Annotated in this window: 52 protein-coding genes and 1 pseudogene (1 of these 53 running past the window's edge); 21 read left to right on the top strand and 32 right to left on the bottom strand. The window is 61.5% G+C overall.

Annotated elements, in window-relative coordinates; all coding sequences use genetic code 11:
• Positions 1–200, top strand: the 3' end of a protein-coding gene (locus NKJ75_RS25230; protein ID WP_352500328.1) for a GlxA family transcriptional regulator. The gene continues 748 nt to the left of window position 1, outside the view; the window shows 200 of its 948 coding nt (coding positions 749–948); its start codon lies beyond the left edge, outside the window; it ends in the stop codon at positions 198–200.
• 62 nt (positions 201–262) lie between these two features.
• Here the strand turns inward: NKJ75_RS25230 and NKJ75_RS25225 are convergent, their stop codons facing one another.
• The 4 genes from NKJ75_RS25225 to NKJ75_RS25210 form a co-directional block, all read right to left on the bottom strand.
• Positions 263–1,042 (bottom strand): SDR family oxidoreductase, encoded by a 780-nt coding sequence (locus NKJ75_RS25225; protein WP_023691358.1) that lies wholly within the window; start codon positions 1,040–1,042, stop codon positions 263–265.
• 24 nt (positions 1,043–1,066) lie between these two features.
• The gene (gene araH / locus NKJ75_RS25220; protein ID WP_023668120.1) at positions 1,067–2,017 is read right to left on the bottom strand and encodes an L-arabinose ABC transporter permease AraH; all 951 of its coding nucleotides are present in this window, start codon (positions 2,015–2,017) and stop codon (positions 1,067–1,069) included.
• Positions 2,018–2,028: 11 nt separating this feature from the next.
• Positions 2,029–3,540: an L-arabinose ABC transporter ATP-binding protein AraG gene (araG, locus tag NKJ75_RS25215; protein WP_023833960.1), complete on the bottom strand. Its 1,512-nt coding sequence runs from the start codon at positions 3,538–3,540 to the stop codon at positions 2,029–2,031.
• Between the two features lie 70 nt (positions 3,541–3,610).
• Positions 3,611–4,600 (bottom strand): arabinose ABC transporter substrate-binding protein, encoded by a 990-nt coding sequence (locus NKJ75_RS25210; RefSeq protein ID WP_023833961.1) that lies wholly within the window; start codon positions 4,598–4,600, stop codon positions 3,611–3,613.
• Positions 4,601–4,794: 194 nt separating this feature from the next.
• Between NKJ75_RS25210 and NKJ75_RS25205 the strand changes: the two genes are divergently transcribed.
• Together NKJ75_RS25205 and dgoD are read left to right on the top strand one after the other, a co-directional pair.
• A complete protein-coding gene (locus tag NKJ75_RS25205) occupies positions 4,795–5,535 on the top strand; it encodes a FadR/GntR family transcriptional regulator (protein ID WP_023687899.1) in 741 nt (246 codons plus the stop codon).
• A gap of 7 nt (positions 5,536–5,542) precedes the next feature.
• On the top strand, positions 5,543–6,691 hold the full coding sequence (gene dgoD, locus NKJ75_RS25200; protein WP_023702126.1) for a galactonate dehydratase: 1,149 nt from the start codon (positions 5,543–5,545) through the stop codon (positions 6,689–6,691).
• 239 nt (positions 6,692–6,930) lie between these two features.
• Here dgoD and NKJ75_RS25195 read toward each other — a convergent pair.
• The 5 genes and pseudogenes from NKJ75_RS25195 to uxuA all read right to left on the bottom strand — a co-directional run bounded on the left by NKJ75_RS25195 (position 6,931) and on the right by uxuA (position 14,269).
• Positions 6,931–8,582: pseudogene (locus NKJ75_RS25195) on the bottom strand (FAD-binding dehydrogenase).
• Positions 8,583–8,632: 50 nt separating this feature from the next.
• Positions 8,633–10,345: an aldehyde dehydrogenase family protein gene (locus NKJ75_RS25190; protein ID WP_023826421.1), complete on the bottom strand. Its 1,713-nt coding sequence runs from the start codon at positions 10,343–10,345 to the stop codon at positions 8,633–8,635.
• A gap of 77 nt (positions 10,346–10,422) precedes the next feature.
• On the bottom strand, positions 10,423–11,595 hold the full coding sequence (locus NKJ75_RS25185) for an alanine racemase (protein WP_352500327.1): 1,173 nt from the start codon (positions 11,593–11,595) through the stop codon (positions 10,423–10,425).
• The gene (locus NKJ75_RS25180; RefSeq protein ID WP_023815861.1) at positions 11,592–12,881 is read right to left on the bottom strand and encodes a D-arabinono-1,4-lactone oxidase; all 1,290 of its coding nucleotides are present in this window, start codon (positions 12,879–12,881) and stop codon (positions 11,592–11,594) included. Before NKJ75_RS25180 ends, NKJ75_RS25185 begins: the two co-directional genes overlap by 4 nt.
• 203 nt (positions 12,882–13,084) lie before the next feature.
• A complete protein-coding gene (gene uxuA, locus NKJ75_RS25175; protein WP_352500326.1) occupies positions 13,085–14,269 on the bottom strand; it encodes a mannonate dehydratase in 1,185 nt (394 codons plus the stop codon).
• A gap of 79 nt (positions 14,270–14,348) precedes the next feature.
• Between uxuA and NKJ75_RS25170 the strand changes: the two genes are divergently transcribed.
• Positions 14,349–15,134, top strand: a complete 786-nt coding sequence (locus NKJ75_RS25170) for an SDR family NAD(P)-dependent oxidoreductase (protein WP_023744516.1) — start codon at positions 14,349–14,351, stop codon at positions 15,132–15,134.
• Between the two features lie 55 nt (positions 15,135–15,189).
• Here NKJ75_RS25170 and NKJ75_RS25165 read toward each other — a convergent pair whose 3' ends face one another.
• Positions 15,190–16,026: an amidohydrolase family protein gene (locus tag NKJ75_RS25165; protein ID WP_023744515.1), complete on the bottom strand. Its 837-nt coding sequence runs from the start codon at positions 16,024–16,026 to the stop codon at positions 15,190–15,192.
• 69 nt (positions 16,027–16,095) lie between these two features.
• Positions 16,096–17,625, bottom strand: a complete 1,530-nt coding sequence (locus tag NKJ75_RS25160; protein ID WP_031204068.1) for an MDR family MFS transporter — start codon at positions 17,623–17,625, stop codon at positions 16,096–16,098.
• 116 nt (positions 17,626–17,741) lie between these two features.
• Between NKJ75_RS25160 and NKJ75_RS25155 the strand changes: the two genes are divergently transcribed.
• Positions 17,742–18,380, top strand: a complete 639-nt coding sequence (locus NKJ75_RS25155; RefSeq protein WP_023744514.1) for a MarR family winged helix-turn-helix transcriptional regulator — start codon at positions 17,742–17,744, stop codon at positions 18,378–18,380.
• A gap of 74 nt (positions 18,381–18,454) precedes the next feature.
• Here NKJ75_RS25155 and NKJ75_RS25150 read toward each other — a convergent pair whose 3' ends face one another.
• From NKJ75_RS25150 to NKJ75_RS25130, 5 genes are read right to left on the bottom strand one after another with little or no spacing between them, the layout of a single operon-like run.
• Positions 18,455–19,657: a mandelate racemase/muconate lactonizing enzyme family protein gene (locus NKJ75_RS25150; protein WP_023833965.1), complete on the bottom strand. Its 1,203-nt coding sequence runs from the start codon at positions 19,655–19,657 to the stop codon at positions 18,455–18,457.
• An 8-nt stretch (positions 19,658–19,665) separates the two neighbouring features.
• Positions 19,666–19,992 carry an NIPSNAP family protein gene (locus NKJ75_RS25145; RefSeq protein WP_023702115.1) on the bottom strand — a complete coding sequence of 109 codons (327 nt, stop codon included), beginning with the start codon at positions 19,990–19,992 and terminating at the stop codon, positions 19,666–19,668.
• Between the two features lie 47 nt (positions 19,993–20,039).
• Positions 20,040–21,398 (bottom strand): mandelate racemase/muconate lactonizing enzyme family protein, encoded by a 1,359-nt coding sequence (locus tag NKJ75_RS25140; protein WP_023833966.1) that lies wholly within the window; start codon positions 21,396–21,398, stop codon positions 20,040–20,042.
• A 55-nt stretch (positions 21,399–21,453) separates the two neighbouring features.
• Positions 21,454–22,620 (bottom strand): mandelate racemase/muconate lactonizing enzyme family protein, encoded by a 1,167-nt coding sequence (locus NKJ75_RS25135; protein WP_023681194.1) that lies wholly within the window; start codon positions 22,618–22,620, stop codon positions 21,454–21,456.
• A 54-nt stretch (positions 22,621–22,674) separates the two neighbouring features.
• Positions 22,675–23,385 (bottom strand): GntR family transcriptional regulator, encoded by a 711-nt coding sequence (locus NKJ75_RS25130; RefSeq protein WP_023833967.1) that lies wholly within the window; start codon positions 23,383–23,385, stop codon positions 22,675–22,677.
• Positions 23,386–23,589: 204 nt separating this feature from the next.
• Between NKJ75_RS25130 and NKJ75_RS25125 the strand changes: the two genes are divergently transcribed.
• The 6 genes from NKJ75_RS25125 (at position 23,590) to NKJ75_RS25100 (ending at position 30,180) form a co-directional block, all read left to right on the top strand.
• Entirely contained in the window at positions 23,590–25,068 is a 1,479-nt protein-coding gene (locus tag NKJ75_RS25125) for an ABC transporter substrate-binding protein (RefSeq protein WP_031204070.1), read from the top strand.
• A gap of 81 nt (positions 25,069–25,149) precedes the next feature.
• Positions 25,150–26,109, top strand: a complete 960-nt coding sequence (locus tag NKJ75_RS25120; RefSeq protein WP_023729477.1) for a carbohydrate ABC transporter permease — start codon at positions 25,150–25,152, stop codon at positions 26,107–26,109.
• The gene (locus tag NKJ75_RS25115; protein WP_023729478.1) at positions 26,106–26,996 is read left to right on the top strand and encodes a carbohydrate ABC transporter permease; all 891 of its coding nucleotides are present in this window, start codon (positions 26,106–26,108) and stop codon (positions 26,994–26,996) included. Before NKJ75_RS25120 ends, NKJ75_RS25115 begins: the two co-directional genes overlap by 4 nt.
• Before the next feature lie 124 nt (positions 26,997–27,120).
• Positions 27,121–28,218: an ABC transporter ATP-binding protein gene (locus tag NKJ75_RS25110; RefSeq protein ID WP_352500325.1), complete on the top strand. Its 1,098-nt coding sequence runs from the start codon at positions 27,121–27,123 to the stop codon at positions 28,216–28,218.
• Between the two features lie 31 nt (positions 28,219–28,249).
• Entirely contained in the window at positions 28,250–29,413 is a 1,164-nt protein-coding gene (locus tag NKJ75_RS25105) for a mandelate racemase/muconate lactonizing enzyme family protein (RefSeq protein ID WP_023729481.1), read from the top strand.
• Positions 29,414–29,436: 23 nt separating this feature from the next.
• Complete coding sequence (locus NKJ75_RS25100) at positions 29,437–30,180, top strand: ribonuclease activity regulator RraA (RefSeq protein WP_023702107.1); 744 nt, start codon at positions 29,437–29,439, stop codon at positions 30,178–30,180.
• Between the two features lie 73 nt (positions 30,181–30,253).
• Here NKJ75_RS25100 and NKJ75_RS25095 read toward each other — a convergent pair whose 3' ends face one another.
• Both NKJ75_RS25095 and NKJ75_RS25090 read right to left on the bottom strand, forming a co-directional pair.
• Positions 30,254–31,351: a DUF930 domain-containing protein gene (locus NKJ75_RS25095; protein ID WP_352500324.1), complete on the bottom strand. Its 1,098-nt coding sequence runs from the start codon at positions 31,349–31,351 to the stop codon at positions 30,254–30,256.
• A 141-nt stretch (positions 31,352–31,492) separates the two neighbouring features.
• A complete protein-coding gene (locus tag NKJ75_RS25090) occupies positions 31,493–31,648 on the bottom strand; it encodes a YjiS-like domain-containing protein (protein WP_023744508.1) in 156 nt (51 codons plus the stop codon).
• A 236-nt stretch (positions 31,649–31,884) separates the two neighbouring features.
• Between NKJ75_RS25090 and NKJ75_RS25085 the strand changes: the two genes are divergently transcribed.
• The 7 genes from NKJ75_RS25085 (at position 31,885) to NKJ75_RS25055 (ending at position 37,480) form a co-directional block, all read left to right on the top strand.
• Positions 31,885–32,754 carry a LysR family transcriptional regulator gene (locus tag NKJ75_RS25085; protein WP_023744507.1) on the top strand — a complete coding sequence of 290 codons (870 nt, stop codon included), beginning with the start codon at positions 31,885–31,887 and terminating at the stop codon, positions 32,752–32,754.
• 286 nt (positions 32,755–33,040) lie between these two features.
• Positions 33,041–34,021 carry a cell division protein FtsZ gene (gene ftsZ, locus NKJ75_RS25080; RefSeq protein ID WP_023702103.1) on the top strand — a complete coding sequence of 327 codons (981 nt, stop codon included), beginning with the start codon at positions 33,041–33,043 and terminating at the stop codon, positions 34,019–34,021.
• Positions 34,022–34,472: 451 nt separating this feature from the next.
• Complete coding sequence (locus NKJ75_RS25075) at positions 34,473–35,114, top strand: hypothetical protein (protein WP_023702102.1); 642 nt, start codon at positions 34,473–34,475, stop codon at positions 35,112–35,114.
• A 183-nt stretch (positions 35,115–35,297) separates the two neighbouring features.
• Positions 35,298–36,269 (top strand): SDR family oxidoreductase, encoded by a 972-nt coding sequence (locus NKJ75_RS25070; RefSeq protein ID WP_023744506.1) that lies wholly within the window; start codon positions 35,298–35,300, stop codon positions 36,267–36,269.
• Positions 36,270–36,538: 269 nt separating this feature from the next.
• Positions 36,539–36,856: a hypothetical protein gene (locus NKJ75_RS25065; protein ID WP_023687854.1), complete on the top strand. Its 318-nt coding sequence runs from the start codon at positions 36,539–36,541 to the stop codon at positions 36,854–36,856.
• Between the two features lie 26 nt (positions 36,857–36,882).
• Positions 36,883–37,059, top strand: coding sequence for a PCC domain-containing protein (locus NKJ75_RS25060; RefSeq protein WP_023744504.1), 177 nt, complete (start codon positions 36,883–36,885; stop codon positions 37,057–37,059).
• Entirely contained in the window at positions 37,052–37,480 is a 429-nt protein-coding gene (locus NKJ75_RS25055; protein ID WP_156936373.1) for a GFA family protein, read from the top strand. The genes NKJ75_RS25060 and NKJ75_RS25055 overlap by 8 nt, the downstream gene beginning before the upstream one ends.
• Positions 37,481–37,605: 125 nt before the next feature.
• Here the strand turns inward: NKJ75_RS25055 and NKJ75_RS25050 are convergent, their stop codons facing one another.
• The 5 genes from NKJ75_RS25050 to NKJ75_RS32890 form a co-directional block, all read right to left on the bottom strand.
• The gene (locus NKJ75_RS25050) at positions 37,606–39,642 is read right to left on the bottom strand and encodes a PAS domain-containing hybrid sensor histidine kinase/response regulator (protein WP_352500323.1); all 2,037 of its coding nucleotides are present in this window, start codon (positions 39,640–39,642) and stop codon (positions 37,606–37,608) included.
• A 49-nt stretch (positions 39,643–39,691) separates the two neighbouring features.
• Positions 39,692–45,403: a HAMP domain-containing protein gene (locus tag NKJ75_RS25045; protein ID WP_031195793.1), complete on the bottom strand. Its 5,712-nt coding sequence runs from the start codon at positions 45,401–45,403 to the stop codon at positions 39,692–39,694.
• 183 nt (positions 45,404–45,586) lie between these two features.
• Positions 45,587–45,721 (bottom strand): hypothetical protein, encoded by a 135-nt coding sequence (locus NKJ75_RS25040; protein WP_280790991.1) that lies wholly within the window; start codon positions 45,719–45,721, stop codon positions 45,587–45,589.
• Positions 45,722–46,170: 449 nt separating this feature from the next.
• Positions 46,171–46,791 carry a cysteine hydrolase family protein gene (locus NKJ75_RS25035; protein WP_023687850.1) on the bottom strand — a complete coding sequence of 207 codons (621 nt, stop codon included), beginning with the start codon at positions 46,789–46,791 and terminating at the stop codon, positions 46,171–46,173.
• 23 nt (positions 46,792–46,814) lie between these two features.
• On the bottom strand, positions 46,815–46,997 hold the full coding sequence (locus tag NKJ75_RS32890) for a DUF6894 family protein (RefSeq protein WP_502882005.1): 183 nt from the start codon (positions 46,995–46,997) through the stop codon (positions 46,815–46,817).
• Positions 46,998–47,510: 513 nt separating this feature from the next.
• On the opposite strand from NKJ75_RS32890, the gene ku reads away from it, so the two are divergent.
• Positions 47,511–48,338: a non-homologous end joining protein Ku gene (gene ku / locus NKJ75_RS32885; RefSeq protein WP_023681176.1), complete on the top strand. Its 828-nt coding sequence runs from the start codon at positions 47,511–47,513 to the stop codon at positions 48,336–48,338.
• Positions 48,339–48,992: 654 nt separating this feature from the next.
• On the opposite strand, the gene NKJ75_RS25025 is transcribed toward ku, so the two are convergent.
• From NKJ75_RS25025 to NKJ75_RS25005, 5 genes are all read right to left on the bottom strand, one after another.
• Complete coding sequence (locus NKJ75_RS25025) at positions 48,993–50,039, bottom strand: ATP-dependent DNA ligase (protein ID WP_023815880.1); 1,047 nt, start codon at positions 50,037–50,039, stop codon at positions 48,993–48,995.
• 128 nt (positions 50,040–50,167) lie between these two features.
• Complete coding sequence (locus NKJ75_RS25020) at positions 50,168–50,674, bottom strand: YciE/YciF ferroxidase family protein (protein ID WP_023668075.1); 507 nt, start codon at positions 50,672–50,674, stop codon at positions 50,168–50,170.
• A 331-nt stretch (positions 50,675–51,005) separates the two neighbouring features.
• Positions 51,006–51,425, bottom strand: a complete 420-nt coding sequence (locus NKJ75_RS25015; protein WP_023744501.1) for an HD domain-containing protein — start codon at positions 51,423–51,425, stop codon at positions 51,006–51,008.
• 40 nt (positions 51,426–51,465) lie between these two features.
• Positions 51,466–51,876 (bottom strand): DUF427 domain-containing protein, encoded by a 411-nt coding sequence (locus NKJ75_RS25010; RefSeq protein WP_023704637.1) that lies wholly within the window; start codon positions 51,874–51,876, stop codon positions 51,466–51,468.
• 626 nt (positions 51,877–52,502) lie between these two features.
• Positions 52,503–52,823, bottom strand: coding sequence for a hypothetical protein (locus NKJ75_RS25005; RefSeq protein ID WP_031195797.1), 321 nt, complete (start codon positions 52,821–52,823; stop codon positions 52,503–52,505).
• A 164-nt stretch (positions 52,824–52,987) separates the two neighbouring features.
• On the opposite strand from NKJ75_RS25005, the gene NKJ75_RS25000 reads away from it, so the two are divergent.
• Positions 52,988–53,599: a GNAT family N-acetyltransferase gene (locus tag NKJ75_RS25000; protein ID WP_023833971.1), complete on the top strand. Its 612-nt coding sequence runs from the start codon at positions 52,988–52,990 to the stop codon at positions 53,597–53,599.
• A 79-nt stretch (positions 53,600–53,678) separates the two neighbouring features.
• On the opposite strand, the gene NKJ75_RS24995 is transcribed toward NKJ75_RS25000, so the two are convergent.
• From NKJ75_RS24995 to NKJ75_RS24980, 4 genes are read right to left on the bottom strand one after another with little or no spacing between them, the layout of a single operon-like run.
• Entirely contained in the window at positions 53,679–54,011 is a 333-nt protein-coding gene (locus NKJ75_RS24995) for a hypothetical protein (RefSeq protein ID WP_023681169.1), read from the bottom strand.
• 2 nt (positions 54,012–54,013) lie between these two features.
• On the bottom strand, positions 54,014–54,376 hold the full coding sequence (locus tag NKJ75_RS24990; protein ID WP_245260609.1) for a hypothetical protein: 363 nt from the start codon (positions 54,374–54,376) through the stop codon (positions 54,014–54,016).
• On the bottom strand, positions 54,373–55,593 hold the full coding sequence (locus NKJ75_RS24985; RefSeq protein WP_023681168.1) for an NRAMP family divalent metal transporter: 1,221 nt from the start codon (positions 55,591–55,593) through the stop codon (positions 54,373–54,375). Before NKJ75_RS24985 ends, NKJ75_RS24990 begins: the two co-directional genes overlap by 4 nt.
• Entirely contained in the window at positions 55,590–56,051 is a 462-nt protein-coding gene (locus tag NKJ75_RS24980; protein ID WP_050586847.1) for a hypothetical protein, read from the bottom strand. Before NKJ75_RS24980 ends, NKJ75_RS24985 begins: the two co-directional genes overlap by 4 nt.
• Positions 56,052–56,580: 529 nt before the next feature.
• Between NKJ75_RS24980 and NKJ75_RS24975 the strand changes: the two genes are divergently transcribed.
• Positions 56,581–57,366 carry an SDR family NAD(P)-dependent oxidoreductase gene (locus NKJ75_RS24975; protein WP_023736051.1) on the top strand — a complete coding sequence of 262 codons (786 nt, stop codon included), beginning with the start codon at positions 56,581–56,583 and terminating at the stop codon, positions 57,364–57,366.
• Positions 57,367–57,671 lie beyond the last annotated feature (305 nt).

Here is a 57,671-nt window from a genome sequence, read left to right as displayed (position 1 = left end):
GCTATCGCGAGGCCACCGGCCGGACACCTGCCCGCGCGATCGAGGAGATCCGGATCGAGGCGGCGCGGCGGATGCTGGAGCGTGGCCAGCCCGTCAACCAGACGGCCCGCCGCTGCGGTTTCGGCTCGGAAGAAACCATGCGGCGCGGCTTTCTGCGCGTGCTGGGCACCAATCCGCGCGCCTATCGCGAGCGTTTCTGATCGCGACTGCTTGCTCCATTAGGCCGGCGGTCGATGCCGTAGAAATAGAGCCTCTCTAGCATTCAGGCGGGATGCTGTAGCTGGCTGAGCCCGCCATCGACGACGAGGGTCGCGGCGTTCATGAACGGGCACTCCTCGGAAATCATGAACACAGCGGCCAGCGCGATCTCGCGCGCCGAGGCGATGCGGCCGCCGGGATGCAGCGCCAGCGTCCTGGCGCGCGCCGCAACCGGATCGGCAAAACTGTTCCAATAGTCGGCTGCCTTCTGCGTCTCGACATAACCGGGCGCCAGCGCGTTCACGCGCACGCCCTGCCCGGCATATTCCAGCGCCAGCGACTTGGTCAGCCCAAGCAGCGCGTGCTTGGCCACGGGATAGGGGAAGGTATGAGGGATGATGGTGAAGCTGTGCGTCGAGGCGATGTTGAGGATCGCGCCACCGCCATTTGCGATCATTGCCGGCAGCACCGCCTTGGCGCAGTTCCAGGCGCCTTTGACGTTGACATCGAAATTGCGGTTCCACTCCTCCTCAGTCGCCTCGAGCGGCGTCGAGAACACATTCATCCCCGCATTGTTGATCAGCGCGTTGATCGGCCCGATCGCGTCGGTCGCCCGGCTGACGGCAGCGGCAATCGCGGCCCCGTCGCTGATGTCGGCTGAGACATGCCCGACATGGCCCTGCGGCGCTGCTAGGCCGGCGACCGCTTTGTCCAGCAGCGCGCCGTCGCGATCGACCAGGAACAGCCTTGCCCCTTCGGCGAGGCAAGCTTCAGCGATGGCAAGCCCAATGCCTTGCGCGGCGCCGGTGAGGAAGATGCGTTTGCCGGACAGGCGCTCAGCCATGGCTGTCACTCCACTGGAAGATGGTCAGCGCCGGCCCAGTGCCGACGAACGCAGATTGTCGAGCAAAACGGCAAGCAGCAGGATCACACCGCGCACAATGTATTGGTAGAACGCCGGGATGTTGAGCAGGTTCATGGCGTTTTCGGCGATGCCCATGATCAGCACGCCGACGATGACGCCCGACATGGTGGCGCGGCCGCCGGCAAGCGAGACGCCGCCGAGCACGCAGGCCGAGATGACCGAGAGTTCAAGCCCGACCGCGGCATTGGGCTGGCCCGACGTGATGCGCGAGGCCAGAAGGATGCCGGCGATGCCGCAGACCACGCCCTGCAGAGCAAAGATCCAGATCCGCGTCCAGTCGACATTGACGCCGGCCAGGCGCGAAGCCTCCGGGTTGCCGCCGATGGCCAGCGTGTTCTTGCCGAACACGGTACGATTGAGGACAAAACCGAAGATGCAGAACAGCACGGCCAGGACCCAGACCGGCGTCGGAATGCCGAACAGCTTCGACAGCGCCAGTTGGTAGAAATCCGGGCTGTTGATGCCGACGGCGCGGCCGTCCGATGCGATCAGCGCAAGGCCGCGCACGATCTGCATGGTGGCAAGCGTCGTGATCAGTGCGTTGATGCGGAATTTGGCGATGACGACGCCATTGATGAAGCCGACGAAGGCGCCGCAGGCGATTGCCGCGAGAAGCCCGAGCAGGATCGAACCGGTATAGTTCGACGCCATCACCGCGACCATGCCGGCAAAGGCGACGATGGAGCCGACCGAGAGGTCGAAGTCGCGCGCGGCAAGGCAGAACATCATGGTGCAGGCGACAATGCCGACGGTGACCACCGACTGCAGCAGGCCGAGCATGTTGCGGTCAGTCAGAAAATTCGGCACCAGCAGCGACACCAGCGCGAAGGCGACGATGAAGATCACGACGAGGCCCTGTTCGCCGAGCAGGATCTTCTTCAACTGATCGGTCATGGCAAAGATCCTCAGGATGCGATCGCGTCGGGGGTTTTCTGATCGGGAAGAGCGGCGGCCAGGATCGCTTTTTCGGCGAACTGGTCGCGCGCGAGTTCGGCGCTGACCCGCCCGCCGCACATCACCAGGATGCGGTCGCAAATGCCCATCACTTCCGGCAATTCGGACGAGACGACGACGATCGCCATGCCGTCTTCGGCAAGCTGGTAGAGCAGTTCGTAGATTTCCGCTTTGGCGCCGACGTCGATACCGCGTGTCGGCTCGTCGACGATAAGCACGCGCACGCCCTGCTCCGACAGCCAGCGGCCGAGAATGACCTTCTGCTGGTTGCCGCCGGAGAGGTTGATGATGTCCTGCTTGCGCGACGGCGTGCGCACCTTGAGCTTCTTGATGAAGGTCTCGGCGGTGGCGATCTCGCTGGCGCGGTTCAGGATTCCGAAGCGCGTGTGATGACGCCGCGACGAGATGTTGATGTTCTCCTCGATCGAGCGGCCCTGGATGATGCCGTCATGCTTGCGGTCTTCCGAGCACAAAACGATGCCGGCGCGGATCGCGTCATGCGGATCGGTGGCATGAACGACCTTGCCATCAACGGTAATGGTGCCGCCTGAGCGCGGGTCGGCGCCGAAGACCAGCCGCATCAGTTCGGAGCGGCCCGCGCCGATCAGACCGAAGAAGCCGACGATCTCGCCCGCCCTCGCCTCGAAGCTGGCGGGCGTCGTCAGTTTTACTCCGCAAACAGCGTCGACCTTCAGCCGGACATCGCCAGCCGGGCGTGGGCGAAACCCCCAGATGTCGGAGATTTCGCGGCCAACCATTTCGGCGACGACCTGATCGCGCGTGACGTCTTTCAGTGACGCATGGTGCGCCGCGAGCTTGCCGTCGCGCAGCACGGTCAGGCTGTCGCAGAGGCGGAACACTTCGTCCAGCCGGTGCGAGACATAGATGATGACCTTGCCCTCGCCGCGCAGGCGGTCGATCAGGGCAAACAGAATTTCGCTTTCGCGCGACGACAATGACGAGGTCGGCTCATCCAGAGCGATGACGCGCGCGTCGAGCATGATCGCCTTGGCGATCTCGACCATCTGCCGTTCGCCGATGGACAGCGTCTTGACCTTGCGGCTGATATCGATGTCGATGCCCGCCGATTTCAGCTTGGCGCCGACGTCTTCCAGCATTCTGGCGCGGGCGATGATGCCGGCGTTGGTGGGGAAGCGGCCAAGGCTGAGGTTTTCGGCAACAGTGAGCTCAGGAACCAGCTGTAGCTCCTGGTGGATGACGATGACGCCATTGTCGAAGGCATCTCGCGTCGTTGCATAGGCTTGCATCTTGCCGTCGATGAGGATCTCGCCGTCATCGGCATGCTGGTCGCCCGACAGGATCTTGATCAGCGTGGATTTGCCGGCGCCGTTCTCGCCCATCAAGCCATGCACGGCGCCCTTGTCGACGCTGAACGAGACGCCGGACAGCGCCTTGACGCCCGGATAGGTCTTGGTGATTTCCGAGAAGTCGAGAAAGGACATGGGGCGCCTATCCTTTTGCCATGCCAAACAGGCGGCGACTGTGAGCCGCCGCCTGTTTGTACAGGGAGGATTATTCGATGCCGAGACCCTTGCGGACCGTCTGGTAGTCGTCGCGCTTGGCCAGCGCACCGGCGGTCAGGATGAGCTTCTCGGGTTCCTTGTTGTTGGCGACCCAGTCATACATGTTGAGCGCAGTCTCGTAGCCGTGACGCTTCGGCGAGATGATCACCGTGCCGACGAAGCCGGTGGCGGTCGGCTTCTTGAACTCGTTGATCGCCGAATCCGCGCCGCCAATGCCGACGCCGATCACGTTTTCGGCCGGGATGCCGACGCTTTCGGAAGCGCGCACGGCGCCGAGAACGGCTTCGTCGTTGAGGCCGAAGGAGACCCACTTCTTGATGTCGGCATGGGCGTTGAGTACCACCGTCGCCGCATTGAGCGCAGCCTCGGTATCGGTCTTGGCCTGCGGCGCGTCAAAGATGATTTCGGCCTTGAAGCCGTTGGCCTTGAGCACCGAAATGGCGCCTTCGACCCGGTCGACGGCGGTCGGCAACTGATCATAGGAGACGCGGATGGCGCCAACCTCGTCGGCCTTCCAGCCGCGCGCCTTCATTTCGTCGACGATCGCCTGGCCGACGGCCTCGCCGATCTTGGTCGCCGAAATGCCCATATGCGGCACGTCTTCCAGCGCCTTCCCGTCTGCGCCGACCAGACGGTCATCAACCGTCATCAGCTTGAGATTGTTGGCGGCGGCCTTGGCGACGATGCCGGGGCCGAGCTTCACATCAGGCGTGCAGACGATGAAGCCTTGCGCGCCCTGCGCGCCGAGATTGTCGATCGCCGACATCAGCTTCTCACCGTCCTCGGCGCCGATCTTGACCAGGGTAAAACCCTTCTCCTTGGCGGCCTGGTCGGCGAACTTCCATTCGTCCTGGAACCACGGCTCCTCGGGCTGTTTGACGATAAAACCTATCTTGGTGTCCTGAGCATATGCAGCGATGGTCGTGACGGACAGCACGGCAAGGGCGCCCGCGACGAGCGCGGTCTTCAGAAGTCGCATGATTACCTCCCAGCGATGGCCGGGCGCTCAGCCCGGATGCAGAGTCTCTAATTCTTTTTATCATACTCGTCAATTGATCTGGTATGATAATTGAGCTACATGCTCTGACCAGGGATCGCTGGCGCAAATCATCCGCATCCGGTAAGGCCGGGGACGCGAGATCAGTGGTTTCGCCGCCTTGGAGGAGGGCTGAGGTGACCGACACTTCGAAGAAGGCATCAGGCGACACCCGCCGCCCGCGCGTCATGCCCGATGTGACCAAGGCGCTTGCCTCAGACATCTTTTCCGGACGCTATCCCGCCGGCTCGTCCCTGCCGACCGAAAACGAACTCGGCGTCGAATATGGCGTCAGCCGCACCGTCATCCGCGAGGCCTTGAAGGTGCTGGCCGCCAAGGGGCTGGTGCTGTCGCGGCCCCGCATCGGCACGGTTGTATGTGAACAGGACAACTGGAACATCATCGACCCGCAGGTGCTGGCCTGGCACGCGCCGCATGCACTGGACGACAAATTGTTCGACGCCATCCTCGAGACGCGCCGCGCCATCGAGCCGCTGGTAGCTGAACTGGCGGCGACTCGTGCGACGCTGCAGGAGATCGCCGATCTCGAAGCCGCCTGGCGCGGCATGGCCAATGCCGGCGAGGATCTCGCCGCCTTCTCGCGCTCGGACATCACTTTCCACCAGATCGTCTATGCCGCGAGCCACAACCCGATCTTCCGCCAGATCGGCAATCTTATCGACACCGGGCTGAAATTCTCGCTCGAAGCAACTGCGACCATTTCGCTCGCCCGGCGCATGGAAGCGGTGGCGGCGCACCGTGAGGTGGTCGAGGCGCTGCGCATGCGCGATGCCGCGGCGGCGCGTGCGGCGGCAGGCCGGATCCTCGACCTTGCGGCGCGCGACCTGGTCAGCGCCAAGAAACTCAAGAACAACTGAGACCAGCATGAAAATCATCTCGCTCACCACCTACATCGTCCCGCCGCGCTGGCTGTTCCTGAAGATCGAGACTGATGCCGGCGTTACCGGCTGGGGCGAGCCTGTGGTCGAAGGCCGTGCGCTGACGGTCGAGGCAGCGGTCAAGGAACTTGGCGATTATCTGATCGGCAAGGACCCGCGCCTGATCGAGGACCATTGGACGGTGATGCATCGCGGCGGCTTCTACCGCGGCGGGCCGATCCTGATGAGCGCCATTGCCGGCATCGACCAGGCGCTGTGGGACATCAAGGGCAAGGCGCTCGGCGTGCCTGTGCACGAACTGCTCGGCGGCAAGCTGCGCGACAGCATCAAGGTCTATTCCTGGATCGGCGGCGACCGGCCGGCGGAAGTGGCTGATGGCGCCAGGGAAGTGGTGGCGCGCGGTTTTCAGGCGCTGAAGATGAATGGCACCGAGGAACTGCAGATCGTCGACAGCCATGACAGAATAGATGCGGCTGTCGAACGAGTCGCCATGGTGCGCGAGGCCGTTGGGTCCAACATTGGCATCGCCGTCGATTTCCACGGCCGCGTCCACCGGCCGATGGCGCGCATGCTGGTCAAGGAGTTGGAACCCTACCGGCTGATGTTCATCGAGGAGCCGGTGCTGAGCGAAAATCGCGAGGCGCTGAAGGAGATCGCCGCCCTCGGCTCGACGCCGATCGCACTCGGCGAGAGGCTCTACAGCCGCTGGGATTTCAAATCGGTGTTCGAACAAGGCGCCGTCGACATCATCCAACCAGACCTGTCGCATGCCGGCGGCATCACCGAATGCCGCAAGATCGCGGCGATGGCCGAGGCCTATGACATTGCGGTGGCGCCCCACTGCCCGCTCGGCCCGATCGCGCTCGCCGCCTGCCTGCAGCTCGATGCCGTCAGCTACAACTGCTTCATCCAGGAACAGAGCCTCGGCATCCACTACAACGCCGCAAACGATTTGCTCGACTATGCCGCCAACAAGGACGTCTTCCGCTACGAGGATGGCTATGTCGCAATCCCCGATGGTCCCGGCCTCGGCGTCGAAATCGACGAGGACTACGTCAAGGAAAGGGCCAGGGAAGGCCACCGCTGGCGCAACCCGGTCTGGCGTCACAAGGACGGCTCCTTCGCCGAGTGGTAGCTCGGCCGACCTTGCGGCCAGGCCTTCAGGACCTCGGGTTCGATTTCGCGGTGGCGCCAGCGTAACGCAGGCCTCTGATGGGCCGCAGCGCCGAGCACCAGCGCATGGGAACCGTCGGCGCCGGCAAGCCGCAACTCGCTGACCGCCTGGGTTGCCGCAAGCGATCGAAAGCAGTCGCTATCCATGGAACATGGCGGATGTCCTGTTCTCATCGACCTTTTCTTGGCCCGCCAGCCGCGTCACCTGCCCGCGGCGTGCCGGCCTGCGTTCCTGCCGGAGAAGATGCAGCTGCCGAGAAATGTCCCTTCCAGCGCATTGTAGCCGTGATAGCCGCCGCCACCGCCGCCGGCCACCTCGCCTGCCGCATAGAGCCCGGCAATGGGTTCGCCATTGCCGTCGAGAACCTGCGAATTGAGATTGGTGTGCAGGCCGCCAAGCGTTTTGCGCGTCAGGATGTTGAGGCGCACCGCGATCAGCGGCCCGTGCCTGGGATCGAGTATCTTGTGCGGCTTGGTCACCCGGAAGATCTTGTCGCCAATGTAGTTGCGGGCGCCGCGGACGGCTGTGACCTGCGCATCCTTGGTATAGGCATGGTCGACCTCGCGATCGCGCGCCACGATCTGCGCCTTGAGCCGGTCGTAGTCGAGCAGATTGTCGCCTGACAGCGCGTTCATGCCGGCGACCAGGTCGGCCAGGTTGTCGCGGACGACGAAGTCCTCGCCCTTTTCCAGGAACGCTGCCACCGATGGTGGCGCCTTGCCGCCGCGCCGGTTCTTCAGCACGGCCCGCCAATCCTTGGCCGTAAAGTCTAGGTTTTGCTCCGAACCCGACAGCACGAACTCCTTCGAAGCGATCGTCTTGCTCAGCACGAACCAGGAATAATCGTGTCCCGTCGACAGGATACGCTTCAAGGTGCCGAGCGAATCGAAGCTCGGGAAGAACGGCGCCTCCATGCGTTGTCCCAGAGCATCGAACCATAGCGGCGACGGCGCCGACAGGATGCGGATGCCGTGGTTCGGCCAGATCGGATTCCAGTTCTTGATCCCCTCGACATAGTGCCACATGCGGTCGGCGTTGATGACGGCCCCGCCGGCGTCCTGGGTGATCGCCACCATGCGGCCGTCGACATGGTGCGGCACGCCGGCACCATACGCTTCGGCGCTGGCCCCAGCCGCCCGACCGGCCAGACCTTGCGAACCAACTCATGATTGCCGCCGATGCCGCCCGAGGTGACGATCACGACACCGGCCGAAAGGTCGAAATCGCCGACGGCCGTGCGGCTCGACTGCTTGCCGCGCTCGACATCGGATGCCTCCAGGATTTCGCCCGCGACGCCGGTGACCGCGCCGTTGGTCTTGATCAGCCGGCTGACCTGATGACGGAATTTCAAAGTGATCAGCCCTTTGGCGACGTGCTCGCGCACGCGCCTTTCGAACGGCGCGACCACGCCCGGCCCAGTGCCCCATGTCAGGTGGAAGCGCGGCACTGAATTGCCGTGGCCATTGGCCAGCGCGCCGCCGCGCTCGGCCCAGCCGACCACCGGCCACCAGCGCATGCCCATGGCGTAGAGCCACGGCCGCATCTCGCCGGCGGCGAAATCGACATAGGCTTCCGCCACTTTCCTTGGCCAATGGTCCTCGGGCCGGTCGAACTGGGCAGAACCCAGCCAATCCTGCCAGGCGAGGTCGCGGCTGTCCTTGATGCGCAGGCGGCGCTGCTCGGGCGTGTTGACCAAAAACAGGCCGCCGAGCGACCAGAATGCCTGGCCGCCGAGAAAACCGCCACCCTCTTGCTCGACGATGATCACGCGCTTTCCGGCATCGCCGAGTTCCGCGGCTGCGGCCAGGCCGGCCAGCCCGCCGCCGACGATGATTGCATCCGTGTCAGCCATTGTCGTAACTCCTGTCCCGGCTTGTTGTTTTTGACATCGGATGCTCGTTGCTAGCCGCGCAGCGCGTTCCAGATGATGCGCGGCAGCTTCAGGAAGCTCGGCCGGTAGTTGAACTCGGTGATCAAGCGGCCGACCATGTGTGCCCTTTTGTGGGTCAGGAACCAGGCCGGCTTCGGCATGATGCGGAACGGCGCTTCGAGCACGCTGCGCTCCGGTCTGTCGAACAAATAGGTGTTGTGGACGACGCCGATGCCGCTCTGCACATCGTCGAGCGTGTGGCCAGGGAAAGCACCCCAGGTCGGGCGCAGCAGCGCGAACAGAACGCCGCTCCAGGAATTGATGCCGATGCCGCCATAGCGCAGTTCGGCAATGATTTCCTCGAAGCGCTGCCGGCCGATCTCGGCGATCGTCCTGGGATGGATGAGGATGTTGGCGGCAAGCGTGCCGTGCAGCTTTTCATTGGCGTAGGCGACAGCGGCGCGCAGATAGGATTCCGCATTGCCCGCCGGCAGCCGCATGACGCTGAGCGCCGGCGCGAACACCTCGGCATTTTCGAGATAGGCGTCCGTGCCCGGCCGGAACGGCACCACAACGCAGGCGGGCCCGCCAGGCCGCTCGAATTTTTGTGCCGTGTCGGCGTGCGCCTCGAAGGCGGCGAGGCGCTCGGTCGCGCCGGGATAATAGGCCGGGCGCGACGGGGCTTTCTGCATCACCTTTTCGAGTGCTGCCAAAAGCGCATCGGATTTGCCCCAGCCTTCGGGCAACACGAGCATTTGGCAGGCGATGCAGTTGAAACCGGAATTGTTGAGCTTTTGGGTAGCGATCAGTTCGGCGTGGTAGGTGATATCGGCATCCGACCACGGACCGGGCACCACGATGGTGGGTGCCACGCCGCCAAGCTCCGAGGTGATACGCCGGCTGTTGCGCGGCGTGCCCGCCGCCTTGTTCTTGCGGCCCTCCTCGCCAGGCCCCCAGACGATCGCGTCATGCGAGGCGGCGGCACCGGTGATGTGGATGTCGTCGACGAGATCGTGGTTGCACAGATACGCGCCGACATCGGCGCCACCGCGCACGATGCGCAGCGCTCCGAATTCGATCAGCGGCCGCAGCGCCGGCCGCAGGAAATCGATCAGATAGTCGTTGACCGGGTTCATCTTGAGCAGAACCACCTGGTGCTCGACCAAAAGCTTGTGCAGGCAGTCGAGCGGCGCGATCGAGGCGACATTGCCGGCGCCGAGCACGAGGCCGATCTTGCCCTTGCGGCTGGTGCGCGGCGCGTCATAGGCCGATGCGGTGTTTGCGGCGAGGTTCGCCTTGGTCACGCCGGGCTGCATCCAGATCTCGGCCTTCAGCCCGGTGAACAACACCTTGTCCCAGAGCGAATTCGGAACCACCGTTACCGCCACCTGTCCGCTAGGCAAGGTGCGGACCGGCAGTCTGTCGAGAAACTTCTTGCCCTCCATCAGGCTGAGCGTGTGGATGAACTGGTTGCAGCCATCCATCAGCGCCGCCGGGCCAGCCAGCCATTCTTCGCCTTCCAGCGGCGAGCCGGTCGGGATGCCCTTCTTGCGCGTCGCGGTTTTGACCCACGCCTCGGCGACCTCGCGGATGTGATCCTTGACCTGCCGCAGCAAGGCGATCCGCTCGCCATTCGAGGTCTGCGCCCAGTCGTCCTTCCTGGCGTCGAGATCGGTGAGGGCGAGGTCGAGTTCGGCTGCCCATTCAGGCTGCACGGGCTGAGTTTTGACTGCCTTGGCGACCATCCTATCCTCCTCCACTTCGGTCTCTTTGTTTGACGCAACTCCGGACGGAACCGCTTCACACTTTTCCTGGAATTGCTCTACGAAAACGGCAGTGCGGCCCATTGCTCGACGAATTTCCCGCCGGAATAGACCTGGATCGAACCGAACTGCTGTAGCACGAATTCGCTCTGGGTCGGACGCAGGAAGGCGTAGTCGTCAGGCCCGACATTGACGTTGTCGGGCAGCGCCATGAATTGCTGATTGGTCGAAAAGCCGAACGTCTTGTCGGTCTTCATCCCCACGGGATGGACGGGCTTCGCCATCCATTTTCCGCCATAGAGAAAACAGCCGCGCCGCGGCAACAGCCCGAGCTTCTGCAGCAGCCAGGAGCGCTGGTCGAGGCCCGGCACCTGGACATCGACCACCTTCATGATCGGCGTCGCGATGAATGCGGCAGGCCGCAATTGGCTGAGGCTCGGCACATCGAAATCGGTCGGCAGCATAAAAGCCGATCCGATGGACAATTCATTGGCGCCGACCCAGCTGTCATAGAGCAATGCGGTGCTGCTGCCGCCAAGATTGAGGATCTTGCGCTGGTCGGCGGCAAGGCAAGCGACATACTGGCGAAACAGGCTGATCGCCTTGACGCGCGCCTTGGCCGGTCCTCCCAGCAGTTTGGGGATATGGCCGATATGCGCCTCGTAGGCCATGACGCCTTCGCATTTCAGCCGCGGGTAATTCGCCAACGCGGAAACTGCCCGGGCCAGTGAGTCGGGATCGCTGATACCGCCGCGATGAAGGCCGACATCGACCTCGAAGCAGACGCGCAGCTCGCGGTCGAGCTCGGCGGCAAGCGAGCCATAGGCGGCCAGCCGCTCCTCGGTATCGATCAGCCAGACGATGCGCGACGTAGCTTCGCCGAGCCCGGCGAGAACGCCCTTCGTCAGCGCGTGCCTGGCGCCGGCAACCGGCATCGGCTTGCCCAACAGGAGATCGACTTGGGGAAACACTTTCAGCATCTCGGCGCTGATCGGCAGATGAAAGGTCATCAGCCTGTCGGTCGCAAACGCAGCGCGGATATGGTCGATCAGCGGCAGGCATGGCAGCGACTTGTCGACGAGGCGCAGATCGAGGCCCGTGGCGAACTTCGCCTTGATCGCAGCGATGTTGTGATCGAGCCGGTCGAGATCGAGCACCAGGCAAGGCTGAAAGATCCCGGCTGCCCTGAGCGCGCCCGACATTTCCGCGAAATAGGTGTCGGTCAAGCTCATGCCGCGACGCCGAGCAGCCTGGCAATATAGGGCGACACGAAGCGGTTGTCCGGGTCCATCTCGCGGCGGACCGCCATCGCATCGTTCCAGCGCGGATAGAGCGCGCTCAATTCCCTTGATGTCAGGCTGTGCATCTTGCCCCAATGCGGGCGGCCGCCGCGCTTCCTGAAGATCGGCTCGGCGGCGTTGAAGAACGCCATCGGATCGCGCTCGACGCCGTGATGGATGGCGATGGAACAGGTTGGGCGCTTGTAGAAGGGGCTGAGCCAGACATTGTCGGGCGCGACGACGCGCACCTCCATCGGAAAATAGACCTCTGGAAACCGCGTCTCGAGCAGCGCAATGATTTCGCTGAGTGCGGGCGCCCCTTCCTCGAACGGCAGGTGGTATTCCATCTCGTTGAACTTGACGTTGCGCTCGGAGGTGAAGACCTTCAGCCACTCCTCGACATAATCCTCGGCCGGCACCTTGGCGAAGGCCGAGCCGATGAGACGGCGGCGCAGCCAAGGGAGCCAGCTGAGATAGTCGCGCAGTTTTCTCAGCGTCGTCACCGCATCGTCGTCTTCCGTCGGCGGACGCACCGTCGCCGGCGCCTCGGTGATGTCGCTGGCAATCAGCAGCGCCTGGCCGGAAAACGGCACATAGTAGAACTCGGCCGAACGATGCGCCGTCATGGTGCTTTCGAATTGCGCAAGCACATCGGCAATCGGCGCCGTCCAGCGGCGGTGCCGCATCCGGTAACTCGCCACGTTGCGGATCGTCACTTCGGTGACGGCGCCGAAAGCGCCGAGCGAAGCGCCCATGGCTTCGATCATGTCGGGGCTCTTGGCACGGTCGAACTCTTTCACGGCGCCACGCCCGTCGACGATCTGCATCGCCTCGAGCTGGGTATGGTAAGCGCCGAGCGTGATGCCCGAGCCGTGGGTGGCGGTGCCCAGCGCCCCGCCGAACGCCTGCTTGTCGATGTCGCCCATGTTCGGCAGCGCCTGGCCGACGCCGTGCAACAGCTTTGCCAGCGCGCCGATCTTGGTGCCGGCGCCGACCCGTGCTGTCAGCCTTTCGGGATCGTGCGACCTCAGGCCCTCGAAGCGATCAAGCGACAGGATCGTCCCGTCATTCTTGACCAGAGGCGTGAAGGAATGGCCCGTGCCAGCGAATCGAACTGGTCCCGGCGCGTTGCGAATGGCACCACTCAGCTCATCGAGACTCTGCGGTTCGGCAAAAGCCTGCGGCGTGGCCGTGACATAGCCCGACCAATTGCTCCACTGGCTGATAGCCTCTCCCACGATCCCTCCCTGGGGCGCCGGCTTTGCCGGTCTTTCTCCTAGCGCTAGATAATATGATACATAGTCAGCTTTTCCGGATATGATACATTGTCAGCTTTCTGTCAACCTGGCAATCGGAGGTGTCTTGCGTCCGCGCCGGCCGCATTATCTACAGCGACGCACGCTGAGCCGGCGTCGGCATTGAACGCAAGTTCGTTGCCCCTTCAAGCCAGCCCAAACGTTTCCACGGCCCGCATGATGCCGCGCAATTCGGCCAAGCCCTTCAGGCGGCCGATCAGCGAGTAGCCGGGATTGATCCTTGTCTTGCCGATATCGTCGGCGAGCAGGTGGCCATGGTCCGGCCGCATCGGGATTTGCCAGTCGGCGCGGCCCTCCTTGCGGCGGCGCGCCTCCTCCTGCATCAGCGCCAGGATGACATGCGCCATGTCGGTGCCGCCTTCGAGATGCTCGGCCTCGTAGAACGAGCCGTCATCCTCGATGGTGATGTTGCGCAGATGGGCGAAGTGGATGCGGTCGGCGAATTCCTTGACCATGGCGACGATGTCGTTGTCGGCGCGCGTGCCGTAGGACCCGGTGCAGAACGTCAGCCCATTGGCCTGGCTGTCGATGGCATTGAGAATGAAACGCGCATCCTCGGCGGTCGAAACGACGCGCGGCAGGCCGTAGAGCGAAAACGGCGGATCGTCGGGGTGGATACACATGCGCACCCCCTCCTCTTCCGCCACCGGAATGATCTCGCGCAGGAACCACGCGAGGTTGCCGCGCAACTCCTTCGGCCCGATTCCGTCATAGTCCGCAAGCGCCTCGCGAAAACTGTCGCGGTCATACTTGCGCTCTGTAGCCGGCAGGCCGGCGATCAGATTGCGCTCGATCTGGTCGATCTTCTCGGGCGGCAATTCCTTCAGCCGCGCTTCCGCCTGCGCAATACGCGCCGGCGTGTAGCTGTCAGCTCCGTTCTTGCGCTTCAGCACGAACAGATCGTAGGCGGCGAAATCAACGGCATCAAAACGCAGGGCGTAGCCTGTCGTCGGCAGACGGTAGGCTAGATCGGTGCGGGTCCAGTCCACCACCGGCATGAAATTGTAGCAGATCGTGGCGATGCCGGCCTTGGCCAGCGCGCGGATCGAATCGCGGTAATAGCCGGCATAGCGCTCGCGTTCCTGCGCGCCGATCTTGAAGGAATTGTGGACCGGAATGCTCTCGACGACCGACCAGGTCAGTCCTGCTTCCTGGATAATGCGCTTGCGCTCCAGCACTTCGGCCTCAGGCCACGCCCGGCCGTCATAGATATGGTGGAGCGCCGAGACCACGCCGGTGGCGCCCGCCTGCTTGACATGATCGAGCGTCACCGGATCATCAGGCCCATACCAGCGCCAGCATTGTTCCATTTTCGGCTTTCCTTCTGAGGTTGGCAACTTATTGTTGGACCCCGATGGGAGTCGATAGAAAATGGAGGAGTTTTTAGAAATGATGGATTTCGACGGCAAGGTCGCCCTGGTGACGGGGACGACCGGCATTGGCCTGGCAACCGCCAGACGCCTTGCGGCCGGTGGCGCCGCAATCATCGCCTGCGGCATCGACCGCGCCGCCAATGCGGCGATGAAAGCGCAACTGGAAAGCGCTGGAGCAGCGGTGCTGGTCATCGACACCGACGTCTCCGTTTCCGACCAGGTGCGCGACGCGGTGGCGGCTGGCGTCGCAAGGTTCGGCGGCCTGGATGTCATCGTCAACTCAGCCGCCGTCCATCCCTATGGCACCGCGACGACGACCGACTGGGAAACCTGGAACCGAACGATGACGGTCAATGTCGGCTCGATCTACCTGACCGCGCATTTCGGCATCCCCGAAATGATCAAGCGCGGTGGCGGCGCCATCGTCAACGTCGCCTCGGTGCAGGGTTTTGCCTGCCAGCAGAACGTCGCCGCCTATGCCACGACCAAAGGGGCCATCCACACGCTGACCCGCTCGCTGGCGCTCGACTATGCGGCATCAGGCATCCGGGTGAATTCGGTCAGCCCGGGCTCGATCCGCACGCCGATCCTGGAGAAGGCCGCGCGCGGCGACGGCGGCAGCGATGCCGATGTCGAAGAGGCCTACAAGCGCTTCGGCGCGGCGCATCCGCTCGGCCGCATCGGCGAACCGGAGGAAGTGGCGGAACTCATCGCCTTCCTTTGCTCGTCGAAGGCCGGCTTCTGCACCGGCGCGGACTACAGGATTGATGGCGGACTGACCGCCGGCATCGGCGTCAGATAGAGCACTGATCGTGCTCTGCACGCTTGCCGGCGATCTCGAGCGCTATGTACCGCCTCTATAGCTTCCACGTCCGCCTGGCATTGCCCGAAAGCAGCTTCGCCCGTTCGTCGGGACTGGCTCCCGCGATCAGCGCATGCGTCGCTGTCACCCAGGTCGCAAGGCCACCGCCAAGCGTGCACACCGGCCAGTCGCTGCCCCACACGACGCGGTCCCAGCCGAAGCAGCCGATCGTGTGTTCGACATAGGGGCGCAAGGTCTCGACGGTCCATGAGCCGGCATCGGCATAGGCGACGACGCCGGAGATCTTGCCGATGACATTGGGACGCCGCGCGATCTCGGTCATATGCTCGCGCCACGGATGCTCGTTGCTGCCCTTGATGTCGGGCACACCGCAATGGTCGAGCACGAACTGTACGTCCGGCGCGAGATCGGCAAGCGCAATCGCTAGCGGAATCTGATGCGGCAGCACGACGAGGTCGAAGGTCAGGCCGGTGCCGGCAAGCCGCTTGATGTTTTCGCGAAACAGCGCGCTGTCCGAAAGCTCGTCCGGCATGACGTGCAGCACGCGACGGAACCCCTTGACGAAGGGATCGGCCTGCTGGCGCTCGAGATAGGCGGCGAAACCGGCCTCCTCCGGGCGGCAGGAGGCGATCGCCCCGCGCAAGAGACTGCCCTTCTCCAGCGACTGCGCCTTCACATGGCTGGTCTCGGCCTGGATGTCGGCTTCATCGACGTCGACCTCCATATGCAGCGCGGCCTCGATGCCGGCCCGGCGGGCCTGGATCGCATATTCTGCGTGCGGGAAATCGCGGTTGAGCGCCGGCTCGCGGCTGAGCCAGGGATAGCGCAGCGCCGACAGGTCGATCAGGTGCAGATGAGTGTCGATGATCATGGCTGTCCTCCTCGGTGATTTCAGATCATCGCCAAATGCCTAAACCCAGCGCATGACACAAGCTTTGGCTCAGGCCCGCTTCGGGATCTCTTTGTCCTCGAGCAGCAGCGTCAGCCCCATGGCGACGAAATAGAGCGCCGCCACCCAGATGAACATCACGTTGAAGCCACTGGAGTAATGGTCGAGCACCACTTCGCGGATCGCGCCCGGCAGGCTCGATGCGAGGTGCGGCGTCAACCCGTTCAGGCCACCCGGCAGCCGGGCGGCGGCGTCTGCAGGAAGCTCGGCTGTCTGCCGGTTCAGCGCCCAGATCATCACCGCGCCGTTCAGCGCCAGACCCAGCGATGCTCCGAGCGTCCGCGCCTGGGTGATCAGCGACGTCACCGCGCCGATATCCTGCAGCGGTGCCGCCGCCTGGATCGCCACGATCAGCACCTGGAACTGCAGGCCCATGCTGATGCCGAACACAGCCATCATCGTTGCCAGCACCCAGATCGGCGTGTGCTGGTTGGTGAGGACAAAGCCCAGCATCAGAAACCCGCCAATACCCATGGCGACCACCGGCATCCATTTGTAGCGTCCGGTTGCGGCAATTACCCGCCCGGCGACGATCGAGATGACCATCGATGTCAGCGACGCCGGCAGGAACAGGAAGCCGACTTCGGCCGGGCTGAGACCCGTCAGCGTCTGCATGTAGAGGGCGAAATAGAAGAACATGCCCAGCGTCACCGTTCCGGCGACCAGCGACACGCCCGAGACGATGCTGACCGTCGAATTGCCGAACAGCCGCAACGGCACGATCGGCTCTTCGGCCCGGCGCTCCACCATGATGAACAAGGTGATGGCGACCAGCGCGAGGAGTGGCAATACGAAGGTGAGCAGGTCCGGCCCGCTGGGGTCGAGCACATGATAGCCCCAATAGACGATCGCCGTCGTGCCGGTGGCGAGCAGCACGCCGCCGAGATAGTCGATGCGGTGCCGCTTTTCGTTGAACCGGCTGCGCATGGCGAAGGCCAGCACCGCCAGCACGATGATGCCTATCGGCAGATTGACCAGGAACACCCAGCGCCAGCCGAACAGGCTGGTGATGTAGCCGCCGGCCAGCGGGCCGAGCACTGATGACAGCGCGAACACCGCCGAACTGTAGCCCTGATATTTCGCGCGGTCGCGCGGCGAAAACAGTTCGCCGATCATGGCGAAGGCCGAGACCATCAGGCCGCCGCCGCCGATGCCTTGCAGCACGCGCGCGGCGATGAGGCTCTCCATCGACCATGCCATGCCGCAGACCAGCGAGCCCAGCAGGAACAGGCCGATCGCCGTCAGCACGACATTCTTGCGGCCATACATGTCGCCGAGCTTGCCGTAGAATGGCGAGACCGCGGCGGTCGAGAGCAGGTAGGCGGCACCGACCCAGCCGAACAAATGCAGATTGCCGAGTTCGCCGGCAATGGTGGGCAAGGCGGTGACGACGATCTGCATGTCGATGGTTGCCATGAACATGGCGATCAGCGCGCCGAAATAGACGATCAAGGTCGTAAGGTCGGGCCTGACTTGGGCCTCAACGGGCCGCGCGTCCGGCAGCGTCTGCTCGACAGTCATCGGTGTCTCCGTAGCTTGGGGCGCGATTTATGTGCCCACAGCCGAGAGGTGTCAACCAGATATGTGCGCTCAGCATATAATTGACATCAGCATATATTCTTGCTAACGCGCTATGGATGAGCAGCAACGCATCCAGCAGTCCGGACCGATTTCCATCCCTGTTCCAGACGCGCGGCGATCGGGACCTCGCCGGTCTGGCGCGCGGCAGCGGCCTGTCCGAACCGGCGGCCGAGGCCGTGGCCGCCATCGATGCGGTAATGAGCAAGGTGCGCCGCTCGATCCAGCGCCGCGACTTCGGCCGCATGATCCTGGCGCGCGTAGACCCTTCGCTGGAAGTGAGCCATCTCGATGCGATCAGCGCCATCGCGAACAATCCGGTTTTCAGCGCTACCCAGCAGGATGAGGTGACGGTTGGCGTCATCGCCGAGCGCCTCGAGATCGATCCGTCGCGCGCCAGCCGCATCGCGGCCGACCTCGTCGAACGCGGCTATGCCTGCCGTGTCGCATCGCAACGCGATGCCCGCCGCATCTGCCTCAAACTCACCGCCAAGGGTGAGCGCCTCGTGGCGGCGGTGCGCCAGACCAAATGGCGGATTTTCGCCGGATCGCTGGCACAGTGGGATGAGCAGGACCTAGTAAGGTTCGCCACCTTGCTGGAACGCTTCGCCGGTTGGGCCATGGACGAAGCCGGGATGAAAAGATCCGCCGAGGCCGTCAAGCAGTTGATGGACGAGATGCTGCCCGAAACGAAATAGGCGGCACGGCGTGGACGCTCACCCATGTGTGCGAGCCGTTCGATAGCCCTTGACGCTCAGGTCGCCTCGGATCGTTATCGGTCGAAGAAACCGGCGTCCTCTTCCGACAGGTATTTCTTCGCCGCTTTGGCATCGATGTCGAGGCCGAGTCCCGGAGCTTCGAGCAGGTCGACCATACTGTCCCTGACGATCTGCCCCTTGGGCAGGCCGATGACGATGTCCTCCCACCACGGGTCGGAGGCGCTGGGATATTCGAAGGCGATGTAGTTGGCCGGCAGCGTGGCGCAGACATTGATCAGCGCGCCGAGGCCCAGCAGACCGTTCGCCGTGCCGTGCGGCGCCATCATGATCGAGTGCATATAGGCATGCTCGGCCACCCATTTGAGCTCGGCGATACCGCCTATATCGGCAGGATCCGGGCCGATGACGCGCACCGCCTGTGTTTCGATCAGTTCCTTGAAATTATGGCGCAGATAAATCTGTTCGCCCGTATGGATCGGGGTGGACGTCGATGTCGTGAGTTCGCGGTAGGCCTGCGGATTGACCCACGGCACGTAGTCGCCGGTCAGCATATCCTCCAGCCACATCAGATTGTATTTTTCGACGGCCCGCGCGAAGCGGATGGCGTCGGGCAGGAACCAGCCGGGGCCGCAATCCAGCGCCAGCGAGACCTTGTCGCCGAGCACATCCTTCATGGCGATGACGCATTCGATCATATGCGCCATGCCGCGCTCGCTGATCTGCCCCTGGTCCATCGCGCCGTGATAGGTCGGCGGCTGACGCACGCCGTAGTGGAAGTCGGGGACGCTGGTCTTCATGTTGGAATGAAAGCTGATGCCTTGCTTGACCATGAAGAAGTTTTCCGGCCGCTCCATCATCCATTTGACGTCGGCCGCGTAATCCTCCGGCCTGTCGCCGGTGCGCTTCTTGCGGATGGAACCGTTATAGACCCGCACCTTGTCGCGCACCTTGCCGCCGAGCAGCTTGTAGACCGGAACGCCTGCCGCCTTGCCGGCGATGTCCCACAGAGCATGCTCGATAGCGCTGACGGCGGCGCCATAGGGCTTGAACGAGCCGCGCTGGCGGATTTTCAACATCACGCGTTCGACATCGGTCGGGTCCTCGCCGATCAGCGCGTCGCGGAAATGCAGCACCCAAGGCTTGAGATAAGGCTTGGTGTACTCAACCTCGCCGAGGCCATGGAGGCCTTCGTCGGTGACGATGCGCACGATGGGATGCTTGCCGATGACGGCGCACCTGAGATCGGTGATCTTCATGATGTCCTCTATTTCACCGACGAGAAGGCGGTTGGCGCGAGAAACTGGCTGGAAATATTGGCCAGGATCGGGCCATCGCGCTCGGACTCGTCGCGGGCCTCGAGCCATGCCCGATCGGTGGTGAAGGCCTTCCATTTCACTTCGCGCTCGGCAAGGGATTCCCAGGCGATGAAATAGGTCAGTCGATTGCTGCTTTCGCCGACCACCGTGGTGAAGAACCCGGCCTGGCGGATGCCGTGCTTGTCCCACAGCGCCAAGGTATGGTCGTTGAAACGCTTGAGCAGCGCCGGCAGCTGGCCCGGCACGCAGTCGTAAATGCGAAGTTCGTAGATCATGGTCCATCCTTCTGTTTACCTCTCCCTCCGAGGAGAGAAGTGTAGAGTCAGCTCCAGGTGCGGTCCCAGGAATATTCGTCGTCCCAGTGATCGGTCGGTTGCCAGATGCCGGTGACGCCGGGCTGCAGGTGCTGGCTGATCACTTCGTCGACGATGTCGTCGATGCCCAGACCAGGCTTGTCGGGCACGGTGATGAAGCCGTCCTTGACCAGCGGCTTGGGCAGGCCGGTGACGATATCGTCCCACCAGTCGACTTCGACGCTGTGATATTCGAGCGCCATGAAGTTTTCCGTGGCTACAGCGACATGCGCGGCGGCCATTGCCGCGATCGGGCTTTCCGCCATGTGAATGGCCATGGCGACGCCATGCTCCTGCGCTGCGTCGCCGATCTTCTTGGTCTCGAGAATGCCGCCGGTGGTCAGCAGATCCGGATGGATGACCGAGATGCCGGCGTTGAGCAGCGGCTGGAATGCTTCCTTGAGGTAGATGTCTTCACCGGTGCAGATCGGCACGGAGGTCGCCTGCTGCAACTGCCGATACTGCTCGGTGTACTGCCAGGGGATCACGTCCTCGAGCCAGGCCGGTGCATACTTCTCGATCCGCCGGGCCAGACGGATGCCGTCCTGCAGCGAGATGTGGCCGACATGGTCGATGGCGAGCGGGACCTCGTAGCCGATCACCTCGCGGACCTCGTGAATATATTGATCGAGCAGGTCGAGGCCCTTTTCGGTGAAATGGAGGCTGGTGAAGGGATGCGGCACGTTCTGCGCATCATAGGCGGCGTTGCGCGCCCGGCGCTCGTCCAGCGTGCGTGCCGGACCGCGCGCGGCATGGCTGCGGAAACCGTCGAGCACGCCGGCCGGCGCCACCACTGCGCCCGATATGTGCGCGATCTGCGCCAGACCGAGATCCATCTTGAGGAAGGTGAAGCCAAGATCCATCCGCGCCTTGAGCCGCTTGCCGGTCTCGGTGCCGCTGGGCTTGTCCGCGTCGGTGTCGCAATAGACCCGCACCTTGTCGCGGAACCGTCCGCCAAGCATCTGGTAGACCGGCACGCCGTAGGCCTTGCCAGCGAGATCCCACAGCGCGATCTCGACTGCCGAGACACCACCACCTTGCCGTCCATGGCCGCCAAATTGCTTGATGCGGCGGAACAGCCGGTCGACGTCGCAAGGGTTCTCGCCTAGCAACCGGCTCTTCAACATCAGCGCATAGGTCGCGCTGGCGCCGTCGCGCACTTCGCCCAGGCCGACAATGCCTTGATTGGTGTAGATCTTGATCAGCGCCGAGGTGAACGGCGCGCCGACGATCTCGGCGACCCGCAGGTCGGTGATGCGCAGGTCGCTCGGCCTGGAGTTCGTATTTACCCGATTGAGCGCCTCGCCGGCGCTACCCGTCTTTGCCATGGCTTATCCTCGTTCTGATGGTGGCGCCCCGCACCCCCGGCCTGCATAAGCGTTGCTAGCCAAGCTCTATCTCGTGGGCCTGCAGGTAGTCTCGGTTCATCTCGACGCCCAGACCCGGCTTCGACGCCAGCTTGAGGCTGCCGTTCGAAACATCGAGTGGCTCGTCGATGAGGTGGTTGTATTTATCGAGATTCCACTCCGACGTTTCGAGCTTGTAGAAGTTGGGAACCGTCATCATCACCTGCGCTCCCGCAACCACATTGATCGGTCCCGCGGCGTCATGGGGCGAGACCGGGATGTAGTAGGCTTCGCACAGGGCGGAAATCTTCTTCAGTTCGGTAATGCCTCCGGTCCAGGTAACGTCCGGCATGATGTAGTCCGCAAGCCTGTTCTCGAGCACCGGCACGAAATCCCATTTGGTGTGGCCGCGCTCGCCCCACGAGATGGCGGCACTGACCTTCTCACGCACTTGCTTGAGAGCATTGAGGCTTTCTGGCGGGCATGGCTCCTCGAACCAGTCGATCTGGCCGGCTTCCTCGAGGCTTCGGCAGAGGCGAATGGCGGTGGGGACGTCGAAGCGGCCATGCGCGTCGATGAGAATGTCGACATCGGGCCCCGCCGTTTCACGGATCAAAGCCGTTAGTTCGGCAGCCTCGCGCTCGTCCTTGCGGGTCATGCTGCCATCGAGGTAGCCGTCCCGCTGTTCGCGCGCCAAGCCATCGGCGATGCGGCCCTGGTGGGGGAAAGGATCGAACTTCAGCCCGGTGTGTCCGGATTCGACGATGTCTCGAATTTCGCGGACCACAGCCTCCTTGCTGGTAAACTTGGCCTGGTTGGGGTGGGTATAGAGCGCGATTTCATCGCGTACCGGACCGCCCAGCAGCTCGTAGATCGGCTTGCCTAGAACTTTGCCGCGAATGTCCCAGAGCGCTATGTCGATAGCGCTCACGCATTCGACTGCGGCGCCGCGGCTGCCCATATAGGTGAAGCTGCGGAAAATCTTGTGCCAGAGATGCTCGATGCGCGCCGGATCCTCACCTGTGACGGCAACACCGATCTGCCGCAGGATCGTGCACAGCGCGCGGTTGGCGAGCCTTGTGGTGGTGGTGATTTCCCCCCAGCCACTGACCCCTTCGTCGGTCGTCACCTCGACGAACAGGAACTCTCCCCAATAGGAAGCATCGGACTTGATCAGCCACGGCCGAACGCTCGTGATTTTCATCTCTCAACTACCTCTGTCTGATGGCCGGACCAATGATTTTCTGGGCTGGAAGTTCTATCCGGCCCGAGCGGCGTTGCGCGCACGCATCTGTTCGAGAACGTGCCGGCCGGAACCCTCGACATGGCGGGCAATGAGTTCGGCCGCCTCGTCGGCATTTCCCGCTTTGATATGCGCGATGAGCTCGCGGTGTTCACGCATGATGGCGGCCCGCCGCGCGAGCGTGAAATTGAAACGCCGGCTCACCGCCCGCAGCACTTCGCGATGCTTCCACCAAAGCTCGGCGGCATGGCGGTTGTAGTGGCGCTGGTACATTACGGTGTGGAAGGCGGTATCAAGTTCACTGTGCCGCAATGTGTCGGTGAAGTTGTTCTCTTCGATCAGAGCCTGGATGCGTTCGAGTTCGGCGATGTCCTCGCCGGTCGCCATGTTCACGAACCATCGCGTCAGGGCCGGCTCGATCAGGACGCCGATCTCGTAGATATCCCGGACAAAATCCTGGTCTATGGGCCGGACGCGCGCGCCACGGTTGGCGACAAAGGTGACGAAGCCCTCCCCTCGCAACAGCTGCAGCGCCTCGCGTACGGGGTTGGTCGAGGTGCCGTGACGCCGGGCGAGATCGGTAACCACAAGTCGTTCGTTGGCGGCGAGCCGTCCCTCGATGATGTCTTCCCGGATCAGCTCATAAAGCGAGGCGCCCTCGCTGGACGCCGCGATGGGATCAATCCCCGCGGGTGGCTCTGCTTTGAAATCACTTGTTTCGGCCAAAGCCGGCTCCCCCGATTAGTACATCACATGCTCGATATCATACACGCGTTTTGCAAACAATGTACGATCGGGTGCGTTGACAGGCAATCCACGATCTGAAAACGTACCAGATGATCGAAGGGATACATTGAGCAGAAGGACACATCCCGCACGGTCGAACGAGCCCTTGGCGCACGGCGGCATGGGAGAATCTGGGAGGATACTATGACGAGGATTACACTCGGCGGTGCCGTCCTGCGCGGCACAATCGCCACTGCTTTGATGGCGTCGCTCATGTCGGGATCGGCGCTGGGTTCGCCGCCAGTCGATTTGAGCAAGTGGTCGCCGGAATATGTGCGCTCCATCGCCGGCACACAGGATTTCGACACGGCCGCCGATTGCGGCAAGGTCACTCCGCTCGACTACAAGGGGCGACTGACGTTCTGGTATCAGGGCGTGTTCGAGGGCGACCCCGACCTGCTGCGTCAGTACTACAAGGATTTCTTCGAGACCTTCCGCAAGACCTATCCGAACATCCAGCTCGAGGATCAGGCCCTCACCTACAACGACCTTCTCGACAAGTTCCGCACGGCGCTGCTGGGCAATGCCGCGCCGATGGCGGTCCGCCTGCAAATCCTGGGCGGAACCGAGTTCGCCTCGAAGGGTTATCTGCAGCCGCTCAAGCCGGAAGATGTGGGCTATCCCACAGAGGATTTCTGGCCCGGCGCCATGAAGGCGGTAACCTGGGATGGCGTGACCTACGGCATTCCCACCAACAATGAGACGATGGCGTTCATCTGGAACGCCGACATTTTCAAGCGTGCGGGCCTCGATCCGGACAAGGCTCCAGCGACCTGGGACGACGTCGTCAAATATTCCAAGCAGATCCATGACAAGCTCGGCATTGCCGGCTACGGCCTCGTGGCGCGCAAGAACGCCGGCAACACGCCGTACCGCTTCATGCCGCAACTATGGGCCTATGGCGGCGGTGTCTTCGACGAAGCCTCCGCGAACCCGACCTATAAGGAGGTCGAGCTCAATAGCCCGCAGAGCAAGGCGGCGTTGCAAGCCTCCTACGACATGTATGTTCGCGACAAGTCGGTTCCGGTCTCGGCCCTCACCAACCAGCAGGCCGATAACCAGCCCCTGTTCGTCGCCGGCCAACTCGGCATGATGGTCTCGCACCCGTCCGACTATAACGTCATGCTCGACCTGCAGAAGAAGGCAACGGGCGCCGACAAGGACAAGGCGCAGACCGTCATCGACAACATGCGCTATGGCCTGATTCCGACCGGCCCCGACGGCAAGCGCGCCGTCGTGTTTGGCGGCTCGAACATTCACATCCTGAAGCCCGAATATGTCGAGGGCGGCAAGGTGGACGAGCCGGCTGCAAAGGCCATCATCTGCATGTGGACGAGCCCTGAATGGTCGCTGAAGATGGCGTATGCCGGCTCGAACCCGGGCAACCTCAACGGCTTCAAGACCAAATGGATGAAGGAACGTCTGGACAACATCAAGTTCCTCGATGTCACGACCTCGATGTTGCCATACGGCATCCCGTTCCCGGCGCTGCCGCAGTCGCCCGAGATCATGAATATCATCGTCCCGGACATGCTGCAGAACGCCCTGACCGGAGCGATGACCGTCGACCAGGCAGCGGACGACGCGGCCGAGAAGGTGAAGAACCTGATGGACGGACTCTAGTCCGGGCCTGACCTGCGATCCGACCGGCTGTGCCGATAGTGCGTGCAGCCGGTTTGCTCCGAAGAACAAGGGCACGCCATCGTGACGATCGTGACCGGCAAGGCCGAGGCTCGCCAAAGATTGCAACCCGGTAGCTCCGGGGCGCTGCGGAATACCTGGGAGCACCGTGCCGACTACGCATACGTGCTTCCAGCGATCGCCGTGATGCTCATCGTCATCGCCTATCCGATCTACTACACGGTCGAGCTGTCGTTCTTTAAAACGCCGCCTGGCCTGCAGCTCCGCGACAAGACCTTCATCGGATTGGACAACTACACGGCCATCCTCACCAGTCAGGTGTTCTGGAAAGTCACCTTGAACACCCTGATCTGGACGATCGCATCCACCTTCGTTGCCTTTGCCTTGGGATTTGCCGCTGCGCTGGCCCTCCACCGCGAGTTTATCGGCCGGGGTGTCCTGCGCGCTATCCTGATCATTCCCTGGGTCATCAGCGCGGTTGCCGCCTCCTATATCTGGAAGTGGATTTACCATTCGGACTTCGGCATCATCGGCGCGGTGCTGGTCGGCCTCGGATTGGCTGACCGGCCGCCGAACTTCATCGACAACGTCAGCACGGTGCTGCCCTCCTTGATCGTCGTCAACATCTGGCGCGAGTTTCCGTTTGCCATGATCATGATGATGGCCGGTTTGCAGACGGTCCCCGACCAGTTGCTGCGCGCCGCGGAAGTCGACGGGGCCAATGCATGGCAGCGTTTCTGGCACGTCACCTTCCCGCATCTGCGCAACGTCTCTACGGTGACAATTCTGCTGCTAGCAGTGGCCAATTTCAATTCCTTCATCATCCCGTGGATCATGACCGGTGGCGGGCCGTCGAACGCTTCGCACATCTGGATCACCCACATTTATGAGCTCGCCTTCGGCCGGCAGCGATGGGGCGTCGCATCGGCCTATTCGGTGCTCCTGTTCCTCATGCTGATGGTGCTGGGCTACTTCTACGTTCGTGCGCTGGCCGGCAACGAGCGCAAGGAGGGCGGCGCATGAGCACGATTGTCGAGACAGTCCCTCAACGTCCGGCCCGGCGCCGCATGCGCATCGACGGATGGCGTTGGGCCGGGCGCATCTTCCTCGTGTTCATGCTGCTTTACACCGCGTTGCCGATGATCTGGATGCTGATCACCTCGATCAAGTCCGGCTTCGCGGCGATGCAGTTCCCGCCGCAATGGTGGCCGGAAGAGCCTACCCTGGCCAGCTACCAAAAGCTGCTGGATCCGCAAAACAGCGTCGGCCAGGACTTCCTGCGTTTTTTCTGGAACAGCCTCTACGTGTCCACGGTCACCACAATCCTTTCGGTGATCGTGGCCGTTCCTGCGGCGTACGCGTTTTCGCGCTTTCGTTTCCCCGGTCGAAACTTCCTGTTCTTCACCGTGCTTTTGCGCAACATGTTCCCGGCGGTGATCTTTCTCGTGCCGCTCTTCATCCTGATGCGCGCGATCGGGCTGGTGAACACGCATGGCTCGCTCATTCTCACCTATCTCACCTTCGGCCTGCCGCTGGCGATCTGGCTGCTCAAGGGCTTTTACGACAACATTCCGGTGCAGCTCGAGCAGGCGGCGCGGATCGATGGGGCGACCCGGTTCCAGGCCTTCATCCTGATCGTGATGCCTCTCTCGACGCCCGGAATCATCGCCACAGCTATCTATTCCTTCATTGGCGCCTGGAACGAGTACATCTATGCCTACACCTTCCTTTCCAAGAACGAGCAGTTGACCCTGCCGGTCGGCATACAGCGTTTCTTCTCGGAGAATACGACGGACTTTCCGGGCCTGATGGCGGCCAGCTTCATGATGAGCGTGCCCGTCGTGGTGCTGTTCCTCCTCCTGCAACGATACTTCGTACGCGCCCTTACAGAAGGCGCGGTCAAACACTAGAGCCGGATGATTTCAGGTCTGTTCGACCTCAAATCTGAATCCGCCTCTAAATCAAAGAGATAGAGCATGATGTCGTCCGAAAACCGCTTCACACTTTTCGGCATCATGCCGTAGGGAGTTGCCGATGGCCCACGTGGTCCTGAGAGATCTCGTCAAGACCTATGGCGGCTTCAAAGCTGTCAACGACGTTTCGCTGACGGTCAATGACGGCGAGTTCGTTGCGCTCGTCGGCCCTTCGGGCTGCGGCAAGACAACCACGCTCAATCTTGTCGCGGGATTGATCCCGGTCACATCGGGCGACATCGTCATCGGCGACCGCGTGGTCAACGACCTCGACCCCAAGGACCGGGACATCGCGATGGTGTTCCAGAACTACGCGCTCTACCCGCAGAAATCGGTCTACAAGAACCTGGCGTTCCCGCTGCAGATGCGCAAGCTGCCCAGGGACGAGATCGACAGGAAGGTCAAGGAAGCGGCGCGCGTGCTCGACATGACGCACCTGCTCGAGCGCAAGCCGCGCGAACTTTCAGGCGGGCAGCAGCAACGTGTCGCCTTGGGGCGCGCCCTCGTCCGCGACCCTGCCGTTTTCCTCATGGACGAGCCGCTCTCCAACCTCGACGCCAAACTGCGCGTCCAGATGCGCTCGGAGATCAAGCGCTTCCACCAGGACCTCAAGGCGACCATCATCTATGTCACGCACGACCAGCTCGAAGCCGTGACCATGGCCGACAAGATGGCGGTGATGAACGGCGGCTACCTGTTGCAATACGATTCTCCGGCGCAGGTCTTTGCCCATCCGGTGAACGTGTTCGTCGCCAGCTTCATCGGCAGCCCGGCGATGAGCCTTGTTCCACTGGAGGCATCGACAGCAAACGGCAACACTGCGTTGACCGGCGCGGAGGGCTGGAGCCTTGAGCTCTCGCCGCTCAACGCCCGGAAGGTTGCGGGGGCAACGTCGAGGAAAGTCGTGCTCGGCGCACGTCACTCGACCATCAGGCTGCACAAGAGCGCGGTGCCAGGCAGCGTCCCGGCCAAGGCCTATACAGTGGAGCCGACCGGAGACGTCACCTTTGTGCAGGCGTTGCTGTCAGGCGCCATCGTCAACATCAGCGTGTCCCCCAACATCGCGGTCGCACCTGACGAGCAGATCTGGCTCGAGTTCGACCAGGAGCGGCTGCATCTGTTCGATGGCGAAACTGAACTGGCCCTCAAGGCCGGCTGAGACAAGACGGGGTTCATTGGGAACGTTGGGGATGGCTGAAAAGCTCAAGATCACCGCGATCAAACCCTATCCTGTGTGGGTTGGAACGCGCAATCAGATGCTCGTCAAGATCGAGACCGACCAAGGCGTCTTCGGCTGGGGCGAGAGCGGCTTGAGCGGGCGCGAAAAGGCCGTTGCCGGCGCGGTCGAGCATTATCGCGAGTTTCTCATCGGCCGCGACCCGATGCAGATCGGGCGGATCTGGCAGGAGACATATCGCAGCCAGTACTTCGAAGGCGGGCGCGTTCTGCAGGCGGCGATTTCCGCCATCGACGTCGCCCTGCACGACATCAAGGGCAAGGCGCTGGGGGTGCCTGTCTACGAACTGCTGGGCGGCAAGCAGCGCGACCGCATCCCCACCTTCGCCTCGACCGGAGACGAGGCCGAGGGCGACGTCGCCATCGAACGAGCCCGGGAGCTGCGCGCACGGGGGTGGCAGGCGATCCGCTTCTTCCCCGCAGGGCAAAGCAGCAGGGACATCTTCGAACCCCGCGAGTCGATCGGCGCTACCGCGAGCATGCTGAACAAGGCGCGCGAGGCGCTTGGCGACGACGTCGTTCTCGGCATCGACTATCATCATCGGCTGTCGGTGGCAGAGGCGGCGAGCTTCTGCAACAAACTCGGCCGCGGCGTGCTGGATTTCCTCGAGGAGCCGATACGAGACGAGACACCTGAAGCCTACGAATCCCTGCGCAGGATGACCGACATTCCCTTTGCCATCGGCGAGGAATTTGCCAGCAAGTGGCAGTTCCTGCCCTACATCGAGCGCGGCATCCATCAGTTCAACCGTCTCGATGTCTGCAATGTCGGCGGGCTCACCGAGGCGATGAAAGTCGCCGGCTGGAGCGAGGCGCACTATGTCGACCTGATGCCGCACAATCCGCTTGGTCCGGTGTGCACGGCCGCGACCCTGCATCTCGCCGCCGCCGTACCCAACTTCGCGTGGCTCGAGACCAGGGAACCCGAGACGAAGCTGGGCTTCGACAATTCCGACTTCTTCCCCGTGCAGCCACGGCTCGACGGTCCCGACTATCCGGTCAGCGACCTGCCGGGCCTCGGCGTCGAGGTCAACGAAGCGGCGGTCCAGGCGGAGGCTTTTCGTTTCTGGGAAGCGCCTCACCTCAGGCGCCGCGACGGGTCTGTTACGAACTGGTAGTCCCCTTTTATCCGGAGTCCACAATGACGCATACCCCTGACATCACGCGACCGCCCAAAGACCTCATTGACGCCCTGAGGGAAATCGGCGCCGCGACGGTTGCCGGCACGCTAGGCCACATGGGTTTCCGCAATCCGCACATGGTCGGTCCGGTGGCGCAGAACCATGGGAAGTCGATCGTCGGGCCGGCGCTGACGCTGCAGTTCCTGCCGCAGCGGCCGGACCTCTTCAGCGAGGGAGAATACGCCGACCCGGAAACGCAACTGCACCGGCACGTGCTCTACCACGCGCAGGAAGGCGATGTGGTCGTCGTCGACGCGCGCGGTGACATGAGCTCGGGCGTCTTCGGCGATATGATGTCGACCTACTTCAAGGGCAGAGGCGGCGCGGGCATCGTCATCGATGGATGCATGCGCGACCGGCCGAATGTCGAAAAGCTCGATCTGCCGCTATGGCTGCGCGGCTGGACGCCCAACTACCATGTGCAAACCAGCATCTATCCGAACGCCGTCAACGTTCCGATCGCCTGCGGCGGTGTCACGGTGATCCCCGGCGACATCATAGTGGCGGACGACGACGGCGTGGTAGTGCTTCCCGTCGCAATGGCCGCAAAGGTGATCGAGGAATCCCGGAAGCATCACGATTGGGAAGAGTTCTCGCGAGAGAAGCTGATGCAGGGCGCACCGCTGCAGCGCTACTATCCGCTGCATGACGATGCCCGCGGCGAATATGAGGAGTGGCGCAAAGCCAATCGCCCGGCGGATTGAAGCAGGCATTCAAGACGATCCATATGTGCGGTGAAACTTGATGTGCGCCCCGACAGACTACTGGGAAGCCGTCTCAGCCGGGACCGCGCCGCCGACGAACGTCCCGATCAAGAAAGGCGCTTTCGTCGGGCGAGGCGGCGGCTCCGACACGGAAGGCGAACGACGTGACCCGCGTCGCATTGATGTCGATACCGCATCGGAAGCTCAGATGGTACCATGTCGTTGCCGTCCGGAAAGCGGTGTCGGGGGCGTCAAGAACATTGCCGGCCTTAAGCGGAATGCTTGGGATCAATTGGGGAGAATAAGAGGCGTCGTTCAACTCTTGCTCCAGAACGCTGGCGCAAAGTCTGGCGGCCCGTTGATCGCGAGGCACGTCGGCCATCGAGTTCGTTGCGAACACATCACCGGTGGCGCCTTGCGAAAAGAGTTTGCGAACGCCCGGAAGGCCCGAATATGGCCGCGGTGTAGCCGCGGCCACGTCCGTGGAGTTTGGCTCTTCGGTGATTCCGCGTCCTGACTTCGTAGCCTTTGCGGGGCGGGGTTTCGGCACGTTTTCGGGTTTGGTCCGAGGCGCCTGAGCCGACGCGGGAAGCTCGATCTCACCGTTGTCCCCAGGGGCAGCCAAAGGCATTGCGGCCGCGGATGCCTGTTTGTCAGAGGGTGGGGTCGCAGCCTCCTGTTTGTCCGCTTCCGGCTTCTCATTAGTCTTGGCTGACTTTGTCGGCTCTCCGGGGTCTGGCGCTGGGGCGGGTTTACTCTCCGCATCCTTTGGCGCGACAGCCGACTGTGGCTCGTTATCCTTGGCCGGCGATGGCACATTGTCTTGAGCGCTGCCTCCATTCAAGGATTTTTTGGGGCCAGTGTCTTTGTCGCCGAACTGAAAAACAGGCTTCAGGACCTCGATTGGCGGCAGCTTTTCCGGTGCCGGCTTTTCAACCTTCTGCTCCGGCGGCTTGTCGGGTTGCGGTGGACGCGGCGCGGGAGCGGGTTTCGGCTTCGGCGGTTCGGGTGGCGGGACGAGTGCGACATTGACCGGTTCCTCCTCCTGCGGCTGCTGGGCAGGAACGGGCAGGCCATAGACCAGGAACGCGGTGATGAGCGCATGCAGGACCAGCGATGCGGGCAAGGCCCACAGCAAGGTCCGACGCCGCTCGGATTTCTCGGTCTTCATCCCTCACGATGTGGAGCGAAACTGCGGCGGCATCAAGCGTGGCAACCGTATTGGCGCATTCAGCCGCAGCTCAGCAGTGAGGAGACGACGCCTGATTGCTTCTCGCCGCCGGCTCCATTCTCTGCATGCCCGCCACCAATCTCAGCGACGCAGGCTGGCGTCGCGGGCACGCTCGCGGAGCTCTTCGCGAGAAAGGCCCGCATCCGCCAATATGCTGTCTGGAAGCCGCCTCAAGTTCGCAAGCGTCTGGCGATAGGCAAGCCAGCGGGCGAAACGGTGTCGAAGTTCATGCAACATGATCGTCTCCTTGGCGAGCGGGATACCCACGCTCTTGGATTGGTCGAAAACGCAAAGCAATCGCGCAAAGCGTATGCACGATCGAACGGATTGGGCTGACTTCCTGGCCACCGAGGCGTGCCTGTCATTTTCCTGCCAGGGCAGGATTATCCAACGCCTCCAATGGCTGCATACTTGCGCATGATGTCCGCTTCGCGCTACAGCCACGGTCGCAAGGAGTTTTTCATTTCTGCAAAATGGATATTGGCTGGGACGATCTGAGGTTGTTTCTCGACGTTGCGCGGCTGGGTGGCCTGAGCGCGGCTACGGCAACCACGCGCCTCAGCGCAGCCACACTCGGACGACGCGTCACCGCGCTCGAAAAGCAGATCGGCGAAGCGCTGTTCGTACGGCAGCAGACCGGCTACCGGCTAACCCCGGTCGGTGAAGAACTGCTGCGGCGCGCCGAAGACGTCGAAGCAGCAATGCAGTCGCTGACCCGCTGGCGCGAGGGAAACCTGCCCGACCGCATTGTCCGCGTCTCGGCCGGGCCTTGGACCTCGGCCTTCGTTTCGGCCCATATCGGCGAAATCTGGACGGTCGATGACGGCATCAGGGTGGAACTCGTCACCACCACCGACCGGGTCGACATCGGTCGCCGCGCCGCCGATATCGGCATCCGCAGCGAGCGTCCAACCGAACAGTGGCTGGCCGGCCGCCAGAGCGGCAAGGTCGCGTATGCCATTTATTCCGGACGCCACCTGATCAACGGCATCGCTGCCGGCTTGTTCGTCGGCGTCACCGGCGAAGGAGCAAACGTCGCCTCGGCGCGCTGGCTGCAAGCCCATCACGGCGACCGCATCGCCGTGCGAGGCAACAACACCCATTCGGTGCGAGAACTTGTGGCCGCGGGCGCCGGCCTTTCCGTGTTTCCGTGTTTCGTCGGCGACAGCGATCCGCGGCTGGTTCGCGTCGCTCAGCCTATCCCCGAACTCGAAACCGACCAGTGGATCGTCACCCATCATGAGGAACGCCACTCCCCGCCAGTACGAAAGATTGCCGACCGGATTGCCGCTCTGATGCGGGCCTATCAGCCGTTGTTTCGCGGCAAGATGCCGATCCGCTAAGCCTCAGGCGTCGATCGGCCGCCAGATTCTCAAGGTTCTGGCGCGTGAGGCGGGCGCGTGAAGCTTGAAGGGGTTGGATCCCGGATTGTGGATTTTCGCTGGCCAGAACGGGCCAATTCCGGAAATTGGCTGGAGACTCGTCCAAAAGGTCCCACATCTTGTCTTGCCGCAAAGTTCACCCTCTGATTCCCTGTGCCAAGGCGATAGAACCTGATTCTTGCACCTGGCGTGTTCAAGCGGCGCGTTCCGGGAACTTTTTGTCGATCAATTCCAAGGAGACAAGACGATGAGCACCGCGGCAAGGCCCGTCATCTCGGAAATGCGGCCGAAGATAACCGTCATTGGTGTGGGCGGTGGCGGCGGCAACGCGGTCAACAACATGATTGCCGAAAATCTGCAGGGTGCGGAGTTCATCGTCGCCAACACCGATGCCCAGGCACTGACCATGTCGAAAGCATCGCGGCTGATCCAGCTGGGTGCCCATGTCACGGAAGGCCTGGGCGCCGGGTCGCTGCCGGCGGTCGGCCGCGCGGCAGCCGAGGAATCGATCGACGAGATCAGGGACCACCTTGCGGGAACCCATATGTGCTTCGTGACCGCCGGCATGGGAGGCGGAACTGGAACCGGTGCCGCGCCCGTCATAGCGAACGCTGCACGGGCAGCCGGCATCCTGACCGTGGCCGTCGTCACCAAGCCGTTCACCTTCGAAGGGAAGCGCCGCATGCAAGCCGCCGAAGAGGGCATCGAGCAGCTTCGCGAATGCGCCGATACCGTGATCGTTATTCCGAACCAGAACCTCTTCAGGATCGCCGACGCAAAGACGACTTTCGCGGACGCCTTCGCCATGGCTGATCGCGTCCTTTATTCCGGCGTCGGCTGCATAACCGATCTCATCGTCAAGGAGGGGCTGATCAATCTCGACTTCGCCGACGTGAAGTCGGTGATGCGCGACATGGGCCGCGCAATGATGGGTACCGGGGAAGCCACGGGCGAGGACCGCGCCAGGAAGGCCGCCGAAGCGGCGATAGCAAACCCGCTTCTCGACGAAGCCTCGATGATCGGCGCCAAGGGCGTCCTGGTCTCGATCTCGGGCGGCATGGACATGACGCTGTTCGAAGTCGATGAGGCCGCCACCCGCATCCGCGAGGAGGTCGACGCCGACGCCGACATCATCGTCGGCGCCATATTCGACCGGGCACTCGCCGGAAAATTCAGGGTCTCAGTCGTCGCGACAGGATTGCGGCAGGGCCTGGAGATACCGCAGTAGGCAGGATCCGGGCTGCTGATTTATGAGTCTGGTGGACCGTGGTCATGGGCTTCGCCACCGAAAAGTCGGCCCGCAAGCCCGCACCATCGAACTTGCCGGTGAATTCGCGTTGCCGGCCTAGAGACCGAATTTGTTTCGAGGCCGCTGCCACGAATGCGCGAACTCGCATCAGCGCCGCCGCGGAACCGCTCCCAACTGCAACCGCGCCGCGAATGCGCTTCGACCCGGATCCCCAAAAGGCCATACAGATTGACCACGGCAGACATTTCGCCTGCGATATGGCCAGCATCTGCTGACCACATGATCGGCCCTTTTTGATCGGTGATGCGGGCTCGCTGGATATGGCACAATAAAACCGGCATGGTCAGACGTCGGGAGCATCCAGTGGCGGCCAGCCTCGCAAGCACTATTTCGAAGAAAAACTCAGGTCTACCCGACAGGAGCATGCTCCATGGCTGACACGCCGACACCCGATGCTTCGTTTCTCGCGGCCCTGACGACAGAGCATTTCGTGCAGCAGACAGCGATCAGCACGTCCATAAGTGAAATGGCGTCGCGAACGACCATCTACATTATGTCTCTGTCGAGCGCTCTGGTGGCAACGGGCTTTGTTACGCAGTCCTCCGAGTTCTTCCTGCCGTTTGTCGCGGTTGTGCTGCCATCGGTCTTTTTACTGGGTGCCTTTACCGTCTTGAGGTTGGTCGACATCGCCGCTGAGAACATGCAGGCCCATATCGGCATTGCCCGGATCAGAGCCTACTATCGAACTTTGGGCGACGAGGCTGCCTTCCAGTTTTCCAAGGAATTCGGCCGCTGGCCCGAAAATGACGCCGAACCTTCTCTTCGTACTGGGCCTCTCCTGGCGTACCTGACCACTGCAGCGACTATGATCGCATTCATAAATGCCATCGTCGCTGCGGCGGGCGTTACTCTGCTTGCGTTTCGTGTCGGTGCAGAACTATTGCTCGCGCTGTGTCTTGGTGCTGGAACAGCAATCGGCTTGATGACGATTTTCTATTTATACCAGCGCCTTCGGACGAAAGGCATGGTCCGCATTGCCAAACCCTATGGTTCTGAAAAAAGCGTGCTTTGAGCGGGTAATGAATGTGGTGTTTGTCTGAACGCCGCCGGCATGGCAATTCCGATCTCATTGACGACCAATGCTCCACGCTCTTCGCAGGCTGTTCGCAATGGCGAGCCCTTTCGGGATCGAGATATTTGCGCAAACTTTTTTGCCCGGCATGCGTTGTTCGTTCTCCGAGCACAGGAGAAAGCCATGCAGACTAAGTCGCAGACTTCAGCTGAAGCCGCCAAGCAACGCCATATCCAGCGTGGTATCGACGCCAAAGACGAGACGAAGAGCAATGGCAAAATGCAACACGCGATGCAAGCCGGCGCCCGCAAATATCCCGAGCCGCCTTTTCCCGAGCAGCATCAACCCAAACCGGGGCATGAATGGGCGATCGAGCCCGCTCCGCTCTACGATGCGCCTTACTACCTCGGATCGAAAAAACTCGACGACAAGGTAGCGCTTATCACGGGTGGTGATTCCGGCATCGGCCGTTCGGTGGCAGTCTTGTTCGCCCGCGAGGGCGCCGACATTGCGATCGTATACTTGAGTGAAGACAGGGACGCCGAAGCGACCAAAAACGCCGTCGAAAAGGAAGGCCGGCGTTGCATACTGATAAAAGCCGATGTCAGTGAACGCGAGCATTGCCGCAACGCCGTGGCGCTGACGGTCGAAAAATTCGGCAGGATCGACGTGCTGGTCAACAACGCCGCTTTCCAAATCCATTCCAGTGACTTCAACGACCTGACCGAGGAACATTTCGACACGACGCTGAAGACTAATCTTTACGGCTATTTCCATATGGCGCAGGAGAGCGTGCCGCACATGGAGCCGGGCTCCGCGATCATCAATACCGGTTCGGTGACCGGCATCGACGGTTCCAAGCAACTGGTTGACTATTCGATGACCAAGGGCGGCATTCATGCCTTCACGCGAGCGCTTTCGGGCAATCTGATCGGCAAGGGCGTCCGGGTAAACGCGGTCGCGCCAGGTCCGGTGTGGACGCCGCTCAACCCTTCGGACAAGGAAGCCAACGACGTCTCGAAATTCGGCGCGGATACGCCGATGAAACGGCCAGCGCAACCGGAAGAACTTGCCCCGGCTTACGTGTTCCTCGCCTCGTCGCATTGCTCGAGTTACATCACGGGAGAGATCCTGCCGGTGGTCGGTGGCTACTGAGGTCGCGGAACGTATTTCATTGCATTGGGCTACCGAGTAGACGGCACGCGACGACGTCGTCTCCAGGGAGACGCTTGCCGCGCTCGGTCGCTTCAAGAAACGCGTGATCGGTGCCGTGCGCCGCCGCTACACGGCACCCGCCACGGCTCCGGAGCAATAACGCTCCGTGTTGGTCGAAATCCTCGCTCGCGTTTTCAATTTTCTGAATTTCCGCTTGGAACTCTCCCGCCGGCATACCGTTCAAACATCATTGAGCCGGGAGAACGACCATGCCACGAGGCGACAAATCGAAATACAGCGACAAACAGGAACGCAAAGCCGACCACATTGCCGCAGGCTATGAGAAGCGCGGTGTTTCCGAGAAGGAATCCGAGCGCCGGGCATGGGCGACCGTCAACAAGGACGATGGCGGCGGCAAGAAAGAAGGCGGCTCGGGTCGTGGTAAACACACCGGACACCCCGCGGCCCACAAGGGTGGGAAAAGCGGCGGCAAGGCATCGGCTTCACGGTCAGCCGCAAGCCGATCGGAATCGGCAAAGAAGGCAGCGGCAACCCGCAAGCGGAATGCCGAGCACCATGCCCATTAACTGCCCCGCAACAGGTTCGGAGCGCGATGAAACCCAAGCTCGTCAATCAGGTCAGCGGGCAAAGAATTTTCGTCGTGGTGCTCGACCTCGGCGACGAAGGCTTCGGCGCGCTGACAGCCTTCGCAACCGACCAAAACCTCGGCAGTGCCTCTTTGACTGCGATCGGAGCGTTCGGCGCCGCCTTGATCGATCTTAATGCGTGAGGTTGGCAAGCGCCTGCCCGGCTCCTTGGCCATCCATGGCGGATGTCTCTGTGGCAGGATCCGATTCAGCGCCGGGATCGAACCGAGGGTTCACTACTGCCACTGCGATATGTGCAGACGAGCGACCGGCAGCGCGTTTGCAGTTCTTGCCTGGATGCCCTGCCAAAGCCTGAGCTGGAATTCCGGAACGCCAACATATCGAAGGTCTTCGCCGATCGCGCAAAGAGGCTTCTGCCCAGAATGCGGGTCGCCGCTCAGCCTTTGCTACGACGCGTCGCCAACCGAGATCGCGCTGCACGTCGGTACCTTCGATGATCCGGCTCACCTGGTGCCTCGGTACAACTACGGTTCAGCGCAGCGCCTTGGTTGGGTGTGCTGCGGAATAGACCTACCGGACCGCGACACCGAGGAGCGCTGGTAGCGCCGCCTGTTGCGAATGACCCAGATTGCCGATCAGGAATGCGGCCCTTGTCGCCGTGCCCCGAAAGTGCGGTCTCGATCTGCCCGGCCTACCGACGTGGCCAGACCGTCGACAAGCCCTAAGCGCTAGCCGGTTTTGATCCTTTGGGGGGCCGCATTCTCTATCGCGAGGAAAATCGCTTCGAACAGATCCTCGTCGCGGAAGGGCTTGCCGAGCAAGGGCACGTCGGCCGGCCGATCGGCAATCTCCCGGGCATCGGCATAGCCCGTGATCATGACCGCTGGCCAGTCCGAGCGCAAATTGCGCGCGAAGCGGATCACGTCGACGCCGGATACGAGTGGCATGGCGAAGTCGGTGATAATGACGTCGAACTGGTTGGGAGTGCGCTCCATCATGGCCAGCGCCTCCGCCCCTCCTCCCGCGCAGGTCACCTCGAAACCACGTTGGCGAAGGGACTCGGCGGTCAATTGCCGCAAAACATGGCTGTCGTCGATCAGGAGGATTGATGGGTGCTCCATCCCGGCATCGGCGAACGCTCGTTCAATGTCGGGTTCCACCGCAGGATCGACCGGCTGTTCGGTCGAACGTGGCAGCCAGAGTTGCATGGTAGTTCCGCGGTTGACGACGCTTTCTATGCGAAGTGTCCCACCTGACTGCTTCATGAAGCCGTAGACCGTGCTGAGGCCGAGGCCCGTTCCCTTACCGACCGGCTTGGTGGTGAAGAACGGTTCGACGACTTTGGCGACAAGATCGGGGGGTATGCCGGATCCGGTGTCCTTGACGGCGATCAGGACATAGTCGCCCGGCGGAATATCCTCTGTTTGCGTCACGATCGATCGATTCTGCGCATGCACGGTTATTGTCCCGCCAGAGGGCATGGCGTCACGCGCGTTGAAAACCAGATTCATCAGGGCCAATTCAAGTTGGCCTGCATCGACATGCACCGGCCAGATCGTGTCATCGATCTGCCAGTCGAAACGGATCAACCCCCCCAGTACGGGCGCCACCAATCCATTCATCGTGTCGCCCAGCGCAGCAAGGCGCACCGCTTCCGGCTTCAGGGTCTGGCGCCGCGAGAATGCCAGCATTCGCGCGACAAGGTCAGCGCCTTGTTTTGCAGAACGCCGCGTCAGGTCGAGTACCTGTTGCGCCTGATCATCCAACGTAGCCCGGCGTTCAAGCAGCCCTAACCCACTGAGAATTGCGGCGAGCAGGTTGTTGAAATCATGCGCCAGGCCGCCGGTTAGCTTGCCGATAGCGTCGATGCGCTGGGATTGAAGCAGCTGATCCTCAAGACCGCGCCGCTCCGTGATGTCAAGCAATGTGCCGATAATTTCCGGTTCACGGCCATCTGACCCGTCCGACATCACGCCCTGGTCGAGAAAAATGCGATACTCGCCATTGGCGCAATGCCAGCGGAACTCGCACGTATAGGAGCCGGTGGTTTTGGCCGCCAGCAGCGCTTGCTTCAATCGCGGCAGGTCGTCGGGATGAACGCGGTTGAGACCGAACTCCGGATCCGATGTCAGGTATTCAGGCGCAAAGCCGGTCAAGCGCTCGACGCCCTCCGTAACAAAGCGCGCCGCGAAGGGTGGCTCGGCTGCCCGAGCATGAAAGCAGACCGGCAACGAATTCAGGATGGCATCCTGCCGTTGCTCGGCGCTGCGCAGCGCGCGTTCGGCCTGAAGCTTGTCCTTGTGCGCCTGCAACGCCTGCGCCAATAGTCCCTGCTCGACCTCCGCCTTGCGCTGGATCTCGAGCGTCTTCTCGTGGAGTTCGACGAAAACCGCGACTTTCGAACGCAGCATGATCGGATCGAATGGCTTGAACACATAGTCGACCGCGCCGGCATCATAGCCGCGCAGCATATGCGCATCCTCCTTGTTGATGGCGGTCAAGAAGATGATTGGGGTGCGCTTGGATTGCTCGCGCTGGCGGATAAGTGCGGCCGTTTCATACCCGTCCAACCCTGGCATGAGGACATCCAGGAGAATGACGGCGAACTCCTCTTTCAGCAAAAAGCGCAGAGCCTCTTCGCCCGATTGGGCGCAGATGACCTCTCCGATAGTCGCGAGCACTTCGCTGATCGCCAGCAGATTGCGCTCATCGTCGTCCACCGCCAGGATACGGGCTCTTGCCGGCCCTTCGGCAAGAGCTGCCACCTCAAGTTTCCTTACCCTGTTTCTTGCCAGCTTTTGCATCGAACGGCCGTCAGTTCGCTGCCAGGAGAATTTTTTCCGGGCTCTCGACACGGGATCGGGCACGTCCGATCCAGACACGAAGCAGCGCCAGCAGGAGATCCAGATCGACGGGTTTGGCGATGTAGTCGGAAGCCCCGGCATCCAGACATTTTTGCCGATCCCCCTTCATCGCCTTTGCGGTGACGGAAATCAGCGGGATATGAGCAATCGCCGGTGTGCCGCGAATCCGCCGCATCGTCTCGTAGCCGTCCATCTCCGGCATCATGATATCGATCAATGCCACGTCGACATCGGGCGCCTGTTCAAGAAGCGCGATGCCATCACGGCCCCGCTCGGCATGCAGAACCTGTATGTCATAGGTCTCCAGAACACTCGTGAGCGAATAAATGTTACGAATGTCGTCGTCGACGATGAGAACTTTCGCCCCGGCGAGATCGGACTTGCCGTTGTGTTCAGTTCCTGCCCAGGCCTCTTGGCGACCTTCTCCCGGCAGCGTTGCCGAAATATGCAGCGCCAATTGAGCGAAGTTCTCCGCCCGCGGTGCTTCCGCCAAGGCCGGGTTCAATGCCAGTACCTGTTCAAGCGCGTCCGGGTGAGGTGTAAAGAACAGCAGCTGCGGCAAGGCTTCGCCGAATTGGCCGGTGATCTCGTCCAGCGCCTTTGCGTTGTCCTTGGCGGAGCGTCCAAAGCCGAGCACGACGGCATCATAGAAGGCGAGGCCAACGTCTTCTGCATTTGCCGCAACACGACCAATCGCGGTGACCGACGTTACGCCGTCGCGGATTGCCTCGACCAGAGCCAGACGCCGCTCCGGGTCAGGGTCCACGACCAGAACGCGGCGCTGAACGCGGAGCTTCTTCGAGTGGATATCCTGAAACACCTTCATCAGCTCGTCAGAGGAAACGGGCTTGGTGGAAATGCTGGACGCCCCCTTGCGTGCGAGACTGTCGATGTCTTCGGCACCCGAGATGACATGGATAGGAATTCCCCTCGTCTTCTGGTCATGCCGCAGCAGATCGAAAAGCACCCAGCCATCGATATCCGAAAGTCCGAGATCAAGTGTGATTGCGTCGGGAACGAGCTTGCGGGCCAATGCCAGCGTGCCGGAACCTGCAGTCGACAGAACGCCTTTCAGCCCGGCCGACCGGGCGAGGCCAAGCAGCAACCCGCCAAAGGTCGGATCGTCTTCGACGATCAACACGATCCGATCGGTGGGTAGGATTGAATCGCGGTCGTCGATCAGCTCTGCCGAGGGCGGACTGCTGAGCAGAGCTGTCGCAGCAACCGCCTCCGCCGCCGGAGCCAAGGTCGACTGTACTGTCGTCACGCGGGGGCCGTCGAACGGGATGATGAGGGTAAATGTCGACCCCTTGCCCGGCGTGCTTTCGACCCGCAATTCGCCGCCAAGCAAGCGAGCGATCTCGCGGCTGATCGAGAGCCCAAGGCCGGTGCCGCCATACTTGCGGCTGGTGGTGCCGTCGGCCTGCTGGAAGGCCTCGAAAATCAGCTTCTGTTTGTCTTCTGGAATGCCAATGCCGGTGTCGGTGACGGCGATCGCGAGAGCCTTCACCGGCTGCGTCGCGCCATTGCGGCGGCCGGCCTTTTCAACCCGGAAGTTCAGGCTGACCTCGCCTTCCGAGGTGAATTTGAATGCGTTGGAAAGCAGGTTGAGGACAATCTGCTGCAAGCGTTTCTCATCTGTGCGGACCGTGTCGGGAAGCGCCGGATCGACCTTGATGGTGAAGCCAAGTCCCTTGTCGGCTGCCAGCTGACGAAAAGTTCGTTCCATATGCTGGCGAAGATGCGTCACCGGCATATCGTTGATGTCGATGGAAACAGTGCCCGACTCGATCTTCGACAGATCGAGGATATCGTTGATGAGGCTGAGAAGATCGGTTCCTGCCGAATTGATGGTGCGGGCGAACTCTACCTGTTTTTCGTTGAGGTTGCCGTGCTGGTTGGTCGCCAGCAGGTTTGACAAAATGAGCAGCGAATTGAGCGGCGTGCGCAGTTCGTGGCTCATATTGGCCAGGAATTCGGATTTGTATTTCGACGTGAGCGCCAGTTGCTCGGCTTTTTCCTCCAGCGCGCGTCGCGCCATCTCGATTTCGAGATTCTTGTTTTCGACCTGCTTCTTTTCGTTCTCGAGCAGCTGCGCCTTTTCCTGCAGCTCCTCGTTTGTCGCATGCAGCTCTTCCTGCTTTTTTGTCAGCTCGGTTTGACGCGCTTGCAATTCCGACGTCAGCAGTTGCGACTGCTTGAGCAGGCCCTCCGTGCGCATCGTCGCAGCGATGGTGTTGAGAACGATGCCGACGGATTCCATGAGCTGGTTGAGGAACGACTGGTGTGTGTCACGAAACTCGCCGAACGAGGCGAGCTCGATGACGGCTTTGACTTCATCCTCGAACAGGGCAGGCAGGATGATGACATTGGCTGGCGAGGCGCTGCCAAGACCAGATGTGACCCGAAGGAATTCTGGCGGCACATTGTCCAGCATGATGGCGCGCTTGTCGGCGGCACTTTGCCCAACCAGGCCCTCTCGCAGATCAAGCCGCTGCTTGATGGCAGCCTTGCTCTCGGCGCCATAGGAAGCCGCCAGCTCAAGATAGGATTCCTCCTCGTCGCGATTGGTGACGTAGAACACCCCATACTGGGCGTTCACCAGAGGAGCGAGTTCGGACATGATGAGCCGCGAGACGGTGGCAAGGTCGCGCTCGCCTTGCAGCATGCGCGAAAACCGGGCGAGATTGGTCTTCAACCAGTCCTGCTCGGCATTCTTCAGCGTCTGATCCTTCAGATTGCGGATCATTTCGTTGATGTTGTCTTTCAGCGCGGCGACCTCGCCGGAGGCTTCGACGCTGATCGAACGGGTAAGATCGCCCTTGGTCACCGCCGTCGAAACCTCGGCGATGGCACGCACCTGGGTGGTCAGATTGGCAGCGAGTTGATTGACATTGTCGGTCAGGTCGCGCCAGAGGCCGGCGGCACCTGGCACACGCGCCTGACCACCGAGCTTACCCTCGATGCCCACCTCACGGGCGACGTTGGTCACCTGGTCGGCAAAGGTGGCAAGCGTCTCGATCATGCCGTTGATGGTGTCGGCCAGCAGGGCGATCTCTCCCTTCGCGTCGACCGTCAGTTTGCGCCTGAGATTGCCTTGCGCGACCGCCGTCACGACATCGGCGATGCCGCGCACCTGATTGGTCAAGTTCGTCGCCATCAGGTTGACGTTGTCGGTCAGGTCCTTCCAGGTACCGGCAACACCTTCGACGCGCGCCTGGCCACCAAGCTTGCCCTCGGTGCCAACCTCACGCGCGACTCGGGTGACCTCGCCGGCGAAGGAGTTCAACTGGTCCACCATGGTGTTGATGGTCGACTTGAGCTCCAGGATTTCGCCCTTCACATCGACGGTGATCTTCTTCGACAGGTCGCCGCGCGCCACGGCGGTCGTGACTTCGGCGATGTTGCGCACCTGGCCGGTCAGATTCTCGGCCATCGAGTTCACATTGTCTGTGAGATCCTTCCACGTGCCGGCAACGCCGCGCACCTGCGCCTGGCCTCCCAACTTGCCTTCCGTGCCGACCTCGCGTGCCACGCGCGTGACTTCCGAAGCGAAGGAATTAAGCTGGTCCACCATTGTGTTGATGGTGTCCTTCAGCTCCAGGATCTCGCCGCGGACATCGACGGTGATCTTCTTCGAAAGGTCCCCGAGCGCCACGGCGGTGGTTACCTCGGCGATGTTGCGCACCTGGCCGGTCAGGTTGGCCGCCATGGCGTTGACGTTTTCGGTCAGATCCTTCCACGTGCCGCCGATGCCGCGCACCTGGGCCTGGCCGCCGAGCTTGCCATCGGAGCCGACCTCGCGCGCCACACGTGTCACTTCCGAAGCGAAGGAATTGAGCTGGTCGACCATCGTGTTGATGACGTCCTTGATCTGCAAGATCTCGCCCAGCGCGTCGACGGTGATCTTCTGGGTCAAGTCGCCGGTCGCTATGGCCGTTGCCACCTTCGACACGTCACGCAACTGCACCGTCAAATTGCCGGCCATGGCGTTGACGTTGTCGGTCAGATCCTTCCAGGTGCCACCGACGCCTTCGACATGCGCCTGGCCACCAAGCTTGCCTTCCGATCCCACTTCGCGGGCCACACGCGTGACCTCAGAGGCGAAGGAGTTCAGTTGGTCGACCATCGTGTTGACGGTGTCCTTGAGCTCCAGGATCTCGCCTTTGACGTCGACGGTGATCTTCTTCGACAGGTCGCCGCGCGCCACGGCGGTGGTGACTTCTGCGATGTTTCGAACCTGGCCAGTCAGGTTGGCGGCCATGAGATTGACGTTGTCGGTCAAATCCTTCCATGTGCCGCCGACGCCCCTCACCTCTGCCTGGCCGCCCAGCTTGCCTTCGGTGCCGACCTCGCGTGCCACGCGCGTCACTTCCGAGGCAAAGGAGTTCAGTTGGTCGACCATCGTGTTGATGGTGTCCTTGAGTTCCAGGATTTCGCCTTGCACGGCGACCGTGATCTTCTTGGACAGATCGCCCGACGCGACCGCCGTGGTCACCTCGGCGATATTGCGCACCTGACCGGTCAGGTTCTCGGCCATCGAGTTGACGTTGTCGGTGAGGTCCTTCCAGGTGCCGGCGACGCCGCGCACCTGCGCCTGGCCGCCAAGCTTGCCTTCGGTGCCAACCTCGCGTGCCACGCGCGTGACCTCGCCCGCGAATGAATTCAGCTGGTCCACCATCGTGTTTATCGTGGATTTCAGCTCGAGAATCTCGCCCTTCACGTCCACCGTAATCTTCTTCGACAGGTCGCCCAAAGCCACCGCGGTCGTCACTTCGGCGATGTTGCGCACCTGGCCAGTCAGGTTCTCGGCCATGGAATTCACATTGTCGGTCAGATCCTTCCACGTACCACCAACACCCTCAACGCGCGCCTGGCCGCCAAGCTTGCCTTCAGTGCCGACCTCGCGCGCCACGCGCGTCACTTCCGAAGCGAAGGAATTAAGCTGGTCCACCATCGTGTTGATGGTGTTCTTCAGTTCTAGGATTTCGCCCTTGACATCGACTGTGATCTTCTTCGACAGGTCGCCCGACGCGACCGCCGTCGTAACCTCCGCGATGTTGCGCACTTGCCCGGTCAGGTTCGTGGCCATCGCGTTGACGTTGTCGGTCAGATCTTTCCACGTGCCGGCGACGCCCTTGACCCGGGCTTGGCCGCCGAGCTTGCCTTCCGTACCGACCTCGCGCGCCACGCGCGTCACCTCAGAGGCGAAGGAGGCCAACTGGCCGACCATGGTGTTGACGATCTTGCCGATGCGCAGGAATTCGCCGCGCAGCGGTCGGCCATCAATTTCGACCATCATGGTCTGCGAAAGGTCGCCCTTGGCGACGGCGCCGATAACGCGCGCAACCTCAGCCGTTGGCTGAACCATGTCTTCGATGAGATCATTGACTGAACGGACACTGGATTCCCAACTGCCGGTGGCATTGCGAACCCGGCCGCGCTCGCCTATCCGCCCCTCCTTGCCGACGACCCGGCTCAAGCGCTCGAACTCGCGCGTCACTTGGTCGTTGAGGTCAGCGATCTCGTTGAAAGTCTCAGCTATCTCAGAATCGAGGCCTTCATAAACATTGTCGATGCGGACGGAGAAATCGCCGCGCCGGAAGGCTTTCAGAGAATTCAGGATGCTTCGACGGTCCAATTGCTTCTTGGATGCCTGCACGGTCACAGCGCCACTCCCAGCCCTATGGATTTATACGGATAAAGTTGCCCCCGCGGCCAATGGTGGATCGCGCCGCAAGACCCCAAACGCGGCATCTTCAATTTTGTTCCATCGTGCCGTGAATTCCAGGCCGACGGTTGCGCCTTGGTTTGAACGCCGGATTTTCATGATGCGGTTGTGGATTTATCGTGCTTCAGCCGACCACGACACGTCATAGCCGTTTGCCATTGCCAGAGAGGCATGAATTGCGTTGCGCAACTCGGAAGGCGAGGCAGCCACCCGGTGGTCGAAGCTCACGGCAATTTTCTTGCCGGACATGGCATGGACCATAAGCCCGACAATTCCTCGTCGTCGCAGCGACACTCAGGAAACTTGCGCGGATTCCATCGACCGCAAACGCCGTCGACACAATGTCGTCAGCGCGATTGCCAGCGACTAGGTTTCAAGGTCAATGACTTCGCTTTTCAGCAAATCACCCTCCCAGCGGAAGGCCGACGGCAGAGGCGCCGGATGTCTCGCAAAGATTGCTAGATGCCGGCATCGAGTCTTCGGCGCTGTATCCTGTCCATTCTATGACGGTTGGCCGCGCTGTCGATAGCTCTGCAAGGCTTTGTACGCTTCCAGACACTGATTCACGCGAGCGAGCAGATCAGGCAATCGTGCCGTTCATATACGTTTTCCGGTTCACTGTAGTGCCGTCCGCCAACTGAAACAGTCCGCCCGACCAGAATGACGATTGTCGGCCCTTTCACTTGAAGCCCCCCAGATCAGCGAGTGAGTTGTGGCCAACACTCCAACACCTCCGCCATGCTGGCCGCCTCAATCTGCTCACTGAAGCGGGAATGGTAGACTTCCATCAGTGCGTCATGGGTCTGGTCGGCAGAGCTGCAGATGGCATCGGTGACGAGAATGACGCGAAAGCCACGATCGATGGCGCCAAGCACGGTCGCGAGAACGCAAACGTCGGTTTCGCCACCGGTGATCACGAGCGCACGCACGCCGGAGCCACTCAGCAGCGCGTCGAGCCGCCCCTCGGTCCAGGGCGAATAGACATGTTTGTCGACCACCGTCGCCGGCGGTACAAATCGTGCAAGTTGAGGCATCAGCTCGATCAGGCGCGGATCGATGTTGGAAAGGGTTACCTCCGCCCACCGACGATAGTAGTTTGCCCACATTCCCGGCGCCTCGCCCGGGCGGGCGGCAGGAATGAAGCGCGTGAACAGGGTACGGCTGGCATGTCTGGCGACCAGTTCTTCGATCGCCGGGACCACCTTTTCAGCCCACGGCACGGGCCAAGGTCCACCCGGCGCAAACAGGCGCTGCATGTCGACGCACAGATGCAGGCCATCGTCGCCTATTGGTCCGTGAATCAATCCTTGGGCGGCCACTGGTGGATTCCGTCGGGTTTGGGTTACTGGCCTGCCTGCCGCGCTGCATCGGCCTCAGCCACATCAACAGTGTAAAGCAATTCACCGTTTTCGTTGGATACCCTCACAAGCCAGCCGGACAGAGCGTCCGTGCCAGGCTGCAGGTCGGCGAGAAGATCGATTGCGCAGCGGATAGCTTCGGACCGGGCCGCCTCAAGGCTCGCCATCCTCGACGGCGGTATGCGTCGGCTGGTTTCGCCATCGCGATACTCAAAGACATATACGTCGCCGGCGCCGTCGCTTGCAGAGGTTATCTCGACCTGGTCGAAATTGCCGTTGCTGCTCGCGTCATATTCATTGGCTGCGAGATCAAAGGTCGCTGTCTGGACCAGGATTGCCTTTGCGCGGGCAAGCACGTCATCTTCAGCTTGTATCCCGACGTTTGCCATGTCCACCGTAACGCAGTCGCCGCCCTCGCCGCAAAATATCACCCGGCGAACCGACTGCCCGTCTGGCGCCCTGGCATTCACCACTTCGGTCCGAACGACTTGCATGACACTCTCCTGCCTGTGTCTGACAATGTTCATGGTGCGCTTTCGGTTCCTGCGGATGCAGGCGCCGGCCCGGCTGTCGAGACCGACAGGACTTCCCCGCCGGACATTGACGTGCACCGAGCCCCCGCCGCAGGAACAATTCGAACGGAAACGCGTTGCCCTAGCTGGAAACGGGATAAGCGCAAAATGGCCGCGCCACGTGCTGCCTGGAAGGGCTTCTTGAAGGTTGGTTCGGTTACTTGCGGCGTGAAGATTGTCGGCGCAACCAGCGAAGCATCCAAGATCCATTTCAAGATTTTGAACCGCAAGGACGGTCTGCCGGTCAGGAGCGTCTACGCCGACGAGGAGACCGGAAAGCTGGTGGATGCAGCGGATCAGGTGAAGGGTTTCGAGATCGAAAAAGACGAATTTCTCCAGATCGAACCTGACGACATAAAGGCGTTGAAGCTGACGTCGAAGCACACGCTCGAAGTCGGCGAATTCGTATCGATTGACGATATCGATACGCGCTATCTCGAGAAGCCCTACTATCTGATCCCGGCCGACGGCGCCGCAATCGAAGCATACGGAGTGATCCGCGATGCCATGAAGAACAAGGGCGTGGCCGCTCGATCCTGCGTGGTGCTCTACCAGCGCGGCCGCGAAGTGCTGATTCAGCCCTATGGCAAGGGCATGGTGATGACCGAGCTTCGCAACCACAACGAAATGGTTTCGGAAAGCACTGTGTTCGATGGATTGGCCAAGCAGAAATACGACCCCGATCTGCTCGAAATCGCCGGCATGCTTATTGACAAAAAAGTGACGACCTTCGATCCCTCGAAATTTGAAGACACCTATGAAGACGCGCTGATCGCCATGATCGATGCAAAGCGCAAAGGCAAGAAGCTGCCGAAGCCCGCACCAAGGCCACAGGAGAATGTCATCAACCTCGCTGAGGTGCTGAAGAAGAGCCTCAAACAGGAAGGGCTGGCGAGATCCACAAAGAGAGCCTCACCGAAACGCAAGACAGCATAGTTGATAACTGCCCAGCCAGAAGGTCCGCACAGCAGCTCCAGCCGCCCTTAATAGCTCGGAACAATTCTCGCGGTTGCCCGTTGGCCACCAAGGACGATGCCTTATGGCCGAGATCAAGAACGTCGACAGGGCAGTCCTCAAAGAGCCAGAGGCAGCGGATGCCAACATTGCGCTCAAAGGAGCCGGAACGCAGGACTCTGATCGGGCGCCGACAAGCCCCAGGACCGCTGGCCATCGGTAAAAATACATGGGGTGTGAAAAGACCCTTTCGCCTCCAGACGCGGCGACGCGCGACCTGTGGCGGGCCGAACCCCACGCCCAAGCGAAACCCGGAGAATAGATGTGCCCCCCAAACCAGAGCCAACCGAAGAGCCGCCAGTGGATGCGCCGACGTGGACGCCGGACATACGCGAGCCTGAGCCGGATCTTCTTCCCGACGAAGTGCCAGTTCCTAATCCGGACGAGAACCGTGATCCGCCAAAGCGAGGCGTGGTGACAGACTGAACAACGAGTTTGGTCCGGCATCCTCCTGCAAAGGCGTTTATCTCGCCGCCGGGTTCAAGATCGCCAGTGAAATGCGACTGGATTTGGCTGCGCCGAATGCTTGACGGATTTGGTCTCGATGGTGTGGACCTGTCGACGCCTCGCCAAGCCTCATTTTCCAAGTATCTGTTCGAACGTGCATTGCTTCGGGCTTTTGTCAGGACGCCATCGCAGAAATTTGGTGCCATGACGGAAACGATCGCCGGTGACATGATCGAACCGCACCTCCGCCACCAGTTCGGGCCGCAATGGCTCCCATTGTCCGCTTCTTTCCGTGCTCCACCGACTGGGACCGCCCGGCGCTTTTCCCGTGAAGCCAGGAGCCGATCGCAAAGCTTCAAGTTGTCGCGTAAGCTTGGCCCTGTCCTCCCGGGCGATCGTCGAAGTGAACCCGACATGGTCGAGTTGCCCCTGGTCATTGTACAGGCCAAGCAACAGGGAGCCGACTTCACGCGAATTCGCCAGGTAGCGGAACCCTCCGACGACACAATCGGCCGTGCGCAGGCGCTTGACTTTGACCATGGCGCGCTCGCCGGGTCGATATTCGTCATCGAGAAGCTTGGCAACGACCCCGTCGGTCGAACCTTGTCCGGATTGGCCAAGCCATCTGCCTGCCGCCGCCAAATCACGCGTCGCCCGAGACAGTTCGAGATCCTTTCGCGCGGCCGACTTTACGAACAGTTCGAGTGCAGCGCGCCGAACCGAGAGCGGCTGCTGCATCAAGGCGCCCTCGGAGGTCGCCAACATGTCAAAGAGGATCAGCTTTGCCGGCGTCGCGACCGACAGTTTCCGGATCCTGCTTTCCGCCGGATGCAGCCGCATCTGCAAGGCGTCGAAAGAAAGAGAGCCTGCAATTTCGATGACGATCTCACCATCGACCACGAACTCTTTTGTTTTCAGTTCATGCAACATCGCGACGACTTCCGGGAAATACCGCCCTAACGGCTTGCCGGATTTTGCACGCAACTCCACGGCCGCGCCGGATTTAAAGGCCAGGCAGCGGAACCCGTCCCATTTGGGTTCGTATTGCCATCGGCCAGCATCGGCCGGCAACGTGTCGGCAGCCTTTGCTTCCATCGGCGCCGTGCTCAACGCCACGCCGAAAGACGATTTTACACTCGTCGGCAGATCGCGAGAGATGGCAGATTCGCCCGTCATGAAAGTTCCGTGGACAACGATGGAGATCGACTCAACGCAGCACTGGTGCCGGCTTTGGAAAAAATCATGCTCCAACAGGGTTAGGTCATGATGAGATTTCAACCAATCTCATCATGACCTGGGACGGTCTACTCGGCAGCCTGCATGTTGATCTTGCTTTCCGCCATTTCGGTGAGCTTGCGATCGGTCGCCTGCTCTTCTTTCAGGTTCTTGGCCAATACGTTGGCGCAGTCACTGCGGCCAAGCTGCTTGGCCCAGGCGATGAGCGTGCCATATCTGGTCATCTCATAGTGTTCGACCGCCTGCGCCGACGCTATCAGCGCCGCGTCTAGAACCTCCTTGTCGTCGACGTCGCCGCTCACATCGTCGGCTTCCTCCAGAATGCCGTCTATCGCCGGGCAGTTGACCTCCTTGGCCTTGACGCCATGCAATTCGAACACCTGTTCGACGCGCTCGATATGGCCTTTGGTCTGCTCGAGGTGTTTTTCGAATCCGGCCTTCAATTGCGGATCGGTTGCCTTGCCGATCATCTTCGGCAGCGCTTTCTCGATCTGCTTTTCGGCGTAATAGATGTCGCGCAGCGTGTGCACGAAGAGATCGTCGAGTGTCTTGATGTCCTTCGAAAAGAAGCCCATGGCCTTACCTTTCATTGTGCAGAAGTTCGGGTTCGGCGGCGGCTTGCCCGCCACCCGCGGAGGCCGGGAACTCGTCCCGGCTTGCTGGTCAACGCACCGGTGCCGGAGGAGTTCCTGATTCCGAGCCGGCCGTTACTCCTTTTCGGGACGCTGCGATCCATCTCCGGAGGAGCTTTGACCCGATCACACGTTCCATGGTCCAGACGAGGACCCTCAGGCGCACGCCGGCGCGGAAAAACTGACGGCCAGGAGAGCCGAAACGTGCTGTGCGCCGCAAGCTCTCGCAGGCGATGGCTGCTTCGGCAGATGCAATGCCAGCGCCGGGCGCGCACTATTGTCGGGAGAACTCTTGGTCAAGTATGCGAAGGCCCTCTTCATATTTGGCCGCCGACGCTCCGACCTGCCTCGACTGCCAGATGTTGTCCTCCAGATCGGCGCGTTTTACGGGGAGCGCCACTGGGTTCGACGCAGCCCGCCGGACAAAGGCGAAATACTCCTCATCCGGACTGCGCGACATGGCATCGACCGCCGCGGCAATTGTCGGTCCGAAGCCTGCTTCTTCGAGCTTGGCGCGGGTCCAGCCTTCGCCTTTCTCCAGAACGTCATGAAGGTAGGCAACAGTCTTCTGATCGATTGTCTCGACAGCGTCGACGACACGGCGGCAATGCTCGATATAGGGCCGCCCGGTCTTATCGCGCTGCGACGCGTGAACCTCCTCCGCAATCTTTGCCGCCTGGTAGAAAATGCTCATCGCGCCTGTCCTTACCGTGATTGTCTCTGCCTGATGAAACCTATTCGACGATATGTGGCGTGTGTCGCTTGTCCTCGGCAGGGTCGACATCGATACGGGCCTTTTCCGGATCGAAAGCGCCGTGACCTGCAATAGCCAGAGCGGCCGCATCGGGCGTTTCGTAGGCCCACATGAAATCGTCGGAAGAACTGCCGACGGCGTGGACACGCCAGTAGCTTGCGGTGCCTTTAAGCGGGCACCGGGTGGTGGTGTCGGTCTTTTCGAAAAGATCGAAATAGATGTCCTCGAAGGGGATATAGAAAACGGGCTCGTGCCCGTCTTCACGCAGGACCTTCGCCCGCTCCGTAGCTGCGACGATGGCGTCGGAAAACCGCACCGTCACCGTGCCGGAAAACGGTTCTATGGCCAATCGGCCAAGGTTTTGCTGTGAAGTTGCGCCTGAAGTTTGCATCTGAATTTCTCCCTGGCGATGACCGCAAGATGCCTGGAGACGAAATGCGCGGCGGCGCTTCAGGTTCCGGCATGTCCGATGAAGCTGAATGGCGGGCCGGACTTAAAGCGCCTACCGGTTTCCGTATCCAGCAGTTCTCGTTGGTAAGGCGCGGTGAAATGCTCGTCCAACCCATTCGAAGACTTTGGAAGGACGACACGGTCGTCGCTTCCGTGGAGCGTCAGGGCTGGCACCGAAATGATCTTCGCCGCTACTTGCCGGCGGGCGAGTTCGTGGCTGGAGATGCTCCAGCTGTTTGGCCGTCGTCAGCTGCCGCCTCATGTACGGGCTCCGGGGCGGCCTCAGTTGCTGCCAAGTGGGCCGCAAGGTCCCTATAGACCTTGTCCCTGCCGCCATCGTGTTTAGCGATCAGGCCAAGTAGGTCATGACGGCTTAGCTTTGCAATCTTCATTAGGAATTCGAATTCGTGCTTCGGAATCGAGGCTGCTAGGCGATCGAGTTTGGCCCGCCGGGTCTCTTTGGACACATGTGCTCCTATGTATCCACCCATGCGAGGTACGTACTCGGAGGCCCGCCATTGTCTTGATGGCGGGCCTTCGGGCGGCCGAAGCCGCTAGGTCCATTGGCTACTTGTTGCAATTTTGCACGGTCGAGGTCGTTGCGCCACTTGCAGTGTTGTTATCGATGTCATTGCCTGCGGCGTCCTTGCAACGGTCGGTCATGCCGTTCGATTTTGTAGTCGAGTTTGTGGAATTCGGATCGGTTGGCACGGCCGCATTTCCGCTGCCAGTGCCATTGCCAGCGGCGCCGCCGCTGCCAACAGTTCCAGTACCAGTTCCATTACCCGTGCCAGCCGTGCCGCCAGCACCCGTTCCATTTGTCTGCGCCAGGGCGGAACCGGCCAAGGCAATAGTTAGCACCGACGCGGCTAGAATTTTCTTCAACATTGGAGTCTCCGTGTTTGAATCGCCGAATTGCGATCGCTTTCCCAACGACAGGTTTTTCTCATTGTTCCCGGCGTAATGGATTGTGATCCGCAGCAGCCTTCGTCGAGGTGGATACTCTTGCCGGCGCACGAATTGTGATGAGACCTGACAAGGCAGGATGGGCTTTGTTCAACACCAAAGCGATATGTTGGGCGCGGCTGCATGCATCCGACGCGATCGCGATGCGGAATGTGGGCAAGACGGGTTACAACAGAAGCGGCGATCAGAGCTGCGAGCGAACCGGCCGCCTTGATGTTAATCTGATGGTTGAATCTCAAGACCATTCCGACGCAGGAGCAGAACGCATGCCGGCTCGATCCGAAGGATTTACAATCGCTCTGGCTCACAACGGGGATGCACGAACGCAGGCGGCCGCTGCGCTCTATCGACACAACATCGAACAAACCGGAATCGATGACCGGGCAGTGATCGGCGCGGAGCTTACCGACCCCTCGGAAAAGTTCTGGGGTGGAATTTGGGGCAGAACGGAACTGGGGCTCCTGTTTCTCGACATGTTCTTCTTGCCTGAAAAATTGCGTGGCCGATCCTATGGATCACAGCTTCTTATGGCGATTGAGGAGGAAGCCATTAGGCGTGGATGCAAGAGAGCCGTCGTCGAGACGAGCAGTTTCCAGGCGCCTCAATTTTACCGGCATCATGGGTTTGAGGAATTCGGCAAGGTCGAATTCGTTATTCCAGGACACGCCCGCATCTTCCTTCGCAAGAACCTGCAGTAATCTTTGCGGAGGCGCCATCTGCACGAACGGCTGTTCGCCGGCAAAACGCCGGCGCCTTAGCCCTCCCAGCCGTAGCCATCTACTCCCGAAGGTCCTTTTGCCCTTTCCATCCGGGAAGCTCGGTCATCGGGCATAGCAGCCGCGGTCGCGCCGGATCGGAGATATCGAGTTTATCCCAGGGAATGCGGTACAGGCCGTCGCGGCGGCGCAGCCGAAACAGGTCGAGCATCGCGATGCCGATGGTCGAGGCCGACAGACGCTCGAACGCGGCGTAGATGCCAACGTGGAATTCAGTAACGACGAGCTCGTCGCCACGCTGTTCGGCGAGAATCTCTTCGATGTGACCGATGCTCTTTCCGCGCTGCGAGAGCACGCGTCGCCCGGCAAGATGTTCGAGGTTGACTGTCCTCATCATCACGCTCCTGGGATGCGCCCGATGACATGATCGCGCAACCAGTCCTGCCAGGCGAAAATCGACGTCTCGCCCACCTCGATGTCACATTCGATGTCGAGCCCGTTGTCCTGCACCTTTTTCCACGCAATCCTGTGTGGCACGGCGTGGCGTTTGCCACCCACCCTCGTCGCCAGTTGCGCCATCCATTCCCCGGGCCGCGCGCCAAGGCGGCGCGCCAAAGTGATGGAGCCGAGTTCTATCGCGACAATCCTTGGTGGTTTGCCCCGCCGCAACTCGGCCACCACTCCGTCGACCTTGCCGATCTTGACCCGCCGGCGGTCGAACACCTGCTTGTCCAGGAGATCACGCATCAATTCCATCATGTGCCTCCGAATATCTGCAGCGGAATCGTCACCACGGCGAGCACGAAGGCAAGCGCGATAATGAAGACAACGGCGGCATTCGAAATGATGCCGTTGCGATGTTCGCCGACATAGCGTTCGTCATTCAGCAGGAAGAGAAATGGAACTACCGTCAGCGGAAGGCTCGCCGCCGTTACCGCCATGGAAAAGATGGTCAGCCTCAGTGGGTCGAGGCCAAGCATGATCGGAATGGCGGCCAAAAACAATGATGCCGTATAGACGGCACTGAAGCCCGGATCATCGCGCGGCTTGCGATCCTCGCCCCAGGTCCAGCCAAAGCCCTGTGCCACCAGATATGCCTGTTGCAACCCTACTTCGAGTGCGGCGCCGAAACAGGCAATGGCGAGCGAGGCAACGAATAGAACGAACCCCCAGAAGCCGAATATAGGGATCAGCATCAACGGCAGTTGGTGATAGTCGTCCACCTGGTCGATGCCGCGCGTCGCGAGAACGAGAGCAGCGACGATCAACACGCCGATCGAAATGGTCCCACCGAAGGTCATGCCCAGCCCGGCGATGGCACGATTGGCTCCCAGGTGGCTTTCATCCCATTTGTCCTCGATAGCTCCCGAGGAATAGAACATGAAAAGATAAGGCGATATCGACGCGCCGAGAATGCTGGCCGCCATGAACCAGTAATTGATGGCATCGTGAGCCGGCAGCGAAGGCACGGCGCTGCCAGCGACCGCTGTCCAGTCGGGCTTTAACAACACCGCACCAACCACGAAGCACAGCGTCACGAGGCCGAGGACCGAAACGCCTTTCTCGATAAAGCCAAACGTGCCTTTCCACAGCAGCAGCCATGCCAGCAACGCCACCGGCAGTGCCCACCACTGGAAGCCTATGCCGGTGGCAAGTTCGAGTGCGATGGCCACACCGCCGATCTCAGCGGACAGCACCATGAAATTGACGAGAAGGACGACGAGCAACGGCCATAGGAAGACGTTGAACCCAAATCTTTCACGAATGCCCTCTGAGATCGTGTGATGGCTCATCGCGGCGAACCGACCGGCCATTTCAACCAAAAAGATGATGCATATGGTGCCGAGAACTATGGCCCAGATTAGCTGGAATCCGAAGGCGGCACCCGCCTGCGCCGCCGTAGCCATCGACCCGACTTCGAGGAAACCTCCGACACTGGTGACGACGCCAAGCGATATTTCCAGAAGCTTCTTCACGGCTTTGGTCCGAAAGCGCTGGTGTAAGCGGCGGCGAGCGAGCGCATGGCCGCCCGAAGATCCTGTTGTGCGCTTTCCACCTCAGTGCGATTGTTCACCCGCAATCCCGCCTCGGCATGCGCCACCGCCACCGACAAACTGTTGACTGCTGCCGTCAGTCCTGCTCGCCCGGCTGGTTCAGCGGTCTCGGCCGATCGAATTTGCGCCTCGACATCGGCCAGCGTTTTTCCGACCGAGTGCAGTGCGGCCGTGGCATAGGCGGACGGTGCCGCTCCCTCCACCCAGGCATCCAGCACCATCGATACGGTCTGTGCCGCGGAGGCCGCTGTTCGTGATTGCTGCGCCACCTGATTGGAAGACGAGCATCCGGCCAACCCGGCTAGAATCAGAAGCAAGCACAGGCAGCCAACCGGAAAATGACGGTCGTTATGGGGTACAGCGCGCGTTGGATGCGCCACTCGGATTTCCTCCCCGGCCCGAACCAACTGCGTCCGGCATCAATGATCTAGAGCGCTCGGAGAGCTCGTCAAACGAAACCGACGACGAGCTTGTGAGGTCGGCTAGTCCCACGTAACAAAACGCTCCATCCCGGACAGCCGTGAAAGTGGGGGGGCCCGCGCTTCTCTTTGGCGCGGAGAAGCGCGGGCAGATCGGGCTGAGGGGATGACCCGATCGCGCAGCATCAACATGGGAGGGCAACAACGCTGCACGGTTCGAACTTCCAACTGGGCCACTTGTTCCAACTTCAACTGATCCGTTCTGAGTACTCAATCCATGCGTTCGGGGGGCCTTTTTTGAAGGTAGGCCATCGCGAGTTCTCATGGCGTAGAACGGTTTTTGTCGCAACGGCCCATCCATGAATGCGCGCGACGACCGCGATGACGACCGTCGCCTGACCGTCATGACAGCGCACGATCAATCCAGCCCAAACGCCGCGGAACAATTGTGCCCGCTCGTGGTTCCGATGGCACGAAGATGGAGGATATGATGACGGACGCCAAACTCGCTGTGGTGACCGGCGCCTCGAGTGGCATCGGAAGGGAACTCGCAAAGCTGTGCGCTAAAGACGGTTACGACCTGATCATCGCCGCCGACGAGCCGGCTATCCGGCAGGCGGCAGAGGCACTAGAGACCCACAATGTAACGGTCGAAGCCATTGAGGCCGATCTGGCGACCGTCGAGGGCGCCGATCGGTTGATCTCCCAGATCGGCGATCGCGATATCGACCTGTTGTTTCTCAATGCGGGACGCGGGCTCGGCAACGGCTTCGTCGACCAGGACTGGCGAAAAGTCCGCCGGATCATCGACACCAATGTCACCGGAACGGTCTATCTGGCGCATGAACTCGGCGCCAAGATGGCCCGGCGAGGTCGCGGGCGCATCCTGTTCACCGGGTCGATCGCCGGCTTCATGCCCGGAACATTCCAGGCCGTCTACAACGGCACGAAGGCGTTCATCGATTCCTTCTCGATCGCGCTCCGCCATGAGCTGAAAGATAGCGGCGTGACGGTCACCGTGCTGATGCCTGGCCCCACGCAGACGCGATTCTTCGAGCGCGCTGAAATGATGGATACCAAGGTCGGCTCCGATGAAAAGGACAATCCGGCCGATGTCGCCAAGACGGGTTACGAGGCGATGATGGCCGGTGATGAACAGGTCGTCAGCGGTTGGAAAAACAAGCTGCAGGTCGCCGCCGCGCATGTCACGCCGGCAGCCACTTTGGCCGAACAGCACCGTAGGATGGCCGAGCCGGGGTCGGCGTCCAGCGACTGAGCTGATATTTCGCGTCATCAAACGGGCTGGCATTCGCAGAGACCGCATGTGCTGCGCGAGGCAATCTATCGCTGCCGCAGGGGCGGCACAATCTCGGTTCCCGGCGTCTGTGTTGGCCTGGTCGATCACATCCCGTTTGGCGGCGATGAATGAGGGACCGGCTTTCCGGATGGGCCAGACGCATACGCAACGCTACCTGGAACCTTTATTGGCGATGGTCCAGAACGGCGAAATCGATCCCTCCTTGTGATTACCCACCGGACAGATCTGAAAGCAGGGCCGGATCTCTACAAGACGTTCCGCGA

Origin of the sequence: Mesorhizobium sp. M0058 (genome assembly GCF_040323095.1) — a bacterium.
Classification (GTDB): Bacteria; Pseudomonadota; Alphaproteobacteria; order Rhizobiales; family Rhizobiaceae; genus Mesorhizobium.
This window is presented reverse-complemented; position numbering and strand designations above follow the sequence as displayed.

Coding starts and splice junctions, on each gene's coding strand:
- NKJ75_RS25060 (WP_023744504.1), top strand. CDS start 36,883: ATGAAACCCAAGCTCGTCAATCAGGTCAGCGGGCAAAGAATTTTCGTC.
- NKJ75_RS25055 (WP_156936373.1), top strand. CDS start 37,052: ATGCGTGAGGTTGGCAAGCGCCTGCCCGGCTCCTTGGCCATCCATGGC.
- NKJ75_RS25225 (WP_023691358.1), bottom strand. CDS start 1,042: ATGGCTGAGCGCCTGTCCGGCAAACGCATCTTCCTCACCGGCGCCGCG.
- NKJ75_RS25135 (WP_023681194.1), bottom strand. CDS start 22,620: ATGAAAATCACGAGCGTTCGGCCGTGGCTGATCAAGTCCGATGCTTCC.
- NKJ75_RS24995 (WP_023681169.1), bottom strand. CDS start 54,011: ATGAGGACAGTCAACCTCGAACATCTTGCCGGGCGACGCGTGCTCTCG.
- NKJ75_RS25115 (WP_023729478.1), top strand. CDS start 26,106: ATGAGCACGATTGTCGAGACAGTCCCTCAACGTCCGGCCCGGCGCCGC.
- araG (WP_023833960.1), bottom strand. CDS start 3,540: ATGTCCTTTCTCGACTTCTCGGAAATCACCAAGACCTATCCGGGCGTC.
- NKJ75_RS25070 (WP_023744506.1), top strand. CDS start 35,298: ATGCAGACTAAGTCGCAGACTTCAGCTGAAGCCGCCAAGCAACGCCAT.
- NKJ75_RS25185 (WP_352500327.1), bottom strand. CDS start 11,595: ATGAGCTTGACCGACACCTATTTCGCGGAAATGTCGGGCGCGCTCAGG.
- NKJ75_RS25170 (WP_023744516.1), top strand. CDS start 14,349: ATGATGGATTTCGACGGCAAGGTCGCCCTGGTGACGGGGACGACCGGC.
- NKJ75_RS25065 (WP_023687854.1), top strand. CDS start 36,539: ATGCCACGAGGCGACAAATCGAAATACAGCGACAAACAGGAACGCAAA.
- NKJ75_RS25150 (WP_023833965.1), bottom strand. CDS start 19,657: ATGAAGATCACCGATCTCAGGTGCGCCGTCATCGGCAAGCATCCCATC.
- NKJ75_RS25210 (WP_023833961.1), bottom strand. CDS start 4,600: ATGCGACTTCTGAAGACCGCGCTCGTCGCGGGCGCCCTTGCCGTGCTG.
- NKJ75_RS25085 (WP_023744507.1), top strand. CDS start 31,885: ATGGATATTGGCTGGGACGATCTGAGGTTGTTTCTCGACGTTGCGCGG.
- NKJ75_RS25125 (WP_031204070.1), top strand. CDS start 23,590: ATGACGAGGATTACACTCGGCGGTGCCGTCCTGCGCGGCACAATCGCC.
- NKJ75_RS24975 (WP_023736051.1), top strand. CDS start 56,581: ATGACGGACGCCAAACTCGCTGTGGTGACCGGCGCCTCGAGTGGCATC.
- NKJ75_RS25190 (WP_023826421.1), bottom strand. CDS start 10,345: ATGGTCGCCAAGGCAGTCAAAACTCAGCCCGTGCAGCCTGAATGGGCA.
- NKJ75_RS25075 (WP_023702102.1), top strand. CDS start 34,473: ATGGCTGACACGCCGACACCCGATGCTTCGTTTCTCGCGGCCCTGACG.
- uxuA (WP_352500326.1), bottom strand. CDS start 14,269: ATGGAACAATGCTGGCGCTGGTATGGGCCTGATGATCCGGTGACGCTC.
- NKJ75_RS25015 (WP_023744501.1), bottom strand. CDS start 51,425: ATGAGCATTTTCTACCAGGCGGCAAAGATTGCGGAGGAGGTTCACGCG.
- NKJ75_RS25100 (WP_023702107.1), top strand. CDS start 29,437: ATGACGCATACCCCTGACATCACGCGACCGCCCAAAGACCTCATTGAC.
- NKJ75_RS25105 (WP_023729481.1), top strand. CDS start 28,250: ATGGCTGAAAAGCTCAAGATCACCGCGATCAAACCCTATCCTGTGTGG.
- NKJ75_RS25040 (WP_280790991.1), bottom strand. CDS start 45,721: ATGTCCGGCAAGAAAATTGCCGTGAGCTTCGACCACCGGGTGGCTGCC.
- NKJ75_RS25025 (WP_023815880.1), bottom strand. CDS start 50,039: ATGACGGGCGAATCTGCCATCTCTCGCGATCTGCCGACGAGTGTAAAA.
- NKJ75_RS25155 (WP_023744514.1), top strand. CDS start 17,742: ATGAGCAGCAACGCATCCAGCAGTCCGGACCGATTTCCATCCCTGTTC.
- NKJ75_RS25090 (WP_023744508.1), bottom strand. CDS start 31,648: ATGTTGCATGAACTTCGACACCGTTTCGCCCGCTGGCTTGCCTATCGC.
- ku (WP_023681176.1), top strand. CDS start 47,511: ATGGCCGCGCCACGTGCTGCCTGGAAGGGCTTCTTGAAGGTTGGTTCG.
- NKJ75_RS25095 (WP_352500324.1), bottom strand. CDS start 31,351: ATGAAGACCGAGAAATCCGAGCGGCGTCGGACCTTGCTGTGGGCCTTG.
- NKJ75_RS25145 (WP_023702115.1), bottom strand. CDS start 19,992: ATGATCTACGAACTTCGCATTTACGACTGCGTGCCGGGCCAGCTGCCG.
- NKJ75_RS25165 (WP_023744515.1), bottom strand. CDS start 16,026: ATGATCATCGACACTCATCTGCACCTGATCGACCTGTCGGCGCTGCGC.
- NKJ75_RS25140 (WP_023833966.1), bottom strand. CDS start 21,398: ATGGCAAAGACGGGTAGCGCCGGCGAGGCGCTCAATCGGGTAAATACG.
- ftsZ (WP_023702103.1), top strand. CDS start 33,041: ATGAGCACCGCGGCAAGGCCCGTCATCTCGGAAATGCGGCCGAAGATA.
- NKJ75_RS24990 (WP_245260609.1), bottom strand. CDS start 54,376: ATGATGGAATTGATGCGTGATCTCCTGGACAAGCAGGTGTTCGACCGC.
- NKJ75_RS25010 (WP_023704637.1), bottom strand. CDS start 51,876: ATGCAAACTTCAGGCGCAACTTCACAGCAAAACCTTGGCCGATTGGCC.
- NKJ75_RS32890 (WP_502882005.1), bottom strand. CDS start 46,997: ATGGCGAGCCTTGAGGCGGCCCGGTCCGAAGCTATCCGCTGCGCAATC.
- NKJ75_RS25110 (WP_352500325.1), top strand. CDS start 27,121: ATGGCCCACGTGGTCCTGAGAGATCTCGTCAAGACCTATGGCGGCTTC.
- dgoD (WP_023702126.1), top strand. CDS start 5,543: ATGAAAATCATCTCGCTCACCACCTACATCGTCCCGCCGCGCTGGCTG.
- araH (WP_023668120.1), bottom strand. CDS start 2,017: ATGACCGATCAGTTGAAGAAGATCCTGCTCGGCGAACAGGGCCTCGTC.
- NKJ75_RS25005 (WP_031195797.1), bottom strand. CDS start 52,823: ATGTTGAAGAAAATTCTAGCCGCGTCGGTGCTAACTATTGCCTTGGCC.
- NKJ75_RS25020 (WP_023668075.1), bottom strand. CDS start 50,674: ATGGGCTTCTTTTCGAAGGACATCAAGACACTCGACGATCTCTTCGTG.
- NKJ75_RS25160 (WP_031204068.1), bottom strand. CDS start 17,625: ATGACTGTCGAGCAGACGCTGCCGGACGCGCGGCCCGTTGAGGCCCAA.